The sequence below is a fragment of the Streptomyces sp. NPDC096012 genome, assembly GCF_040426375.1.
Classification (GTDB): Bacteria; Actinomycetota; Actinomycetes; order Streptomycetales; family Streptomycetaceae; genus Streptomyces.
Window position 1 is genome coordinate 171094 of record NZ_JBEOTD010000009.1, and the last position, 56113, is coordinate 227206.

Annotated in this window: 48 protein-coding genes (1 of these 48 cut by a window edge); 3 read left to right on the plus strand and 45 right to left on the minus strand. The window is 71.1% G+C overall.

Features of this window, described 5'->3' with window-relative positions; all coding sequences use genetic code 11:
* The 33 genes from ABVB68_RS12480 to ABVB68_RS12640 all read right to left on the minus strand — a co-directional run.
* Positions 1-683 carry the beginning of an FAD/NAD(P)-binding protein gene (locus tag ABVB68_RS12480; protein ID WP_353601009.1) on the minus strand. 1519 nt of this gene lie to the left of the window's left edge, so the window shows 683 of its 2202 coding nt (coding positions 1-683); the start codon lies at positions 681-683; the stop codon falls past the left edge of the window.
* Between the two features lie 90 nt (positions 684-773).
* Positions 774-1748 (minus strand): 3-oxoacyl-ACP synthase III family protein, encoded by a 975-nt coding sequence (locus ABVB68_RS12485; protein ID WP_353601010.1) that lies wholly within the window; start codon positions 1746-1748, stop codon positions 774-776.
* 329 nt (positions 1749-2077) lie between these two features.
* Positions 2078-3253 carry a hydroxymethylglutaryl-CoA synthase gene (locus ABVB68_RS12490; protein ID WP_353601011.1) on the minus strand — a complete coding sequence of 392 codons (1176 nt, stop codon included), beginning with the start codon at positions 3251-3253 and terminating at the stop codon, positions 2078-2080.
* Positions 3254-3256: 3 nt separating this feature from the next.
* On the minus strand, positions 3257-4315 hold the full coding sequence (locus tag ABVB68_RS12495) for a hydroxymethylglutaryl-coenzyme A reductase family protein (RefSeq protein WP_353601012.1): 1059 nt from the start codon (positions 4313-4315) through the stop codon (positions 3257-3259).
* Positions 4312-5403 carry a type 2 isopentenyl-diphosphate Delta-isomerase gene (gene fni, locus ABVB68_RS12500; RefSeq protein WP_353601013.1) on the minus strand — a complete coding sequence of 364 codons (1092 nt, stop codon included), beginning with the start codon at positions 5401-5403 and terminating at the stop codon, positions 4312-4314. The genes ABVB68_RS12495 and fni overlap by 4 nt, the downstream gene beginning before the upstream one ends.
* Positions 5400-6515, minus strand: coding sequence for a phosphomevalonate kinase (locus ABVB68_RS12505; protein ID WP_353601014.1), 1116 nt, complete (start codon positions 6513-6515; stop codon positions 5400-5402). The genes fni and ABVB68_RS12505 overlap by 4 nt, the downstream gene beginning before the upstream one ends.
* The gene (gene mvaD / locus ABVB68_RS12510; RefSeq protein ID WP_353601015.1) at positions 6512-7567 is read right to left on the minus strand and encodes a diphosphomevalonate decarboxylase; all 1056 of its coding nucleotides are present in this window, start codon (positions 7565-7567) and stop codon (positions 6512-6514) included. The genes ABVB68_RS12505 and mvaD overlap by 4 nt, the downstream gene beginning before the upstream one ends.
* Entirely contained in the window at positions 7557-8669 is a 1113-nt protein-coding gene (gene mvk, locus ABVB68_RS12515; protein ID WP_353601016.1) for a mevalonate kinase, read from the minus strand. The genes mvaD and mvk overlap by 11 nt, the downstream gene beginning before the upstream one ends.
* A 92-nt stretch (positions 8670-8761) precedes the next feature.
* On the minus strand, positions 8762-10315 hold the full coding sequence (locus tag ABVB68_RS12520) for an MFS transporter (protein WP_353601017.1): 1554 nt from the start codon (positions 10313-10315) through the stop codon (positions 8762-8764).
* Between the two features lie 227 nt (positions 10316-10542).
* Positions 10543-11010: a TetR/AcrR family transcriptional regulator gene (locus ABVB68_RS12525; RefSeq protein WP_353601018.1), complete on the minus strand. Its 468-nt coding sequence runs from the start codon at positions 11008-11010 to the stop codon at positions 10543-10545.
* 140 nt (positions 11011-11150) lie between these two features.
* Complete coding sequence (locus tag ABVB68_RS12530) at positions 11151-12386, minus strand: cytochrome P450 (protein ID WP_353601019.1); 1236 nt, start codon at positions 12384-12386, stop codon at positions 11151-11153.
* A 204-nt stretch (positions 12387-12590) separates the two neighbouring features.
* A complete protein-coding gene (locus ABVB68_RS12535; RefSeq protein ID WP_353601020.1) occupies positions 12591-13505 on the minus strand; it encodes an aromatic prenyltransferase in 915 nt (304 codons plus the stop codon).
* 91 nt (positions 13506-13596) lie between these two features.
* Complete coding sequence (locus ABVB68_RS12540) at positions 13597-14511, minus strand: aromatic prenyltransferase (protein WP_353601021.1); 915 nt, start codon at positions 14509-14511, stop codon at positions 13597-13599.
* A gap of 336 nt (positions 14512-14847) precedes the next feature.
* Positions 14848-15714 (minus strand): methylenetetrahydrofolate reductase [NAD(P)H], encoded by an 867-nt coding sequence (gene metF / locus ABVB68_RS12545; RefSeq protein ID WP_353601022.1) that lies wholly within the window; start codon positions 15712-15714, stop codon positions 14848-14850.
* 140 nt (positions 15715-15854) lie between these two features.
* A complete protein-coding gene (locus ABVB68_RS12550; RefSeq protein ID WP_353601023.1) occupies positions 15855-16838 on the minus strand; it encodes a carbohydrate kinase family protein in 984 nt (327 codons plus the stop codon).
* Positions 16839-16994: 156 nt separating this feature from the next.
* Positions 16995-18206, minus strand: a complete 1212-nt coding sequence (gene metK / locus ABVB68_RS12555) for a methionine adenosyltransferase (protein WP_353601062.1) — start codon at positions 18204-18206, stop codon at positions 16995-16997.
* 70 nt (positions 18207-18276) lie between these two features.
* Positions 18277-18525, minus strand: coding sequence for an acyl carrier protein (locus tag ABVB68_RS12560; protein ID WP_353601024.1), 249 nt, complete (start codon positions 18523-18525; stop codon positions 18277-18279).
* Positions 18526-18556: 31 nt separating this feature from the next.
* On the minus strand, positions 18557-19570 hold the full coding sequence (locus ABVB68_RS12565; protein ID WP_353601025.1) for a beta-ketoacyl-ACP synthase III: 1014 nt from the start codon (positions 19568-19570) through the stop codon (positions 18557-18559).
* Positions 19567-20574, minus strand: coding sequence for an AvrD family protein (locus tag ABVB68_RS12570; RefSeq protein ID WP_353601026.1), 1008 nt, complete (start codon positions 20572-20574; stop codon positions 19567-19569). Before ABVB68_RS12570 ends, ABVB68_RS12565 begins: the two co-directional genes overlap by 4 nt.
* A gap of 70 nt (positions 20575-20644) precedes the next feature.
* On the minus strand, positions 20645-21055 hold the full coding sequence (locus ABVB68_RS12575) for a nuclear transport factor 2 family protein (protein ID WP_353601027.1): 411 nt from the start codon (positions 21053-21055) through the stop codon (positions 20645-20647).
* 21 nt (positions 21056-21076) lie between these two features.
* A complete protein-coding gene (locus tag ABVB68_RS12580; RefSeq protein ID WP_353601028.1) occupies positions 21077-21673 on the minus strand; it encodes a flavodoxin family protein in 597 nt (198 codons plus the stop codon).
* 27 nt (positions 21674-21700) lie between these two features.
* A complete protein-coding gene (locus ABVB68_RS12585; RefSeq protein WP_353601029.1) occupies positions 21701-22414 on the minus strand; it encodes an AAA family ATPase in 714 nt (237 codons plus the stop codon).
* Between the two features lie 91 nt (positions 22415-22505).
* Positions 22506-23579, minus strand: a complete 1074-nt coding sequence (locus tag ABVB68_RS12590) for a methyltransferase (RefSeq protein ID WP_353601030.1) — start codon at positions 23577-23579, stop codon at positions 22506-22508.
* Positions 23580-23638: 59 nt separating this feature from the next.
* Positions 23639-25225, minus strand: coding sequence for a class I adenylate-forming enzyme family protein (locus ABVB68_RS12595; RefSeq protein ID WP_353601031.1), 1587 nt, complete (start codon positions 25223-25225; stop codon positions 23639-23641).
* A 246-nt stretch (positions 25226-25471) separates the two neighbouring features.
* Complete coding sequence (gene wrbA / locus ABVB68_RS12600) at positions 25472-26077, minus strand: NAD(P)H:quinone oxidoreductase (RefSeq protein ID WP_353601032.1); 606 nt, start codon at positions 26075-26077, stop codon at positions 25472-25474.
* A gap of 210 nt (positions 26078-26287) precedes the next feature.
* A complete protein-coding gene (locus ABVB68_RS12605; protein WP_353601033.1) occupies positions 26288-27283 on the minus strand; it encodes an SAM-dependent methyltransferase in 996 nt (331 codons plus the stop codon).
* A complete protein-coding gene (locus ABVB68_RS12610) occupies positions 27280-28437 on the minus strand; it encodes a DegT/DnrJ/EryC1/StrS family aminotransferase (RefSeq protein WP_353601034.1) in 1158 nt (385 codons plus the stop codon). The genes ABVB68_RS12605 and ABVB68_RS12610 overlap by 4 nt, the downstream gene beginning before the upstream one ends.
* Positions 28438-28442: 5 nt before the next feature.
* Positions 28443-29012, minus strand: coding sequence for a cupin domain-containing protein (locus tag ABVB68_RS12615; RefSeq protein ID WP_353601035.1), 570 nt, complete (start codon positions 29010-29012; stop codon positions 28443-28445).
* A gap of 29 nt (positions 29013-29041) precedes the next feature.
* A complete protein-coding gene (locus tag ABVB68_RS12620) occupies positions 29042-30109 on the minus strand; it encodes a type III polyketide synthase (protein WP_353601036.1) in 1068 nt (355 codons plus the stop codon).
* A 1056-nt stretch (positions 30110-31165) separates the two neighbouring features.
* Positions 31166-32590 (minus strand): condensation domain-containing protein, encoded by a 1425-nt coding sequence (locus ABVB68_RS12625; RefSeq protein ID WP_353601037.1) that lies wholly within the window; start codon positions 32588-32590, stop codon positions 31166-31168.
* A 560-nt stretch (positions 32591-33150) separates the two neighbouring features.
* Positions 33151-34104: an aromatase/cyclase gene (locus tag ABVB68_RS12630; RefSeq protein WP_353601038.1), complete on the minus strand. Its 954-nt coding sequence runs from the start codon at positions 34102-34104 to the stop codon at positions 33151-33153.
* A 355-nt stretch (positions 34105-34459) separates the two neighbouring features.
* The gene (locus tag ABVB68_RS12635) at positions 34460-35461 is read right to left on the minus strand and encodes an AfsR/SARP family transcriptional regulator (RefSeq protein ID WP_353601039.1); all 1002 of its coding nucleotides are present in this window, start codon (positions 35459-35461) and stop codon (positions 34460-34462) included.
* A gap of 115 nt (positions 35462-35576) precedes the next feature.
* On the minus strand, positions 35577-35777 hold the full coding sequence (locus tag ABVB68_RS12640) for a hypothetical protein (RefSeq protein ID WP_353601040.1): 201 nt from the start codon (positions 35775-35777) through the stop codon (positions 35577-35579).
* 280 nt (positions 35778-36057) lie between these two features.
* Between ABVB68_RS12640 and ABVB68_RS12645 the strand changes: the two genes are divergently transcribed.
* Positions 36058-36879, plus strand: coding sequence for an AfsR/SARP family transcriptional regulator (locus ABVB68_RS12645; RefSeq protein WP_353601041.1), 822 nt, complete (start codon positions 36058-36060; stop codon positions 36877-36879).
* Between the two features lie 317 nt (positions 36880-37196).
* On the opposite strand, the gene ABVB68_RS12650 is transcribed toward ABVB68_RS12645, so the two are convergent.
* From ABVB68_RS12650 to ABVB68_RS12675, 6 genes are all read right to left on the minus strand, one after another.
* Positions 37197-38024 carry an AfsR/SARP family transcriptional regulator gene (locus tag ABVB68_RS12650; protein WP_353601063.1) on the minus strand — a complete coding sequence of 276 codons (828 nt, stop codon included), beginning with the start codon at positions 38022-38024 and terminating at the stop codon, positions 37197-37199.
* 655 nt (positions 38025-38679) lie between these two features.
* Positions 38680-40272, minus strand: coding sequence for an acyl-CoA carboxylase subunit beta (locus ABVB68_RS12655; RefSeq protein ID WP_353601042.1), 1593 nt, complete (start codon positions 40270-40272; stop codon positions 38680-38682).
* A 120-nt stretch (positions 40273-40392) separates the two neighbouring features.
* Positions 40393-40626: an acyl-CoA carboxylase subunit epsilon gene (locus tag ABVB68_RS12660; protein WP_353601043.1), complete on the minus strand. Its 234-nt coding sequence runs from the start codon at positions 40624-40626 to the stop codon at positions 40393-40395.
* Between the two features lie 75 nt (positions 40627-40701).
* Positions 40702-41337 (minus strand): ScbR family autoregulator-binding transcription factor, encoded by a 636-nt coding sequence (locus tag ABVB68_RS12665; protein WP_353601044.1) that lies wholly within the window; start codon positions 41335-41337, stop codon positions 40702-40704.
* Positions 41338-41568: 231 nt separating this feature from the next.
* The gene (locus ABVB68_RS12670; RefSeq protein ID WP_353601045.1) at positions 41569-42807 is read right to left on the minus strand and encodes a cytochrome P450 family protein; all 1239 of its coding nucleotides are present in this window, start codon (positions 42805-42807) and stop codon (positions 41569-41571) included.
* 150 nt (positions 42808-42957) lie between these two features.
* Positions 42958-43677: a ScbR family autoregulator-binding transcription factor gene (locus tag ABVB68_RS12675; RefSeq protein ID WP_353601046.1), complete on the minus strand. Its 720-nt coding sequence runs from the start codon at positions 43675-43677 to the stop codon at positions 42958-42960.
* Positions 43678-44085: 408 nt separating this feature from the next.
* Between ABVB68_RS12675 and ABVB68_RS12680 the strand changes: the two genes are divergently transcribed.
* Positions 44086-46023, plus strand: coding sequence for an acyl-CoA dehydrogenase family protein (locus ABVB68_RS12680; protein ID WP_353601047.1), 1938 nt, complete (start codon positions 44086-44088; stop codon positions 46021-46023).
* A gap of 301 nt (positions 46024-46324) precedes the next feature.
* On the opposite strand, the gene ABVB68_RS12685 is transcribed toward ABVB68_RS12680, so the two are convergent.
* From ABVB68_RS12685 to ABVB68_RS12710, 6 genes are all read right to left on the minus strand, one after another.
* The gene (locus ABVB68_RS12685; RefSeq protein ID WP_353601048.1) at positions 46325-47824 is read right to left on the minus strand and encodes an MFS transporter; all 1500 of its coding nucleotides are present in this window, start codon (positions 47822-47824) and stop codon (positions 46325-46327) included.
* Positions 47825-47980: 156 nt separating this feature from the next.
* Entirely contained in the window at positions 47981-48865 is an 885-nt protein-coding gene (locus ABVB68_RS12690; protein ID WP_353601049.1) for a sigma-70 family RNA polymerase sigma factor, read from the minus strand.
* Positions 48866-49088: 223 nt separating this feature from the next.
* Positions 49089-51296: an ATP-binding protein gene (locus ABVB68_RS12695; protein WP_353601050.1), complete on the minus strand. Its 2208-nt coding sequence runs from the start codon at positions 51294-51296 to the stop codon at positions 49089-49091.
* A 305-nt stretch (positions 51297-51601) separates the two neighbouring features.
* Positions 51602-52078, minus strand: coding sequence for a carboxymuconolactone decarboxylase family protein (locus tag ABVB68_RS12700; protein WP_353601051.1), 477 nt, complete (start codon positions 52076-52078; stop codon positions 51602-51604).
* Positions 52079-52191: 113 nt separating this feature from the next.
* Complete coding sequence (locus tag ABVB68_RS12705) at positions 52192-53073, minus strand: LLM class F420-dependent oxidoreductase (RefSeq protein ID WP_353601052.1); 882 nt, start codon at positions 53071-53073, stop codon at positions 52192-52194.
* Positions 53074-53234: 161 nt separating this feature from the next.
* Positions 53235-54314 (minus strand): methyltransferase, encoded by a 1080-nt coding sequence (locus ABVB68_RS12710; RefSeq protein WP_353601053.1) that lies wholly within the window; start codon positions 54312-54314, stop codon positions 53235-53237.
* A gap of 527 nt (positions 54315-54841) precedes the next feature.
* On the opposite strand from ABVB68_RS12710, the gene ABVB68_RS12715 reads away from it, so the two are divergent.
* On the plus strand, positions 54842-55915 hold the full coding sequence (locus ABVB68_RS12715; protein ID WP_353601054.1) for a methyltransferase: 1074 nt from the start codon (positions 54842-54844) through the stop codon (positions 55913-55915).
* Positions 55916-56113: the final 198 nt, after the last annotated feature.

Below are 56113 nucleotides of genomic sequence, written 5' to 3' on the forward strand. Positions count from 1 at the left end.
TCCAGGTCGACGTCCGCCGGATTGGCCGGCGCGATGTAGGCGAGGCCGGCCTTCCGGGCCCGGGAGGCGAACTCCCGCTCGCGGACGTCCGCGCGGGCCGGCAGGTGTCCCTGGCACAGGATCACGGCGTCCAGTCCCGCGAGCACGGTTCCGTCCTGGAGCACCACTCGCTGCAGGGTCTTGTCCTCGGCGTCCGGATCGTCGTCCAGGGACACGGCGAGGGAGGCGTGCGTGGTGACCGTCAGCCCCGGTGGCGCGCCCTCGACGGTCCGCCGGAACGCCCACTGCAGGTACCAGCCGTAGAAGGCGCGGGTCGGGTAGGTGTCGGGGCCCAGGGTGCGGGCTTCGTCCAGGACGTGGGGCGGGTGGACGGCGCCGAACTCGCCCGCGACGAGCGCCTCGGCCCACCGGTGCAGGCTCGGTCCGGGTTCCAGTGGGCCCCGCAGGTCCACGGAGGCGTCGGTGAACACCGATATCTGTCCGGCCACGGTGTTCATGAGCAGGTGACGGGACTGGTCGGTGCGCCACACCTTGCCGGAGCCGGGCGGGTAGGGGTCGACCACATGGACGCGGACAGTGCTGCCCTCGGGCTGAGAGCGGGCGTTGGCGCAGAGCCGTTCGATCACCGAGAGCCCGCGCGGGCCGCTGCCTATGACACCCACAGTGCATTGTCTCGTTGTCATGGTTCCCTGTTCTCTGCCGAGGTCGAGAAGCACAGCAAGGGCCGCGCTCGCCGCGCCGGGCGGCTCACAAGGGGTCGAGCGGGCGACGCTTCACCACTCGACCAGCGCGAATCCCGCCGCCATGCCCCCGCCGAAGCCCGCCAGGAGGATCAGGTCGCCCGGTCGGAAGGCACCGGTACGGGCGGCTTCGGCCATGGTGATCGGGATGGAGGCGGCTCCCGTGTTGCCGTAGTGCGTCAGCGAGAGGTGCATGGTGGCCCGGGACAGGGACAGTTCCGCGAACACGGTGTCGAGCATGATCCCGTTGGCCTGGTGGGGCACGAAGTGGCTGATGTCGTCGGGGTCCACGCCGCTCTCGTGGAGGAACTGCTTGGTCAGCACGGGCAGCCGGTCCTCGACGAAGGCGCGCACCGCCCGGCCGTCCATCGTGAAGTACTGCAGGCCGGCGTCCAGGGCGGCCTGGTCGATGGGCAGTCTGCTGCCGCCGGCGGGCACCTGGATCAGGCCCGACAACTCGCCGAAGGTGTGTGCGGTGATGTCGCGGATGCGCGCTCCCCGGCCGAGGCCGAGGACCATCGCACCGGCGCCGTCGCCGAACAGGACGACCGTCCTGCGGTCGGCCGGGTTCAGGATGCGCGAGTACACGTCGGCCCCGATGACCAGGGCGTGGCCGCCCCGCCTGGTGAGGATCCCCTCGGCCGCGGCGATGGCGAACACCTCGCCGGAGCATACGGCGTTGACGTCGAACGCGGCCGCGTCGACGGCCCCGAGCAGGTGCTGCACATAGGCGGCGGTGGGCGGCTGGGGCCGGTCGGGTGTGGAGGTCGCGACGACGATGACGGACAGTTGGTCGGCGCCGATGCCGGCCGATCGCAGGGCGGCCCGTCCCGCGGCCGCAGCCAGGTCCGACGTGGCCTGCCCGGGATCGGCCCACCGGCGTTCCCGGATCGCGGTCTTGCGGATGACCCAGGCGTCATCGACCCCGGCAGCCGCTGCGACTTCGTCATTGGAGACAATCCGGTCCGGCACATAGGCCCCCGTGCCGAGGACCCCGACTTCGGTCATGCGCCTGTCTTCCCCTCAGATGGTCGTGAAATGGCTGTGCCGACGGCCGCGAAGGCGCGGCCGTCGCCGGCAGGAGACCGGAGCCGCGCGCAAGGGTCCCGGGCAGGTCCTGGTGGGACCGGCGGTGAGCGCCCTGGCGCGACGAACGGCACCCCGGCCCTGGGCCGGTGCGGTGCGGTGGGGCACCGGCCACGTGGGCGGGGCGGAGGGTGTGAAGGCGCCGACGGCACCGGCGATCGGCCGGTCCTCGTCGTGGCGCTCGACCGCGCGGGCCCGTGCGTGTCGTCGGGGTCCGGGCGGTGGCACGCTGGGAGCCCGCGGAGCGTGGGCTAGCGCGTCTCGTAGATGCGCTTGTGCCCGCGCAGGGCGGCCAGCCGGAAGGGGCCGGTGGTCTCGGCGGGGGTGAGGTGGTCGCCGCCGTCGGCCGGGAAGGAACGCTCGTGCAGTTCGCGGTAGCGCGCGTGGTCGACGGGCTTGCGCCGGTCGATCGCCTCGCGGTGTGCCTCGGTGCGCAGGTGGTCCCGGTAGCCGGGGACGACGGTGCCGGCGAAGAACTCGGCGACGCTGCCGGAGCCGTAGCTGAGGAGGCCGACGGGCTTGCCGGTCAGGTCGTCCGCCTGGTCGAGCAGCGCGGCCAGGGCCAGGTACACCGAGGCGGTGTAGCTGTTGCCGATGACGTTGTTGTAGGCCGTGGTCAGTCCCAGGTCACGGGTGACGCGGTCCTCGTCGATGTCGTGTCCGCACGTGTTCAGCAGGTGGCGGTGGGCCTTGTACGCCATCTTCGTGAACGGCTGGTGGTAGCAGAACGCGGCGAACTCCTCGAGCGGGCGGCCGCCCTGCTCGGTGTAGTCCTTCCAGCTGCCCTCCACCGCCAGCAGATAGGCGCTGATGGACTCCTGCCCGTCGACGAGGGCGGCGTCACGGTAGTTCGGCCGCCAGAAGTCCATGACGTCGGCGGTGAACACGCCGGAGGGCTCCTCGACGCGCAGCAGCGCGGGGTCGGCGCCGACCAGCATGGCCACGGCGGCGGCGCCCTGCGTGGCCTCCCCCGGGCTGTCCAGCTCGTACTTGGACACGTCGCTGGCGATCACGAGGACGCGCTGCGACGGGTCGCGGCGCACCAGGCCGATGGCGAACTGGAGGGCCGCCGTCGCGCCGTAGCAGGCCTGCTTGAGTTCGACGACCCGGGTGGCCGAGGGCAGTCCCAGCAGCGAATGGACGTAGATGCCGGCCGATTTCGCCTGGTCGATGGAGGACTCCGTGGCGAAGATGATCGTCCGGATCCCGTCGCTGCCGTGCCGCTGGATGACGGGCGCGGCAGCGGCCGCGCCGATCGTCACGATGTCCTCGTCCGCGGCGGGCACGCTCATCGACTGCTGGCCGATGCCCTTGTGGTACTTGCCGACGTCGGTGCCGTTGTAGGCGGCGAGTGTCGTGTGCGCCAGGACGAACTCGGTGGTGGCGAACGACAGATCGTGGATGCCTATGGCGGGATCGTGGGCCATTTCCTAAACACCGACCTTTGCTGTCTCGTTGTCGCGTTCCAGCTGGACGTGGGCACGCATCAGTTCCCCCGGGTTCGTCTGGGCGGCGAGGAGGGAGAGTTCGCCGCACAGCACGGTCGCCGCCGCGATGACGGCGAGCCGGCGCGCGTTCTCCCCGGGGGCGCGCTCGGTCCGGCATCCGAGCCGGGTCAGGTTGGTCTCCACGAAGCCGAGACCCTTGCCGTTGCCGACGGTGCCCACGATCAGGTTGGGCAGGGTGCAGGCGAAGTAGAGGTCGCCGTCGCGGTCCTCGGCCATGACGACGCCCTGGGAGCCCTCGACGATGTTGGCCGCGTCCTGGCCGGTGGCCAGGTAGAAGCCGAGGAGCATGTTGGCGAAGTGGGCGTTGGCCGAGCGGATGCCGCCGGCGAGCAGGGTGCCGAGCATGTTCTTGCGGATGTTCAGCTCGACGATCTTGGCGGCCGTGGTGTGCAGGACGCGCTCGACCACGTCACGCGGCACGAGCAGCTCGGTGACGACGTTCTTGCCGCGGCCGAGGATGCCGTTGATCGCGGTGGCCTTCTTGTCCGTGCAGTAGTTCCCGGAGATCGATCCGTAGGAGATGCCCGGGATGGTCTTCAGCAGGTGCCCGAGGAGCACGTCGGAGGCCAGGGTGGCCATGTTGTGGCCGGAGGCGTCACCGGTGCTGAACTCGAACCGGATGAACAGCAGGTTCGCGTTGATCTCGTGGCGGATGCCGATCAGTTCGGCGAACCGGCTGCAGGTGCGCACCACCTCGCGCAGCTCGGCCATGCCGGCGTCGATGGTGCGCGCCGCCGTCAGAGCGGTCTGCGCGTCCACCGCCTCCACGAGCACCGACCGGGTCATGCGCTCGTCGACGAGGGTGGCGACGATGCCCTGCTCGGACAGCATGGAGACCTTCGCGCCCCGGCCGACGGAAGGCCACAGCGGCGACTCGTAGGTGGCGAGCGGGACCTGGGTCTCGGTGGTGGCCACGTTCCCCGAGATGCGCAGGGGGCCCACCCACCTCATGGGGACCCCGGCGATCGCGTTCTCCGTCATCGTGTGCTTCCCGTCATCTCGTGGGGTACGTCAGGGCCGGCGGACCGCCGGGCGAACGGCCGGGTGTCGATGCCCCGGTCGGCGCAGAAGTCGCGCAGTTCGCCGTGGATCAGCAGATCGCAGTGGGTCAGGTCGGCCGGGGTGGGCGCGCCGAGCATGGTCTGGAGCGCGGCCAACTGGTCGAGCCAGGTCGAGATCTGGGCGATCAGCGCCGCCACACCGCCGTCGAGCAGCGTGCGCAGGAATCCGCCGGAGACCCCGACGCCGGACGCGCCGAGTGCCAGCGCCCGGGCCACGTCGAGCGGGTTGCGCACGCCACCGGAGGCGAGGACGGGGATGCGGGCGTCCTGTGCGTCGAGCAGGCAGGCGGCGGTGGACTGCCCCCAGCCGTGGAGGTAGGCGTAGTCCCCGAGGACGCGCCGTCCGTTCTCGATGCGGGCGAAGTCGGTGCCGCCCCGGCCGCCGAGATCGGCCACGCGTACGCCGAGGCCGTCCAGCAGGCGGACGGTCTCGCGGCTCAGCCCGAACCCGACCTCCTTGACGATCACGGGCACGTCGACGCCGGCCGCGATCTTCCCGATCTGCGGGACCCACGAGGAGAACGACCGGTCGCCCTCCGGCATCACCGTTTCCTGCACGGTGTTGACGTGGATCTGGAGGGCGTCGGCCTGGATCAGGTCGACGGCCCGCCGCGCCTTGTCGACGGAGGCCGTCGCGTTGACGTTGGCGATGACGAACCCGTCCGGGTTCTCCTCGCGCAGCACGCTGAACGTGCCGGCGCAGTCCGGATCCTTGAAGTAGGCGCTCATCGACCCCGACGCGATGGGCACGCCGGTCTCGCGGGCGGCGACGGCCAGGTCGCGGTTGATGATGCCGGTCTTCTCGCTGCCGCCGGTCATCGCGTTGATGTAGAGCGGCACCTGCCAGGAGATGCCGGCGAAGCTGGTGGCCAGTGAGACGTCCGGGCGGTCGAGGCCGGCCAGGGCGTGGTGGACGAACGAGACCTCGTCGAACTGGTTGCGGCCGGTGTGCTGCTGCTGTTGCTCGACCGCGAGCCGGACGTGGTCGTCCTTACGTTGAGCGATCATGGTGCGTTCCCTTCCGCGGCGGGGCGGATCGGCAGGGGTGTCACCCCGGCCGAGGCCCACCGTTCGCGCAGTTGAGCGATGTCCCGCGACGCTTCGGCGTCCAGCAGCGCGATGCCGCAGTCGCCGCCGCCGGCCCCGGAGGGCTTGGCGGCGCCTCCGACGGCCTCGGCGGCCTCGCACAGCGCCGTCAGCCGGGGTGTGAAGACTCCCAGGCCGACCTCGTCATCCAGTCGAGCCAGCTCCCTTCGGGCCCGCCTGATCTGGTCCAGCAGTTCCGGGCCGTCCTCTCGCTCCAGGGCGGCGATCGCCGCGCGCACGCAGTCGGTGGTGGCCTGGACGAACCTCCGGTGGGAGGCGGTGCCGCGCCAGGGCCGCCGGTGCAGTCCGGACACGAGGGCCGCGGTGGAGGCCGGGTTTCCGGTCCAGCCGACCTCCAGCGAGAGTCCCTCGGGCGCCGGCAGTCGGCGCACCTCGAATCCGGGCCAGGGGGCGCGCAGTGCCTCGTCGACGCCGCCGGCGCGGGCGAGGCCGAGCACGGCGGCCCGGTCGGGCGCCCGGTAGGCGATCCAGCCGCCCCAGGTGCTGGCGGCCAGGTCGCCGCCGGAGCCCTTGGGGTCGATCTCCGCGGTGGCGAGCAGGGCCAGCCGGAAGCGTTCCTCGGCGGAGAGGGTCAGCCCGCAGAACGCGGCGGTGGCGGCCACGGTCGCCACCGTCACCGCGCCGCTGGAACCCAGGCCGTACTTGGTGCCGTGGTCGTGCAGGCCGCTCTCGACCGACACCCTGAAGGACGGTTCGGCGAGCCCGCGCCGGGCGGACAGCCGGGCCACGGTCTCGACGGCGGACAGCACGTGGGCGAACCGGGCGCGCGCGCCGGGCTCGTCCTGCGCGCCGTACGGGACGAGCCGGCCGTCCCGCCACCGCAGGCGCACGCCCCGGGGGCCGAGGTCGGAGGAGATCTCCACGCCCGCTTCGGCGGGACCGGTCACGGTGACGGTGATGTAGCGGTCGACCGCGACGAGGATCGCCGGATTGCCCGGGTCGACCACCGCGTACTCCCCCGCGACGAACAGCTTGCCCGGCGCGCGCCGGACGACGGTCCGCTGACGGGTCATCGACCGTCCCCGTGCAGCAGGCGGGCGCCCGGTCCCGGCCCGGCGACGAGCACCGGGCCGTCCGGGACGGCCGCGCGCACGGTCCCGGCGACCCGGTCGGCGTCCGCGCGCCGGCACAGCACCTTGACGTTGGGTCCGGCGTCCATGGTGGCGTAGGCCGCGATGCCCTCCCGCCGCAGCTGGAGCACGCTGTCGAGGACGGTGAGCGTCCCCGGTGACAGGTAGCGCACCGCCGGGCGGGCCGCGAGCATGGTCGCGTGCATGCCGAGCGCGTTGCGCTCCGCGATCTCCCCGACCGCCTCGATGTCGCCGGCGAGCAGCGCGGCGCGCATCTCGGTCAGGTCCTCCTTGCTGGAGACGGCCCACGGCTCGTACAGCGGGGAGGTGTCGACGGTCCGCCGCATGGCCGCGCGGCTGGACACGGCTTTGGGGCCCGCGTCGACCACCGCGATGACCAGGGCGGGGTCGAGTCCGGCCGCGGGCACCGGTTCGGCGTAGGAGCTGAGGTCGGCTTCGGCGGCGGTGGCGGACTCCAGGCCCGCGTGCCACAGCGCGAACCCGCCGAAGACCGACCGGGACGCCGATCCGGAGCCGCGCCGGGCCAGCCGTGACAGGGCGGTGGCGTCGAGGCGGAGTCCGTAGGCGGCCGCGGCGGCGACGGCCAGCGCGGCGAATCCGCTCGCGGAGGAGGCGAGGCCCGCTCCGGTGGGCACCGTGTTCTCGCTGTCCACGACGGCCCGGTGAGCGGTCCCGGCCCGTTCCCGCACCAGGTCGAGGAAGTCGGTGACGCGGCGCAGTGCTTCACCCTCGGCGGGCCGGCCGCCCAGGGTCACCACATCGTGCCCGGCCTCGGGGTCGACCCGGACGCCGGTGGTCGTCGGGAAGATGTCCAGGGTCATCGACAGGCTGTCGACGCGGGGCAGGACCAGGTGTTCGTCGCGCTTGCCCCAGTACTTGATCAGCGCGATGTTCGGGTGCGCGACCGCGGTGGCGTGTCCCGCGGTGTCCCGCTCCCGCGGGTGGGCCGGGGTGGCGGCGTGTTCAGTGTGCATGCTCGGCAAGCCCTCTCAGCGGTACGACCCACGTCTGCACGGCGCCGGCTTCGTGGAGCCGCTGGGTGACTTCCCTGGCCTGCTCCGGCCGGGTCAGGGCGATGACGCAGCCGCCCAGGCCACCGCCGGTGATCTTGGCTCCGAGGCTGCCCGCCGTGAGCGCGGCCTCGACCAGGGCGTCGATGCCCTTGGTGCTGAGACCTGCCGCCCGGAGCAGGTCGTGGTAGTCCGTCATCCGGGAGCCGAGTTCCTCCGGCTTGCCGTCGGCGAGGGCGTGCCGGGCCTCTTCGGTCAGCCGCGACGCGCGGTGCACGAACCTCTCCTGCGCCCCCTGGTGCTGCCGGAATCCCTCGCGCAGCATGTGGACCGCGTCCTTGGTGCGGCCCACGACACCGCTGTCCGCGATGATGAACAGGCCGTCGCAGCCGATGCTCAGTTCCTGTACCTCGCCCGCCTGGAACAGCAGCGGTACGGAGGCGCCGACGGCCCGTGCGTCGACGCCGCTGGAGCGGCCGTGCGCCACGTTCTCGGCCGTCTGCACCAGGTGGAACGTCTCGCTCTCGGTGACCTCGCGGCCGTGGAGGTCGGCGAGGGCGAGGACGACGGCGCGTGCGCAGGCCGCGCTGGAGCCGAGCCCACGGCCGTGCGGGATCGCGCCGTCGATGATCACGTCGAGGTGCGGTCCGTCGTCGGCGCCGGTGGTCGCCGTGAACTCGGTGATGAGCCGGCGCAGGCTGTCGGAGGCCTGGGTCACCATCGGCCGCGACGGTGAACCGGTCATGGTGAAGGACGCGCCGCCCGGTCCCTCGGCGCCACGGCAGGACCGGCCGGCGCTCGCCGTGACCGTCAGCTGCGGAACGGGGAGAGCGAGCGCCGGAGCCCCGTACACGACGGCGTGCTCACCGAGAAGGATGGCTTTGGCGTGGGCGCGACCGATGCCGACGGAATGGGCCCGGCGGATTTCTGACACCCCCTCCGCTGAGGTCGGCAGAGTCAACGCACTCAACTCCCCTTGTCGTTTCTGCGGTGGGATCGCATCGTCCAGCGATCCGGATGGACAACGGAAAAACCACCGTCGTCGTTGCGGCCGGCGGCCGAGCATCACCGTCGTCGTTGCGGCCGGCGGCCGAACACATCGGGCACAGACGCGGCACCGCCCCCGGCACAGGCCGGGGGCGGTGCGGGTGAGGCGGATCAGATGCCGGACACCCGGGCGGCGCCGGTGGCACCGGTGGCGCCCTGGACCTCCGTCGTGTCGGCGGTGTCGGCCGCGTCGGCGGCCTCGACGAGGGCGTCGCGCTTCTCGGCGCTCACCTTCTCCAGCAGCAGCAGGACGAGCAGGGCCGCGGCGACGAGGACGCCGGCGCCGATGCGGAGCGCCAGGGCGTATCCGTCGGCCTGCGCGACCGCCGGGGCGGTTCCGTCCTTGACCTGGTGGTTGACGTAGCGCAGGGCGAAGGGCACCAGGGTGGCCAGGCCGAGCGCCGCGCCGACCTGCTGCATGGCGGTCTGCACGCCGGAGGCCAGGCCCGAGTCCTGGCCGGTGACCTGGTGCAGGGCGCCGTTGATCAGGGCGGGGAAGCCGAGGGCGTTGAAGAAGCCGAACAGGATGAGCCCGGGCATGACCCCGCTGACGTAGGAGGCGTCGGGGGCGAGGCCGCCGGCGACGACGAACAGGGCCACGCCGCTGCCCAGGAAGGCGAGGGTGATGACCGCCTTGACGCCGATGCGGGGCATCAGCGCGGTGGACACGCCCACGCCGACGCCCATGGCGACGGTGAGCGGGATGTAGGACAGCCCCGTCTTCAGCGGGGAGTAGCCCAGTTCCTGCTGGATGTACAGGCTCAGCAGGAAGGCGTAGGTGTGGAAGCCGGCGAGGGAGGCCACGCTGACCACGTTGGACGTGACCCGGGTGCGGTTGCTGAAGAACCGCATGGGGATCATGGGGTCCGGGGTGCGGGACTCCCAGAGGACCATGACGACGAGCAGGGCGATGCCGCCGAGCAGTGGCAGCAGCACCCGTGCGGATCCCCACGGGTGTGCGGCGGCCTGCAGCAGGCCGTACACCACCGCGACCAGGCCTCCGGTGGCGGTCAGCGCCCCCACCACGTCGATCCGGCGGCCCGCGCGGGCCATCCGGCTCTCCGTCATCACCCGGGGCACCGTGATGAGCGCGAACAGCGCGATGGGAACGTTGATGAAGAAGATCCATCGCCAGTTCACCAGATCGGTGACCGCTCCGCCGACCACCGAGCCGACGGCGCCGCCCAGCGCCGACAGGCCGCCCCAGATGCCGAGGGCCTTCGTGCGCTCGGCGCGGTCCGGGAAGAGCACGGGGATCAGGCCGAGCGCCGCCGGGCCGGCCAGCGCTTCGCCCAGGCCCTGGACGAAGCGGCTGGAGACCAGTGCCCAGGACGCGGTCGCGGAGCCGCAGGCGACGGACGCCAGGCCGAAGATCAGCACGCCGGTCATGAACAGCCGCCGCCTGCCGTACATGTCGGCGATCCGGCCGCCCAGCAGCAGGAAGCCGCCGGCCGTCAGCACGTAGGCGTTGACCACCCACGCCAGGCCTTCGTAGGAGAAGTGCAGTGAGTCCTGAACGTCCGGCAGCGCGATGTTCACCACGGTGACGTCCATGACGAGCATGAACTGCATGGCCGTCAGGACGGCCAGGGCCACCCAGCGCCGCCGGTCGGTGCCGGCCGGGCCACCGGCCCCGCCTTGTGTTTGCTTGCCCACGGTACTCATGGTCTTGGTAGTTCCTCCGAGTGATCTACGGCCGAAGCAAGCCGTCCGGCGTTCCGACCGCGACGCCTGTCCCCGAGTTGCTTCCGTGTCGGTAGTACGACGACGAAGCGCCGCGGAATGTGACATGCGCGCCGGGTCGCCTGCCGGCCGGGACCGCGACCGGCAGGACCACGGGGGCGGAACCGGGCGTCTTTCGCCTCACGGGACGAGCGCCGGCCGGGCCGGCGCTAGCCGACCAGGTACCGCTGGATGGTGGGGGCCACGAGCTCGACGACCTCGTCCACCGACGCCGACGCGATCGGCTCCATCCGCAGGACGTAGCGCAGGATGCCCACGCCCCAGACCTGCGCCTGAGCCGCGTTGATGTTCACCGGCGGAACCCCCAGGACCTTCGCCACCTGGTCGATGTCCATCGGTGCCGTGTCGAGGGAGTCCCCCAGCTGCCGGAAGAGCTGGGAGGACATGAACTCCCGCATCCGGGCCGCGCCCTCCTCGCCGGAGGCGGCCGCGCGCAGGGCACCGAGCAGCTGCGGCTGCACCGCCGGGTCCTCCCACTTGGTGAGAGCCGCGCGCAGGAGGCCCTCGGCCATCTGCTCGCGCCGCCCGTTGAGCGACGCCGCCCCGGCCTCCGCGAGGACGCTCCCGAGCTGGGTCAGGGCGGCCGAGCCGTCCTGGACTTCAGTGGCGTCAGACATGTTTCCTCCAAGATCGGCGATGCGCTGGTTCTGTGAACGGAGAGATCCGAAAGTCCGGTTGAGTCCGGGCGGCGGCACGCGGGCGGCTCGTTCCCCTTGCCGCCGGGTCGGCGTCCGCTGAAGACGCCGGCGTCCTCGGGCTAGCGCGGCTGCGGATGCATGAGCAGACGGCGGGGATGCAGTGTGGTCTCGGGAGCGGTGCGGATGTGGCTGCCCGCCTCGGTGCCCAGCTTCCATTCCTGCGTCACCACATCGAGGATGACCTCGAGTTCCTGCCAGGCGAACGGCTCTCCGATGCACCCCTTCGATCCGATGCCGAAGGGGATGTAGGAGGCGTCCACCTTGCTGGGCCGCGTGGTGAGCCACCGGTCGGGATCGAACCGGTGCGGATCCGGATAGCGCTCGGGGTCCCGGTGCAGCAGGTAGGAGCTGAAGACCACGTTCGTGCCGGCCGGCAGCCGGTGGTCGCCGAGCGCGACGTCCGAGAGGGTCTTGCGGCAGGAGATCCACACCGGCGGATACAGGCGCAGGATCTCCATCAGGAACCGGAGGGTGTAGCCGGGGCCGCCGCTGCCGTGGCCCGCGCTGCCGTTGCGCTTCTGCGTCAGGTCCTTGAGGAGCCTCTCCTCCACCAGGGGCTCCTGGGAGAGCACGTACAGCGACCAGGACATGACGGACGCCGTGGTCACCGTGGCCGCGGTCAGCATCATGACCGCCTCCTCACACACCTGATCCACCGTCAGGACCCGGTTGCCCTTGGCGTCCGAGTCCGTCAGCAGCGCCGAGAGGTATCCGGCGGTGGTTTCGGGCGAGTCCAGCAGCTGTGCGATGCACTCGGCAAGCAGTTCCCGGAAGTCCTTGCGCGCCCGGGAGAGCCGCGCGGACGCGCCGGGACGCGCCGCCCGGGCCGCCGCATGGCCGTAGAGCGGCTTGCGGATCATCTCCCAGGCCAGCACGGACAGCCGCTCGCCGAGAGCCCGCGTCGTCTCGGCGGGGAGCCCGGTGATGAGCGTGCCGACGGCGATCGCGCAGGAGATCCGGCACATCTCGGCCTGGACGTCCACCGGCTTCCCGGCGCGCCAGGAGGCCATGACGTCGCGCACGATGTCACGCATGGCCGGCACGTATTCGTCGACCTTCGTCGACCGCAGGTAGGGGTTGGCCAGGCGCCGGTAGTGCCGGTGCATGGTCTCGTCCTCGGAGAGCATGCCCACCCTGCTGAGGTTGCGGGCCTTGCGGAAGAGTTCGCCCTTGCCGTAGTTCTTGCTCTCGGTCACGAGTATCTGGCGGACCAGGACCGGGTCCCTGACGAATACGGCGTCGACGCCGTCCACGGTCAGATTGCGAACCGGGCGTCCCCGCAGGAGGCGTTCCATCCGGCCGAACTGGAACGCGGCAACGCCTTGTTCGTGGGGAGGGTCCGAGTATGAGGTTGCCGAGTTCGGCTGACTCTTCATTGCGCTCACCTCTCGTACGCGCACAGGAAGGCATGCAGGAAAACGGGCGGGCAGGCACGCTGCGGCCGGTGGGTCTCAGCAAGTGGGCGGCGTCGCCGGGCTCGACTCACCTGCCGGGGAGGGTCACACCCGTTCCCCGTAGACCTCCAGCCACAGCTTCCGCATCATCGGCGAAAGCTGGTAGTACGGCCCGATGTTGAGATAGGACCCGCCGGCGTCCCACTTGACGGCCGAGATGACGATGGGCTCACCGGCGTACGAGCGCGGGGAGTTCGCCACGAACTTCTCCACGTCCTGCCCGACGTCGGCGGGAAGTATCGACGGGGCCCAGTTGCGGACCGGCGGAGGGGCGAAGCAGATCCGCTCGATCTCCGCGGAGTCCCAGCCGAGGGTCACGTAGACCCTGAAGGACTTCCTCGCGAAGGCCAGCATGCGTTCACCGGGTTCCGGCAGCCCGAGTTCGCGGTGCAGCGAGAGGATGTTCTCCACCTGGGTGCACTCGCCGGGGAGCTGGGCGAAGTAGAGGTTGACCGTCTTGCGCCGGTAGTCGATCCCTATCATCGCCACGTCGTTCAGGTGGTGGCGTGCGAAGAGATCCGCGTTCTCGGCCACGGCGGCCGGCATGGCGGGGACGGCGGCGAGCTTGGCCACTGCCTGCAGGTCGTGCGGGAAGTGCGCGTAGATCTTGCTGAAGCCGCTGGAGACCTCGCAGTCGATCAGGTGCTCTCTGACCGGCACTCTCGCCCCGATGTCCGAGAGCAGGCTGCCCACGGGGTGGTCCGTCTCCTCGACGAAGCCGTTCGCCAGCGCCACGGCGTACGGATCGGCGACCTCCGAGGGCACGGTGATGGTGAAGTCGAGTTCCTTCGGCCGCCCCTCGCCGCTCGATACGCTGAACACGATGCCGGCCTCGGCGAGAGTGTCCCCGTACGCGGTCAGGATCGGCCACACGGTCTCACGTGAGCAGGGCGCCCCGGCCAGCTGGGACGCTTCCTCGATGGCCGTGTACACATCTTCGGCCACAGTGGCTTCGGGCATGGGACCTCCCAGTTCGTCAGCGCTTGGGGAAAGGGAAGAGGATCCCGCGGTGAGCGGGATCCTCCGGGGACTGCGTGAGCCGCCTGTGCCGTTACGCGTCTTCCTTGTCGCGCACGGAGATGTAGGCGGTGTTGAGCCGGCTGACCGAGCGCCAGCGGTAGTACGACTGGAGCTTGTAGTACTCCTCGCCGCTCGACGTCACGGCGGCGTAGACCATCTTGGGGTCGTCCACCCCGTACGGCACGCTCTTCACGAAGTGCTCGACCTTGGTGCCGAGCCGGGCGAAGAAGGCCATGGGGTTCTGGGTCTTCACACCGTAGGAGATACGCTCGATCTGGGGGGAATCCCAGTTCAGGGTGGTGTAGAGCCCGAACGACTTCTCGCAGAAGTTGAACATCTGCTCACTCGGGTTCGGCAGACCGATGTCCCGGTGCATCGCCAGGACGGTCTCCTTCTCGAAGCAGTTCGCGGGGGCCGCGAAGTAGACGTTCATCGTCCGGCTGCGGTAGTCGATCCCGATCACGTCGACCTTCTCGGCCAGTCCGTAGCGGGTGAAGAAGTCGACGTTCCCCGTCAGGCTGGGCGGCATCGACGGCAGGGCGCCGAGCCGGGCCAGGGTCTCGTGCTCGCCTCCCGGGAAGTACGCCCAGATCTTCTTGAACCCGGCGATGACCCCGAAGTCGACTCCGTAGCTGTCGATGGGGCACAGCGCCCGGAGGTCCGACAGGAGGCTGCCGACGGGGTGGTCCGTCGGCTCGATCAGGCCCTTCGACAGGGCGACGGCGTAGGGATCGGAATCCTTGGGCAAGGTGAAGCGGGCGTCGAACTCGCCCTCGTGACGGGCGTTGGTGGCCACCCGGAACGCGATCACGGCCTGCTCGAGCGCATCCTCGAACGCGCTCAGGACGGGCCAGACCTTGTCCCGTGAGGCGGTCACGTCCAGCAGGCCGGCCGACTTCTCGATGGCCGCGTAGACACTCGCCACATCGACTGCTTCCGACATCATCACTCCAAGAGGTCAAGCTCGGTGCGTGTGGTGAATTGCCGCACGCCGGGCTCGTGATACGTGCGGCGCGAAGGGAGAAGGATTTCCGGGCGGCGCACGCGTCGCGTCGTCCCCTGGCCGGGGATGCGTGTCGGGTTCACGACTCGGAAAGTCCCGGATCACCGGCCGGGACGCTGGACATCGGCCCAGAGGAACGCCGAACTCACCGGCAGCGCCTGAGATCGACTGCCGAGCCGGATCGAATTCCTCGATCGGAAACGGCTTTTGGGCAGGGGAGGCGTGCACAAATAGTGACACGGCCGGGACCCGGTGGGCAAGACCCCGGAGCCGGTGAATTCAGGAGGCGCTGAGCAGTGGCGTGCTGAGTGAACTCAGCACGTTCCGATGGATGTCCAGGGCCGCCGTGGACTTGTTGAGGGTGATGTAGTGCAGTCCGGGCGCGCCCTCGGCGAGGAGGCGCCGGGCCATGCCGGTGGCGTACTCGACGCCGATGCGGTGGCCTTCCTCGGGGCTGTCCCGAGCGGCGTGGAGCCGGCCCGCCAGGCCCTCGGGGAAGGCGGCGTCGGAGAGTTCGGCGAAGCGCGTGATCTGCCGGTGGTCGGTGGCCGGCATGATCTCCGGGATGATCGGGACGTCACAGCCGGCGGCGGCGACCCGGTCGCGCAGCCGGAGATAGTCCTCCACGTGGAAGAACATCTGCGTGATCGCGTAGTCGGCACCCGCCTCGCACTTGGCGACGAAGTGCCGGATGTCGCTGTCCCAGTCCGCCGAACGGGGGTGCATCTCGGGGAACGCCGCCACGCCGATCCTGAAGTCCCCGAGCGAGCGCACGAGTTCGACCAGTTCGTAGGCGTACCGGAAGCCCCGTGGATGTGCTGTCCAGGCGCCCTTGGGGTCGCCCGGCGGGTCGCCGCGCAGCACCAGGACGTCGCGGATGCCCGCGTCCGCGTACTGGCCGATGATGTGGCGCAGTTCGGCCACCGAGTGGCCGACCGCGGTGAGATGGGCGACGGGGCGCAGGGTCGTCTCGGCCGCGATGCGCCGGGTGACCGCCACCGTCCGGTCCCGTGAGGAGCCGCCGGCGCCGTAGGTGACGGACACGAAGTCCGGTCCGAGCGGCTCGATCCGGCGGATCGCCTGCCAGAGCGTCTGCTCTCCCCTGGCCGTCTTCGGCGGGAAGAACTCGAAGGAGAAGGTCGTCACGCGCGGCCTCCCGTGTCGCAGTGGTCCCCCTCCGGGGGGTGCACCCCGAAGGCGTCGGTGAAGTGCCCGGGCCGCGGCCGACAGCCCTCGGGCCGGGAACACGCCGGGCCGCCCGGCAGCGGACGGCTCGGCTGCGCGGCTCACGAGCCGCCCGTCAGGCGGGGCTCGACGGTGCGGGCCGCCTCGTCGCCGTAGGCCCGGCCGATGCGGGCGATCAGATCGGCGGCCAGCAGCTTGTACTCCTGGGTGCCGACCGACTCCAGCACGGTGGTGGCCAGGGCGCAGCCGAGCCGGGCGGCGTGCTCCGGCGACAGCTCCCGGGCGAGGCCGGCGAGGAATCCCGCACGGAAGGCGTCGCCCGCACCCGTCGGGTCCGCGATCGTCTCCGCGGGCACGGCCGGCACGTGCAGCCGGGGCGCGCCGGAACGGGTCAGCGCCACGCCGTCCGCGCCCAGCGTGGTGATCCAGGTGCCGACCCGGCCGAGGAGGTGCTCCTCGCGCCAGCCGGTGCGTTCGAGCAGCAGGGCCGCCTCGTACTCGTTGGTGAACAACCACTGCGCCCCGTCCACCAGTCGGCGCGCCTGCTCCCGGTCGAGGCGGGCCAGTTGCTGGGAGGGGTCGGCGGCGACGGGGATGCCGAGCCGGTGGGCGGTGGCGGTGTGCCGCAGCATGGCCGCGGGGTCGTCGGCGCCGACCAGGACGAGCGCGAGCCCTCCGGTGCGTTCGGCCGTCTCGGCGAGGTCGATGCGCGGTGCCTCGGCCATGGCGCCGGCGTAGAAGGTGGCGATCTGGTTCTGGTCCTCGTCGGTGGTGCACACGAAGCGCGCGGTGTGCAGGGTCTCGCTGACCCGGACCGCCGACGTGTCGACGCCGTGGGCCCGAAGCCAGGCGCCGTACTCGGCGAAGTCCGAGCCCGCCGCGCCGACGAGCACCGGGTCGAGGCCGAGCAGGCCCAGACCGAAGGTGATGTTGGCGGCGACACCGCCCCGGCGCACCTCCAGCCGGTCGACGAGGAAGGACAGCGAGACCCGCTCCAGCCGGTCCTTGATCAGCTGCTCGGCGAAGCGTCCCGGGAACACCATCAGATGGTCGGTCGCGATCGATCCGGTCACGGCGATACGCACAGCACGGGCTCCTTGCACCTCGGGGCGGGACGTTCCGGGCCGGCGCCGGCGGAGAGGACGACCGGAACTGCGGGAGATCGGCGGGGAGCGGTGGGACGGGGGGCCTCCGCTCCCCGCCGGCTGTGACGCCGGGAACGTCCCGGTGACCGTGTGGCGTCAGCCCGTCGCGACCGCCTTGCGCAGGGCGCTCGCGCGGTCGGTGCGCTCCCAGGTGAAGTCGGGCAGCTCGCGGCCGAAGTGGCCGTAGGCGGCGGTCTGCGAGTAGATCGGGCGCAGCAGGTCCAGGTCGCGGATGAGCGCGGCCGGACGCAGGTCGAAGACGTCGCTGATGGCTTCCTCGATCTTCTCGACGGCAACCGTGTTGGTGCCGAACGTCTCGACGAACAGGCCCACCGGCTCGGCCTTGCCGATCGCGTACGCCACCTGCACCTCGCAGCGTTCGGCGAGGCCGGCCGCGACGACGTTCTTGGCGACCCAGCGCATGGCGTAGGCGGCGGAACGGTCCACCTTGGAGGGGTCCTTGCCGGAGAAGGCGCCGCCACCGTGCCGGGCCATGCCGCCGTAGGTGTCGATGATGATCTTGCGGCCGGTCAGGCCGGCGTCGCCCATCGGGCCGCCGATCTCGAAGCGGCCGGTCGGGTTGACCAGCAGCCGGTAGTCCTCCGTCTCCAGCTTCATGCCGTCGTCCGCGAGCTGCCTGAGCACGGGCTCGACGACGTGACGGCGGATGTCCGGGGTGAGCAGCTCCTCCAGGTCGATGCCGCTCGCGTGCTGCGAGGAGACCACGACCGTGTCCAGGCGGACCGGGCGGTTGCCCAGGTACTCGATGGTGACCTGGGTCTTGCCGTCGGGGCGCAGGTAGGGCAGGGTGCCGTCCTTGCGGGCCTCGGTCAGCCGGCGCGAGAGGCGGTGGGCCAGCTCGATCGGCAGGGGCATCAAGGTGGGCGTCTCGTTGGTCGCGTAGCCGAACATCAGGCCCTGGTCGCCCGCGCCCTGCTTGTCCAGTTCGTCGTCGTCGCCCTCGACCCGGTTCTCGTAGGCGGTGTCCACGCCCTGCGCGATGTCGGGCGACTGGGCGCCGATGGACACCGACACGCCGCAGGAGGCGCCGTCGAAGCCCTTCTTGGAGGAGTCGTAGCCGATCTCGAGGATCTTCTGCCGCACCAGCGTGGCGATGTCGGCGTAGGCGGAGGTGGTGACCTCCCCCGCGATGTGCACCTGACCGGTGGTGATCAGGGTCTCCACGGCCACGCGCGAGGTCGGGTCCTGGCGCAGCAGCGCGTCGAGGATCGTGTCGCTGATCTGGTCGGCGATCTTGTCGGGGTGGCCCTCGGTCACGGATTCGGAGGTGAACAGGCGGCGGGACATGGCACTCCAAGGCATGAGTCGGTGGTCAGGTGTCAACGCATGAATACGCAGGAGCGAGCGTGGCGTTGGCTCAGCTGCCGGTGCCCTTCGCCGTCAGCAGTTCGGCGACCTTGGCCACGTTGCCGGCCGCGGCCAGCTCCTCTCCGGCCACGTCGATGCCGTACTGCTTGGTCAGGATGACCGCCAGCTCGATCAGGACCAGGGAATCCAGGTCGAGGCTCTCGAAGCCGGTGTCGGCGGTCGTCTCGGCGGGGACCTCGAACTGCGTCTTGAGGACGTCGAGTATGGGCTCGGGCTGTATGCCGGTCCGGTTGGTCATGGGACTTCCTTCTCGGGGAGCGGCGGTGCTGTCAGACGAGGGTGGTCTGCGGCCAGGTGAGGGCGGCGGAGCCCCAGGTCAGCCCGGCGCCGAAGGCGGTCAGCAGCAGCCGGTCGTGGGGCCGGAAGCGGCTGCGGGCCGCGGCGTCGGCCAGGGCCAGCGGGATGGAGGCGGCCGAGGTGTTGCCGGCCGACTCGATGTGGGACACCACGCGCCGCTTGTCCACGCCCAGTTGCTGCGCCAGCGAGTGCAGGATGCGCAGGTTGGCCTGGTGGCCGACGACATGGTCGATCTGGTCGACGCTCCAGCCCACCTTGCCGAGCACGGCCGACGAGGACGCCGCCATCCGGCGGACGGCCTGGAGGAAGATCTCCTTGCCGTTCATCTGCACATACCCCTCGTCGGGACGCGGCTGCCGGCCGGAGGCCCGCTGCCGGGCTCCGCCGCCGGGGATGGTGGCCAGCTCCAGGCCGGTGCCGTCGGAGCCCAGGTCGACGCCCAGTACGGCACCGGGCTCGTCGCGGTCGCCGGCCCGCAGGACGATGGCGCCGGCGCCGTCGCCGAAGATGACCGCGGTGGTGCGGTCGGCCGGGTTCAGCACGTTGGAGAAGACCTCCGCGCCGATGACGAGGACGCCTTCGGCGTGACCTGCGGCGAGCGCGGCGGTGGCGGTGGCCAGCGCGTACACGAATCCCGAGCATCCGGCCTGTACGTCGAGGGCGGCGACCGGGCCGAGACCCAGCCGGGCGGCGACGTTCGGCGCGGTGCCGGGCAGCGGATGGTCCGGTGTGGTGGTGGCCACGACCACCATGTCGACGGCGTTCCATCCCTGGGCCCCGGCCGACTTCAGTGCCCGGTGTCCCGCCTCGACGGCGAGGTCGCCGGTGGCCACTCCGGGGTCGACGACGTGCCGCTGCCGGATACCGGTCCGCTTGCGGATCCACTCGTCGCTGGTGTCGAGGCGGTCCGACAGTTCTTCGTTGGTGACCGTGCGGGGCGGCAGGTAGCCGCCGAGGCCGGTCAGTACGGCCGCGTGGGTACTCATCGGCCTCCCCCTTCAGGCGGGTTGACGCTGGGTGAGGTCTCCGGCAGCAGGTGTGCGACGGCGGCCCGGGCCTGGACGCCGTGCAGGCTGCCGACCACCTCCGCCGTCCGCCAGACACCGGTCGGCGACGGCAGGAGCCTGGTCTGCCGGAGCGAGGCGGTCACCACGTCCGTCGGCCGGGTGGGGGTGGGTCCGGCCGTGACGCGGGTACGCCGCATCCACAGGTTGTTGCTGGCGGCGCGGTCGATGCCGTCCAGCGCGTACAGGAGGACCTGGCCGAGCTGGAGGACGGCGACGAACGCGTCGATCATGGTGGCCGGGGTGCCCTCCGGGACGGCTTTCGCCCGGACCGGGGTCAACTCGGCCCGCGCGGAGGCGTGGACGTCGTCCGCGCTGTTCACCGTGACACCGACCGCTGTGAGCAACTGGTGCCGGGCGCCGTGCGGGAGACCGAACGGCGCGTCGTTCCAGGGGCCGGGCAGATCCCCGGCCAGGTGGTGGGCCCGGCCTCGGGTGGCCGGGGTGCGGCCGGCGCTGTGCCGGGCGCACACCCTGGCCGTCAGCGACCCGATGCGGCAGTCCAGCGTGGTCGACCACGCCTGTCCGCTGCGGTCGGCGGCCACGAGCCGCCCACTCACGGGGAACCTCGCGAGGTCGTCCTCGTCCGGACTGGAGCCGGCCCGCAGGTCGACGGACTGTACGGTGAACCACGCGTCGGGCGTGAGCCCGGTCGTGTGGGCCGCGTACAGGCCGGTGAGCCGGGCGGCGAAGAGCATCGCGTCGATGGTGCTCAGATGGGGCTTCGGCTGCTGGTCGCCCTTGCGCGACCAGAGGCCGGGAACGGCGATGTGGGCCGTCGCTTCGATCCCTCCGGCGCCTTCGTCCCCGGGCGTCACCGTGAGGTCGCTCAGGGAGTGCTCGACCCGCTTGAATCCCTCACCGAGGAACCGTGTTTCGCGTGGGCCGAGGAAGTCGTCTATGGAGGCGTATTTCAGAGTGGGCACGGGCGCTCCATGTCTCGCCGAAGAAGCGCCGTCCGGACCCGCGGGCGAGGTGTTCAGCGCCCGCTGCGGGTCACTCGGCGAATGCTTCCGCGATGGCGTAGCTGTCTTCGTACATGTGGTAGCGGGTGATGCGGCCGTTCTCGACGGTGACGTGCAGGGCGTAGGTGTTGGTGAACCTCTTTCCGGTGGACAGGACACCGAAGACGGCTTCCGCCGTCACCACCGCGTGCTCGCCGTCGACGAGGCGGGCGTTGAGGGCGAAGCTCTCCGGTCCGGTCAGCACCTTGGGGAAGATCTGGAAGAACTCGGGGATCTCCGCCTTGGTGGTGCGTACGCCCGTCCACGGCACGTCGGGGCTTCCCAGGACGCGGAAGTCCACCTTCTCGGCGAACAGGTCCAGCAGACCCGGCAGATCGCCGGCCCCGAACTTCTCGAAGAACGAGTCCAGGACCGCCTGGGTGGACTGCTGCTCTGTCGTCATGTCACTTCTCTCCGCTCGTGGTTACCGGTTTGCCAGGGCCGCGCGTCCGGCGAGGTAGATCGCCGTCTGTTCGGTGACACGCCGCCCGAGGTGCTCGGCCGTGGCGATGTCCGCCTTGTGGATCTCGTCGGCGGGCAGGTCGCCGGGCAGGGTGCCGGCCGCTCCGTTGAAATAGCCGAGCCGGTTCAGGTCGTTCTCGCTCTCATGGCTGAGGTGCCAGCCGGGGAGCAGTCCGAGGCTGACCCAGATCATCCCGTGCTGGTGACCGAGGGTCGCGAAGTAGCCGAGGGTGGAATCCTTGTCCCCGGCCTTGCAGGCGCCGATGGTGAAGCCCGAGCCGAGCTTGTCCTTCCAGGCCTGCCGGCCCCAGCGCTTGTTGGTCGACGCGGCGAACATGTGGAACTGCCCGGACGCCGATCCCATGTAGGTGGGCGCTCCGAACACGATGGCGTCGGCCGCGTCGAGTGTCTCCCACTTGGTGTCGTCCATGGCCTCGACCGTCACCATGTTCACCTCGGCGCCCGCGGCTTCGGCACCGGCTCGGACCGCCTGTGCCAGGACGTCGGTGTGGCCTCTGCCGGAGTGGTAGGCGATGGCCAGTGTGGGCGGGTTCTCCATCGGTCGTTCTCCTAGGAAGTGGACAGCTCACGTCCGGGCGGGAATCCGCTCGGTCTCCATACGGAAGTCCTGCCGGCCGTATTCCTGCCGGGCCAGCTCGATGGCCTCGGCCGTGCTCATGACCGGCTTCAGGCCGAAGATCCGGGCGATGGTCTCCAGGCGCTCGGCCATGTCTCCGCCGACCACGTGGTACGGGATCCGGAGTTCGTCCAGCGTGGCCAGCAGCATCGTGTCGATGGTCGCGCGGAACTCGTTGTTCATGGGCCGGTGGCCGTCCGCGTCGATCGGCAGTTCGTGCCGCAGGTGGACGTAGGCGTCGTACGTGTTCTTGACGTGGTGTTTGAAGGCCTGCCCGTACTGGTCGACGACCTGGGCGAAGAAGGCCATCTCGGCCGGGACCTCGGTCGCCCGGCCGCCCTCGTTGCCGGCGGTGGCGTTCGGGTTCATGGTGCCGAACCTGACCCGGCCCACCCCGTACAGCCATTCCTGCAGGGAGGAGCCGTCCGAGATGAAGTCGTCCCCGAGCAGCGCCTCCTGGACGGCCCGGCCGGTGTGCCGGCGGAGCGTGAGCTGGAGGAACTGCGCCGGCGTGACGTCCGCCAGCTTCAGGCCCGGGAAGGTCTCGGGCATGATCTCCCGGATCGTGCGGGCCAGGCTGCGCGGGACGCCGGTGTAGTGCGACAGGGCCATCACCGTCGAGGTCTTGCCCGAGGAGTATGTGCCGGACACAGCTATCTTCACGAGTGCTCCAGATGGTGAGGGTCCCCGGCGGGGCGCCCGGGTGCCGGTCCGGGCGTCCCCGCGGTGTCGGAGGGGATCCGGACTCGGCCGGTCAGGCGACCTTCGTCGCAGACAGGATGGCCTGGACCGGGATGACGTCCGGCGGAATCTCGGAGGCGTCCTTGGTGATCGCCTTCGTCACCTTGAAGCCGCACTCCTCCAGCCAGCTCTGATAGGTCGACAGCTTCTGCGGTCCGCCCTGGCCCATGGCGCAGCCGATGAAGAAGGCCGGGAAGAAGTCGACGTTGTAGTTGTCGGTGTCCGTGATGTCCTCCGGGTACACCGGCACCATGATGTCGACCTGGCCACCGACCTCGAGGGAGGCGTTCACGCCCTTGAGGATCCGGACCACGTCGTCCTTGTCGAACATGTCCAGGAAGTGCTTGATCAGGACGATGTCGAAGCCCTTGGGGATGCCGTCGAAGACGTCGCCGCCGATGAAGGAGCAGTGTTCGGCGACCCCGTGGGCCTTGAAGTTCTCCAGGGCCTCGGTCTCCTTCTCCGGCAGGTCGAAGGTGGTGACCCGCAGCCCGGGAGAGGCCTTGTGCCGGTAGGTGTGGATCGCGCCGAGGCCGGTGTTGCCGGCGAGGTCGAGCACCTGGGCGCCGGCGGGGATGTCGACGTTGGCGAAGAACCAGGGGTCGATGTGGGCGGTGACCGTGTTCATCAGGTTCGCCCAGGCGTCCCGCAGGTCCCGGTGCTCGGCCACGGCGCCGTACAGGGTGCCTTCGTCGACCCCGTACAGCTCCTTGAGCCCGACGAGTGAGCCGGTCCGGGTGCTCTCGGTGAGGTAGAACAGCTGCCGCAGCGCCACCACCTTGATCATGTTCATGTAGGCGAGGGCGCGCTTCAGGTCCTTCTCGGCGACGTCGGCGAGGGCCCCGAGGGTGTAGCCGCCGGACGCCTGGTCCTGGACGACGAAGTCCTCCTTGACCAGCAGCAGGAGGAGCTGCTCGACGGCGTCGGCCTTGGCGCCGACCGCCTCGCCCAGCTCGGCCGCCGTCACGCCCGGGGTCTGGCGGATCTTGTCGACGAGGCCGAGCTCGAAGCTGGACAGCAAGGTCATGAACCGCGAGGGGCCCACCATGTACTCACGGAATCGGGCGAGCGTGGCTTCCGATGTCATTGGACTCGTCTCTTTCGCGTAGGTAGTTTCCGCCGTCGTGCCGGCCTGCTGATCGCGGGTCACGCCCGGTTCCCGAGCCGGTCCTTGAGCCGGTCCGCCAGGGCGAGGCGCTGCACCTTGAGGGTGCCGGTGCGGGGCAGCTCCGCCTGCGGGATGTGGATCGGCTCGGCGAGCTGGGGGTAGTCGGTGACGGCCGAGCGCCAGCGGCCGGGGTCCAGCGGCTGGTCGTCGTGGGTGCAGATCACCGGTACGGCCTCGGAGCCGGCCCCGTGGACGATGACCAGCTCGCTCAGCTCCGGCAGCCGGCTCAGGACGCGGTCCTCGATCTCCAGGGAGCTGCGGACTCCGGGGATCATGTCGACCTCGCGGTCGAGCATGTGCAGGCAGCCGAACCTGGTGAAGTAGCCGACGTCGCCGGTCCCCCACCACTCACCGTCCCGGTTGTCGTCGTAGCGCTCCTGCTCGGCGAAGTAGGTCTTGGCCAGGCCGGGCCAGGCGACCTCGATGCGGCCCGGGTTCTGCTCGGTCGGCCGGTTGCCGTCCCGGCTGACGACGCGGACCCTGGCCGAGCCGAGGGGCATCCGCCAGCCCACGCAGCGGCCGTTCGCCTTGTGGGCGGAGTTGCGGAAGTAGGCGCGGCCGACGGCGGGCCCGACCTCGCTCTGGCCGTAGATCTGGAAGAACAGCGCCCCCCGCCGGTCGGACGACTTGAGCAGCTTGCTCATCGTCCCGGGGTGGATCGCGTCGAAGGTGCTGCTGAAGTACTTCACCGAGGAGAACGGCCTGCGCGGGTCCTCGGCCAGGCCTTCCCAGGCCATCAGCGAGTTGGGCAGCGCCTCGACGAGTCCGGGCCGGTTCCGCAGGAACAGCTCGGCGACCGTGTCGGGGTCCGACTCGTTCATGAGGAGCACCGGCATCTCCTTCAGGAGCGCCAGGGCCATCGCCGCGACGTTCCGGGAGTGCACGAAGGGGATGTGGATCGCGACGTTCTCCCGCTTGCGCATGAGCGAGAGCAGCCGCCACTGGGGCTTGAGCCGGATGCCCTGGGTGCGGGGGGTGTGCACGACGAGCTTGGGCAGCCCGGTGGTGCCCGAGGTGTGGGTGATCACCGCTGCTTCGTCGATGGGCCGCACCACCGGCTTGATCCGGGGCGAGCCGGCGAGCTTGCCCAGTGAGATCGTCTCCGGCCGTTCACCGGACACGATGATCACCCGGCGGGTCAGTTCCGCGAGCGGCAGCTCGGAGAGCACGTCGAGTTTGTGCTCGTCGGTCAGCAGGTTGGGCCGGTCCACCCGCTCCAGCAGGGCGCCGACGGTCGCCGCGTCCAGGCTGGGCGAGAGCATCACCGGCACCGCGCCGATCCGGGACGCGGCACAGGCCAGCACCCACACATCGGCGTTCGGCCTCTTGTGCAGCACGATGTGCTCGTCCGTCCGCACACCGGCCGCCCACAGGCGCGCCGCCAGGTCGTCGACCAGCTCGGCGAGCCGGGAGACCGTCAGGTGCCGACCCACCTCCGGGAGGACGTCCAGATCGTGGTCGAGAGTGATCGGCGTCGCCCCGTTGACGGCCGCGGCCATCGCCGGCAGCAGGCCGATGTGAAGACCGCGCTTCTGTATCGATCGGTAGGCCACAGAGCCCTTCATCGGGCTGTCTCCTTTGCGGTGGTCGGGGGACATGCGTCGGGTGTCGCCGGCTCGGTGCGGCTGCCGGGACGACACATGCGGCGAGCGCCGGGACACATGGGTGCGCCGGGGGCGCCCGTGCCGCGCAGGCTCGGCCGCGAACGACCGCAGCGGCGGCCCCGGGCACGGATGCCAGGGACCGCCGCTGCGACGGTGGCTCGGGTCAGGGGGTCACGTCGTCCGAGGCGACGTCACCCGCGGTGGGCGTCAGGCGGTGGCGCGGCCGGCCTTGAGCGCGGCCGCGGTGTCCACGACACGCCGGGCCTGGTAGCGGATCGCCTGCAGGATCTCGTCGGCGGGCGCGCCGGACCCGGCGGCGGTGCCGTAGGGGGTGCCCGTCTGGAACTGGATGGGGTCGGTGTAGCCGGGCGGCACGATGATGCCGCCCCAGTGGTAGAAGGTGTTGCTCATCGCCAGGATCGTGGACTCCCGGCCGCCGTGCGTGGTGCCGGTGGAGGTGAAGGCCGAGCAGACCTTGTTGGCGAGCTTGCCCTGCTGCCACAGCGGGCCGGCGGTGTCGATGAACGCCTTCAGCTGGGCGGACACGTTGCCGAAGCGGGTGGGGGTGCCGAGCAGCAGCGCGTCGGCCCAGGCGAGGTCGTCGAGGGTGGCCTCGGTGACGTCGGCGCTGTCCGTGACGTGCTGGGCCCAGGCCGGGTTGGAGTTGATGGCCTCCTGCGGGGCGGTCTCGCGGACCTTGCGCAGGCGCACCGTCGCGCCGGCCTTCTCCGCTCCCTCCGCAGCGGCCTTCGCCAGGGCGTGCACCGTACCGGAGGCGCTGTAGTAGATGATGGCTACGTTCACGGATTCCACGATCGGTTTCCTTTTCTCGCTTGCTACCTGGCGGCGCCGTTGTCCGTTCGCCCGACAGCGGCAGAGCTTTTTTCGACCCCGGATTTCGACAGGGGGATGCGACTGGAGCACGGGGGAAACGGCAGTCGGAATGGGTGCGTTGTGCGCGCTCTAAGGCCGGACCGCTTTTACGCGGCCGACACCCCCCACGTGCGGCGAACCGAATTCATCCTATCGAGCGATGACCAAGGTGGCGGGCGGTGCCGAATGAAACGAGACATCCTTGAATCCGGCCTTGACGAGCCAGTCGCGGTAGTCGGACTGCCGCCAGGTACCGCCCTGCTTGCTCTTGAGCAGCATTTCCGCGGCGAAGATCAGCGGGAAAGCCGGGCCACTGCGGTCGTCGTCGACGACGTAGTCGCAGATCACCACGGCGCCACCGGGCTTGAGGGCGTCCCGCAGGCGGGCGAAGACGGCGACGTTGTCCTCCGGCCCCTCCTGATGGGCGATGTGGGAGTACAGCGCGACGTCGTACTTCGCGGTGCCGAAGTCGGTGGTGTGGAAGTCCCCGTCGACGGTGGTGAAGCGGTCGGCCACGCCCCGTTCCGCCAGCAGCCGGCGCGCGATCGCGTTGATCGGCTCCCAGTCGAGCTGGGTCGAGCGGGCGGCCTGGTTGGTCTGCAGCCAGATGGCCGAGTAGATGCCCGAGCCGCCGCCCACGTCGAGGATCGAGATCTCGCCGGCGTCGGCCAGCCCGAGCACCTCGGCCGCGACCGTCGCGGCGGGGACCGACTGCGCCGCGATGGCCGGGACGATCTCCTCCCAGTGCGGGTTGCGGGCCACCTCGGTCGTCGGGTTCGTCACCGGCCCACCGGCACCGACCACCTCGGGCAGCGCGACGAGGCTGCCCATGTGCTTCAGCTTCAGCTGGGCGAAGCTGCTCAGGGAGGTGGGCTTGCCGTCGACCAGGTACGCCGACGCCTCGGGTGTGTTGCGGTACCTGCCCTCGTGCAGCTCGACCAGGCCCACGCCGAGCAGTCCGTCGAGGAGGGTCTGGGCCCCCCGCTCGGCGATGCCGGCGCGCATGGCCAGCTTCGCCGCGGTGTCCGCGCCGTTCTCGAGGTGGGTGAAGAGCGAGTGGGCGGCCGCGGCGCCGACGACGCCGGTGGCCCAGTAGCCGTTGATCAGGCGCAGTACCCCGTCCGGTGCCGGCTGATGATCCGTCATGCTGCCCCTCCAAGGGTCCGGCTGGGCACCGAGTGGGTCCGGACGGCGCTGCGCAGGGCATCGACGACCCGTTCGACCTGGTGGGTGCTGAGTTCCGCGTGCATGGGTATGGCGAGATGGCGCCGGTAGAGATCGGCCGAGACCGGGCACGTGTGCTTCGACTCGAAGACGGGCTGTATGTGGGCCGCGAACGTGCCGTGTCCGCAGCCGATGCCCTTGCCGCGCAGTTCGGTGGCGACGGCCGCCCGGTCCACGCCCGGATCCAGCGTCACCATGTACGTCTGCCAGGCGTGGGTACGGTCCTCCGGCACGTACGGCACCGTCAGCAGCTCTTCGTCGGCGAGCAGTTCGGCGTACTGCCGGGCGACGGCGTCGCGGCGGGCCAGCAGCTCGTCGATCCGGCCCAGCTGCACCTGCAGGATGGCCGCGGCGATGTCGGAGAGCTTGTAGTTGTAGCCGATCTGGGTGAACTCGGGGATGGGCAGGCCGACGACCTTGCCCATGTCGAAGATGCTGCCGATGCCGAAGGAGGAGCGCAGCCGCGCGTCGGCGCCGATCTTCGGGTCGGCGGCGAGCAGTGCGCCGCCCTCACCGCTGCTGGCGCCCTTGCGCCCGTGGAAGGACAGGACGCCCACCTCGGTGAGCGCGCCCGCCTCGCGGCCCTGGTACTTCGCGCCCACCGCGCAGGCGGCGTCCTCGATGACGAACAGGCCGTGGCGGTCGGCGATGGCCTGCAGTTCGACGTAGTCGGCGGGGATGCCGACCGTGTCCACCGCGATCACACCGACGGTGCGGGGCGTGATCAGGTCGGCCACGGCCTGCGGGTCGATGGTGCCGGTGTCGGCGCGCACGTCGGCGCAGACGGGGACCGCGTCGAGGTAGCGCACGGCGTGCGCGGGCGCCGGGAACCCGTAGTCGGCGACGATCACCTCGTCACCCGGCTTGACCCCGAGCGCGAGCAGGGAGACGTGCAGCGCCGCGCCGGCGTTGCACATCGCGACGGCGTCGCCGACGCCGTACCGCGCGACCAGCTGGGCCTCCAGGGCCTTGCCCCTCGGTCCCTGTCCGGCCGGCCAGCCGGAGGCGAACACCTCGGCGACGGCTGCCAGTTCCTGCTCGCCCAGGCTCGCGTGCACCAGGGGGATCGGGTCCATCGTGGTCACCTCTCGCTCCGCTTCGCGTTCGTTTCCTGGCCGGGGATCCCGGCGACCGTCGGCGGCTCGAAGCGCAGCGGCGTGAGCTGGCTGACGTCGTACCGCCGGCGCATGGCCTCCACCGCCGCGGGGTCCACGGCGGTGCCGCGCGACCAGATCTCCGCGATCTCTTCGAAGTAGGCTTCGTGCTCGGGCGACGGGAAGCACTGGAAGAGCATCTTCACCGGCTTGTCCGTGGCGTTGCGGAACGCGTGCGGGGTGCCGGCCGGCACGAACATGCAACTGCCCTCACCGGCACGGACGACGCGGTCGCCCTTGGGGGACTCCCAGTGGTGCCAGGTGTCCGACGTACGCTCGGTCGGCTCGAAGCACAGCAGGTCCAGCTCGCCGTCCAGGACGTAGAAGAACTCCTGGGACCGGTTGTGCACGTGCGCCCCGACATCGAACCCGGGCGGAACGACCACCTCGAAGATCGAGACGGAGGATCCCATCTCCTTCGTGGCCTTGAAGGTCACCTCCTGCGCCGGGGTGACCAGCTTGCGCCCAGCGCCTGCCGGCACGATGAGGTCAGTCATATGCTTCGCTTCCTTTGTCCGTGCGGGGCTCAGACGATGGTCTGCGGGACGTCCACGGCCCAGGTGCCGAGCGCCATCTCGGCGGTGATGCCGGGACCGAAGCCGGCGATGAGGCCGGTGGCACCGGGCGCCGGGGTGTCCTCCTCGAACAGCCTGCGGGCGGCTTCGAGCACGACGGCGCTGGCGATGTTGCCGTACTCGCTCAGGGTCGACCAGCTGTGGCGGAACACGTCACGGTCGACCTCGAGGAACTTGGCGAGGTCGTCGAGGATGCGCGGACCGCCGGCGTGGATGATGTAGAAGTCGAGCTTGCCGGCGTCCCAGCTGTGGTCCTTGGCCAGCTCGCGCAGGACCGGGGCGAGCGGCTCCATCGTGCCGGGCACGCGGCGGTCGAGCTGGAAGTGGAAGCCCGTGTCCTTGACGGCGTAGGAGATCCAGTCCTCGGTGTCCGGGATGAGGTAGGAGGCGTTGCGCTCCAGCTCGATGCCGACGCCGCCCTCGTCGCGCACCACGGCGGCCGCGACGGCGTCACCGAACAGGCCGTCGGACAGCAGCGAGCCGATGTCGTCCGCCTCCGGCTGGTAGCACAGCGAGCACAGTTCGCAGGAGACGATCAGGACGTTGCTGCCGGGATGGGCCATGCAGAAGTCGTGGGCCCGGTTGATCGCCGCACCGCCGGCCGCACAGCCCAGCTGGGCGATGGGTATCTGCCGGGTGTCGGAGCGGAAGCCCATCGTGTTGATCAGCCACGCCGTCAGGGACGGCATCAGGAAGCCGGTGCACGAGACGTAGATGATCGCGTCGATGTCTCGGGCGTTCACCTCGGCGTTGGCCAGGGCCTGCTCGATGACCTGGGGCGTGCGCTTCTTCGACTCGACCTCGTAGATGCGGTTGCGCTCTTCGAAACCCGGGTGGTGCAGCGTCTTCTCGATGGGCTGGACGATGTGCCGCTTCTTCACGCCCGTGTTGCGGATCAGACGGAGCGCCAGAGCAAGCTGCGGCTTGCCGGCATGTGCTCTTTCGGCAAATTCCAGAGTCTCTTCCACTGTGATGATGTGTTCGGGTGCGTTCATCGCCGGCTTGCATAGCCTCGGCATATCCGGAATCCACTTCTTTAGAGTCTCGACAGCAAGGGCCGTGGGGCGTTGAGCTCGATGTGGGTCGCCTTGTGCGCCATCCCTCGGTGTGGTTGTCGACGAGGTTCTTCACGGTGGCCTGACATGCCCGCCGATGAGCTGGGCGGGCAGGTGGCGACTCCCGGCCGGACGCCACGGGCCCTGGCGGGCTCTTCCTCCGGGTCCGGGGCGCCGCTTGTCCGTGGGCCGTGCGTTTGACGGGTGCGGCCACGGGCAGGCGGTGGTGGCGGTTGGCCGGAGGAGAAGCGTCGGCGGCGAGTCGCCCCTGTCCTTCAAGAGGTGCCTCGAGAGGTCCTTCAAGAAAGGGAAGGGACTTCGACTGCCCGGAGGACGAAGGCGACTGCCGTGGTTCACGGAGACGGGGATCTCGCCTGGTCCCGCCCGCGGGGAAGCGGCGGACGACAGCCGATCCACTGCCTTGCGGCTGTTTTCGGGCAGGGGAGGTGTGCGGAAATCGTGACACGGATGGGGCCCCCTCGCCAAGCGCCTCCAGGAGTGACCCAGGTCACACCGCAAGCGCCCTTTCCTCGAGCCGCCGCAAGGCGGCCTCACCCCGCGGCCACCGGGGCACGCGCGCCGGAGCGCCCGGACCGGTACGGAGCCGGGTGGGGCAACGCGCAGGTCAGAGGCCCTCTTCCCGGTGCGCGGTCCCAGCTGTGACGCTTGGTCAAGGGAGTACGGCGCCGCCTGTACCCCCCTGCTGCGGCGCAGCCACGCCGTGCCTGCCGTCGTGGCGTGGCCGTGGGCGGCTCGGGGCCCGGTGGACAACAGGCGGAACGCCGCTCCATCCTGGACGGCCCGCTGGTGGACGGCGCCTTGGGCCCCCGTCGACGGCGACTCGCACCGGCCTGGGCCGCGGTACGCCGAGCGCACGGGGCCCTCGTGCGGCGGCCTGGGACACAGGCTGCCGAGGGCGCGGATCCTCACCCTCCCCCGTCCCCGGCGTCGAGGTCGTGGCTCCCGCTCACCTGTCTGGGCGGCCGGGCATCGAGTGCCTGGGATCGCGGCCGGGATGTGTCAGTGGCCAGGGCCGGGGCGTGGCGGGGACGCGTGTGGTGGTTCCTCCGGGGCGGCCGCGTCCAGCACCTCGGCCACGGTCTCGGTGCCGTCGAGGGTGGGCAGATGCCGCAGCAGCCGTACGCACTGGTCGGCCAGCCGGCTCGCGTCGGCGTCGGCGATGCGGGACCGGTCGTGGACGACGGCGAGGCTCCGCGAGCCGTCGGCGTCGCCGCGCACGAGCAGGGCCAACGGTTCGGCGGGGTGTGCGCCACCGGCGTGCTGCCGCCCGAACCGGATGCCCTGCTCGGCGAGTTGGGCCCGCAGATCGGCGGGCCAGCACGGGGTGTGTTCCAGGGAGACGAAGCTCTGCGGCGACGAGTCGGGCCGGCCGGCCCACTCCCGGATCTGCCCGGTGGAGACCCATTCGTACGCCGCCATCTCCAGCACCCGGTCGCGCAGCGCGGCCAGCAGCCGGCCGATAGGCCAGGAGGGGTCCACCAGGACGGTCACCGGCAGGCGTGCGCGCAGCGGTCCCACCAGCCGCTCGGCGCTCTCCAGGGTGATGCCGCGCCCGGAGGCCGTGACGCCGAAACAGACCGGGACGGGTCCGGTCGCCTTCGCCGCGCGGTACAGCAGGAGCGCCCACACGACGTGGACCATGCTGGAGTCGGGCAGGCCCCGCGTGGCCGCCCAGCGGTGCAGCCGGTTCGCCTCGGCGGTGGTCAGCCGGGCCTCGGCCCGGCCACGTCCCTGCCGGCGCGTACGGGGACCGGCCGGGACCGGCAGGACGACGGGCGTGCCGGCGGGCAGGACGCGGCTGAGGAAGTCCCGTGCCGATGCCGTGTCCTGACGCTGCAGCCAGCACATCCAGTCGCGGATGTCCGGCCGGCGCTCCCCGCCGGGGAGCACGCCGTCCGCGAGGTAGGCACGGCTGAACTCGTTCACCAGGACGTACGCGCTGCGGGCGTCCAGCAGACCGTGGTGGAAGGTGAGCAGGACCCGGGTGCCGTCCGGTACGCCGGTGTCGACGAGCGTGACCCGCAGCAGGCCGGGACGGCTGACGTCGAAACCGTGCAGCCGGTCCTCCTGCAGCAGTTCGTCCCAGTCGACGCTGCCGGCGAGGTGCCGCAGCACCTGGGTGTGGGCGTGCGGATGGAAGACGATGCGCGGACTCGGCCGCCGTTCGAAGGCCGCCCGCAGGACGGCTTCGCGTTCCGCGACGGACTGCCAGGCGGACACGAACCTCTCGGTGTCCAGCGGCCCGTGCCAGCGCCACCAGATCTGCTCGACGTGCCGTGCCGTGAACCGGTCGGCGGCGGAGTCCAGCAGTGCGTCACAGCGCTGCCGGGGCACGGGCACGGACGGCCGGTCCGCCCTGTCGGGCACCGCTGTGCGGCGATCGTTGCGGATCCGTACACGGCGCCACCGGCCCGACCTGGCCATGTCTCGTCCTCCTCGCCGTCGCCGCCTCGTCCCGGACGGGACCGCAGGCCGCAGGGATGCCGGGTAGCGGCACACCGGCCGGTATGGTGCCGGGTCCCCCCGTCATGCAACTGACGGTGCGTCAACGCCGCTGGAGTTTCCGTGGAGGAGCTCTGGACTACGGCTCGGGCGACCACCGGGCGCCCGGCCGCCGGCCTGCCCTGCCGGCTCGTGCGGCGGCAGAGCGAATGACTCCGGCCGGGCAGCGGCACCACCGTCGGGAAGCCACCCAACGGCATGGCCGGGCAGCACCACCACCGTCAGGAAGCCACCCAACGGCATGACCGGGCAGCACCACCACCGTCAGGAAGCCACCCAACGGCACAAGCGGGCAGCACCACCGGTGTCGGGAAGCCACCCAACGCATGAACGGGCAGCACCACCGCCGCAAGGAAGCCACCGAACGGCATGACCGGGCAGCACCACCGGTGTCGGGAAGCCACCGAACGGCACAAGCGGGCGACGGCCGCGGTGTCAGAGAGTCGGGACCGCGGTTTCCGGCGGCCGGTGCCCGCCGGGCGTCACAGCACCCGCACCGCGCCCGCGGCATGCCGTATCGCCTGCTGGAGGACGAGGTGTTCCCGCCCGCTCAGCGCTTCGCGCACGTGCTGCCGCGCCTCGGCCAAGGTCGCGCCGGCACCGAGGACGTCGGCGATGGCGTCCTCGCGCAGCAGCACGTGGTGCCGGGCGGTGAGGTTCACGCCCGACCCGTCGGGCTCCACCGACCACTCGCCGGTGTGTGCCGACATCAGGGGGGAGGTGACGGTCTCCTTGTGGACGAGCCGGCCCGCGCCGGGGAAGCAGATGCGGACGGACTCGGTGTGGTGTGCGCTGCCGTCGCCGGCGAGGCCGTCGACCGTCATGATCTGGACACCCGGGTGGTCCTCCACCAGGCGCACACCGCGTACGTCCGGCAGGCCGGCGGTCCAGTCCTCGGCCCGGTAGAGGAAGTCGAACGCGGCGTCGGCGGAGCCCTCGAGGCGCACGGTGTCCTCGACGGACAGCTGGAGTTCGTCCAGTCTGGGCCAGCGCTCGGCGATCCAGACCAGCCGGTCCAGCTGGTCCCGGCCGTTGGCGCGGGTGACCCGCTCCGCCCAGGCCACCTGGGCCGGGGCGTCCCCGGTGACGGTGAACTGGTACTCCAGCACCACCCGGCAGCGGTCGCCCAGCGGATGTATCGTCCACATGCCGGTCATGGACTCGACGGGCGCGTCGGTCAGGTCCTGACGGAACGTCACGCACCGGCGGCCGACGTCCAGTTCGCGGCTGGACACCCAGGAGGAGACCCGGCCCTCCGTCATGGCCCACATGCGCAGCCGCTCGTGGGCGCCGTCGAAGCCCAGCCGCTCCACGTGCAGGCAGTTCGGGAAGAACAGCGGCCACTGCGTGGCGTCGGCGATCAGCCCGTACAGCACTCCGGCCGGGGCCGATGTGGTCACCTCCGCGGCCATGCGGTGCACTCGCGCGACCGGCATCTGCCATCCCCCTCGTGATCCGCGGCCGCCTGCGCCGCACCGACGTCTCGCACACCACTGCGCGCCGCACCGGTCCCTGTTCCGGTGCGGCACCCCCGCCGCTCTTCGCGCCGCGCGGCCCCGCCGATGTCCGCAGAGGGTGGCAAGAGCCGCTCCGGGCGAGACCTCACTGATGGTCCGCGGCCCGATACTGTCCGAAGCCTCTCGTGCGCGGCATGGGCCGCACTCGGGCGACGCTGGACGCGGCGCCGCCCTTCCGCGTCGGCGTCCCGGGAGGTGGGGGTGTGACGGCTCCGGCCGGGGTGCGGTTCCCGTCCGCGTCCCGGGCGGTGCTCACCGGGAACACGTGGAGGCGCTAGAGGACGGACGCCTCGCGCAGGGTGAGCCGGTCGAGCCGGCTGAGCAGGCTGAGCAGGTCCTGCTGTTGCTGGGCGAGCCGCTCGACGTGCCGGCGCAGCCAGGCGATCTCGTCGCGCAGCAGCCGTACGTCGGTCTCGTCGGTCACCGGCTCGCCCGAGGAGCCGCCGGGCATCGCGGTGCGGCCGGTCCCCGGACCCTGGGGTTCCGTGCGCACGGGGCCGCCCGGGTCCGCGTCGAAGTCCCGGTGGCGGAGGATCGACTCCATCCGGCGGCGCAGCGCGGGTCCCGGCTCGATGCCCAGGTCGTGGACGAGTCTGCGGCGGGCCCGTTCGTAGGTGACCAGGGCCTCCGCCTGCCGGCCGCACCGGTAGAGCGCGGTCATGAGCAGTTCGTAGAAGCGCTCGCGCAGCGGATGGACGACCGTCAGCTCTTCCAGCTCGCCGGTGATCTCACGCGCGGCCCCCGCGCGCAGGCTCGCGTCGTACAGGGTCTCCAGGGCGACGAGTCTGCCTTCCTCCAGCAGGGCGGCCTCCGCCGAGCAGATGGCGCCTCGGCCGCTGCCCTCCAGGGCCGCGCCCCGCCAGAGTCCGAGTGCCGCACGCAGGACGTCGGCCGAGCGGGCGGGGTCGGTGGCGAGCAGCGTCCGGCCCTCGGCGACCAGGCGTGTGAAGCGGCGTGCGTCGACGTCCGCATCGAGGTCCCCCGGGCGCAGCATGTAGCCGGTGGGGTGGGTGGCCAGCCACTCGTGCTGCCGCTCCCCCGGTCCCGCCGGAAGCAGTCTGCGCAGCCGGGCCACGTGCGCCTGCAGGGCGTTGGCCGCGTTCGCGGGGGGTTCGTCGCCCCACAACTCGTCGACGAGACGGCCGGTGGGCACCACCTGCCCGGCCTTGACCACGAGGGCGCCGAGCAGGGTGCGCTGCTTGGCGCCCACGGGCACGATCCGCAGATCGGTGCGGGCGTCGCAGATCTGCACGGAACCCAGAATCCGAAACTCCATGCCGTCCTCGCACGGGGATATCCAAAGAGTCCTCGGCACCGTAGTCGGCATGCCCGGGGAATGCGGGATCCACCACCCGGACCCAGGTTTGCGTGGAGTCTTTCTCCAGGGAATGTCAAGGACGCTCGGCGGCCGGCTCCGGGAAACCCACCCGCACCGGGCGCCGGTGGTAATGGCCGACCAGGGCGAGGAGCTTTCGGCCCGGCAGGTCCGGCAAGAAGTCGCTTCCGCCCGTCGGGGCGAGCCGGGCGAGCAGTCCCATGATGAGCGTGTCCCCGTCGCGATAGGCGGTCGAACGCTTCGTTTCCGTCGCCATGGCTGGAAAGATAACAGCACGGGCCCGGCCGGAACAGGTGTCCCGGCAGCCGTCACCAGCGCGCCGATACCGCGTCAGCGCCGTGTCAGCGGTCCGTCAGCGCCGGTCGGGCAGTGCCGCTCGAGAAGCGCTCGACACCGTCTCGCGCGGCTCTCGACGGAAGCTGCACCCCCCCTCGCGGCTGGCCCGCGAAAACCGCAGGGGAATCGCCGTTGAAGACACCATCTGAAGCCTCGCCGACGCACTGATCCGGCAACAGCGGAAACGATACGGAGGAAGAATGAACATAAAAGTTCTGGGCGCGCTGAACGCGGAAGTGAACGGAATCTCGATCGTTCCGACGGCGGGCAAGCCCCGCCAGATCCTGGCGCTGCTCGCCCTGAACCCCGGCCGGGTCGTGCCGGTGCCCACCCTGATGGAGGAGATCTGGGGCACCGAGCTGCCGCAGAGCTCGCTGACGACGCTTCAGACGTACATCCTGCAGCTGCGCCGTCTGCTGGGCACCGCCATGGGCCCGGACGTGCCCGGTTCGGCCAAGGACGTGCTCGCCACCCGCTACGGCGGCTATCTGCTCCAGATCCCCGCCGAGGCGGTCGATGTCTACCGTTACGAGAGGCTCGTCGTGGAGGGCCGGAAGGCGTTCGACGACGGCCATGACGCCGGCGCGGCCTCCCTGCTGCGTGAGGCGCTGGACCTCTGGGAGGGGCCGGCGCTCGTCGACGTCCGGCTCGGGCCGGTGCTGGAGGTCGAGGTGATGCGGCTGGAGCAGAGTCGTCTGGTCGCCCGAGAGCGCCGTATCGACGCCGAGCTTCGACTGGGCCGGCACGTCGAGCTGATCCCCGAGCTGACCGACCTGATCGCCCGTCATCCGCAGCACGAGGGGCTGCACTCGCAGGCAATGGTGGCCCTGTACCGCTCGGGCCGGCAGGCCGCCGCGCTGGATGTGTACCGCCGGCTGCGTCAGCGCCTCATCGACGAACTCGGGGTGGAGCCCTCCCCGCAGCTGCAGCGCATGCACCAGGCGATGCTCGCGGTCGATCCCGGCCTGGACGTCGCCGCGGGGCCGCGCCGCACGTCCACGTTCGACCTGTACGCGGCCTGATGCCGGGAGCGAGCGGCGAGGCCCCTCCCTCTGCCGACAGGCCGGCACTCGCCGTCAGGGTCTCACCCCATCCTCCCGCGGGCCGCTGTGCGGACGCAGGGCGACCGGGCCGCGCGCGGCGGGGGCGCGCGGCCCGCGGGCCCATGCCATGCGTCATCCCCCCATCGGGCAGTGATGTCCGATGGGGGGATGCGTTGCGCGGCGACAGCGATCGTCCTGCGCGTGTTCCGGTGTGCCGGGGACCGCTGGGTACGGCGGTTTCACGGCACCCACTCCCCCGGCCCGGCCGGGCACGGTGGGCCGGAGGACGGTGGGTGTCAGACCGTGCGGGCGACCAGGCCGTGGCCCGCGGTGTTCGGCGCCGCCGGTGAGTTCTCCGGACGGGCCACCAGGATGGAGCGCTGCAGCCGGCTGAGCGCGGCGGACGGCTCCAGGCCCAGCTCGGAGACGAGCGTGGTGCGCAGCCGCTGGTAGGCGTCGAGCGCCTCGCCGCGCCGGCCCGAGCGGTGGAGCGCCAGCATGAACTGCCCGTGCAGGCTCTCGTGCATCCGGAACTGGTTGACCAGCACCGTCAGTTCGGGCAGCAGTTCGCGGTGCCGGCCCAGCCGCAGGTCGGCCTCGATGCGCTGATCGAGCGCGCACAGCCGCGCCTCCTCCAGCCTCCTGGCCTCCATGTCGATCCGGATGCCCGCCTGGATGTCGGTGAGCGCGGGTCCGCTCCACAGCGAGAGCGCGTCCGCCAGCCGGCGGGCGGCGCCGGTGTAGTCCTCCGCGTCCATGGCGCGGTAGCCGGCTCCCGCGCCGCGTTCGAACTCCCGGAAGTCGACGATTCCGGCCCGCGTCTCCAGGCGGTAGCCGCCGGGGACGGTGGCGAGGATGTCCTTCGGGGTGCACCGCTCGTTCCCGCCGTGGGCGAGCGCCTCGGCGATCAGCTCCCGGAGTTGCAGCACGTAGGTCTGCAGCGTGGTGCGTGCGCTGCGGGGAGGCTTGCCTCCCCACAGCTCCTCCACCAGAGCGTTCACGGAGACGACCTGATCTGCGTGGAGCGCGAGCAGGGCGAGAACCTGCCGCGGTTTGGGCGCCGTCGGAACGACGGACACCCCGTTCTCGCGCACTGATAGCGGGCCCAGCACATTGATGTCCACATTCTCCCCCATGAGTTCAGGCTGAAGACCGGTACTCGGCATGTGCGCTTCCGATGCCGCGGCCCGATGCTCTGCCTCGCAATTGGACCCCCCGATAAAAAAACAGCACAGTCGGTTTGTCAATCCAAGACGGCTCAAGACTCGCTGAAGCGACGCATTTCAGCCACTACATATCAAACGGACGTTCGCCCTCCTCCCGACCCGGCCAGGAGAAACCGCAGGCTGACCCGCACATTCCGCTTTCACAGCGCACAGAGCAGCGAAAACAAGGCGCCACTGGAAGTCCGGAACGGGCGGGCTGAAAATGCGCAGTTCCCCGTCCTACGGGATGACGCGAGCGGGCAGGGCCGTGGAGGCACGCCGACCTGCGCCTCCGCCCGGCCGTGAAAGGCCGCCTGAAGCCTCGGTGGGAAAAACGTGTCGGTCTGTTTGCTTCGAGACGTCGGGCCGGCTTTTCCACCGCGCTTGTGGGCGGCTCGGCGCCCGGCCGGGGCTCGCGCATGACACCACGCCGAGCCGGCGGGCGCGCCGGCCGGCGTCCGGGGGTGACGAGGCGTCAGCGGTGGCTCCGCGCGCGGCGGAGCGCGTCGGGGGCCTGGGGGCCCGCGGGCAGCCCCGCCCCGGAGGGCGTCCGCCGGCGCGGCCGGCCGCCGTGCTACTGCGGCGGGTTGCCGTGCTTGCGCGAGGGCACCTCGGCGTGCTTGCTGCGCAGCATCGCGAGGGCGCGGCTCAGCACCTCGCGGGTCTCGGCGGGGTCGATGACGTCGTCCACCAGGCCGCGCTCGGCCGCGTAGTAGGGGTGCATCAGCTCGGCCTTGTACTCCTTGACCATGCGCTCGCGTGCCGCGTCGGGGTCGTCGGCCTCGGCGATCTGCCGGCGGAAGATGACGTTCGCGGCGCCGTCCGCGCCCATCACGGCGATCTCGTTCGTCGGCCAGGCGTAGGTGAGGTCGGCGCCGATGGACTGGGAGTCCATGACGATGTAGGCACCTCCGTACGCCTTGCGCAGGATGATCGAGACGCGGGGCACGGTGGCGTTGCAGTAGGCGTACAGCAGCTTCGCGCCGTGCCGGATGATTCCGCCGTGCTCCTGGTCCACCCCGGGGAGGAACCCGGGAACGTCCAGGAGGGTGACCAGGGGAATGTTGAAGGCGTCGCACATCTGGACGAACCGGGCGGCCTTCTCACTCGCCTCGATGTCCAGGACGCCGGCCAGGGTCTGCGGCTGGTTGGCGACGATCCCGACGACCTGGCCGTCGAGGCGGGACAGGGCGCAGATGATGTTGCGGGCCCAGCGCTCGTGGACCTCCAGGTACTCGCCGTCGTCGACGATCTCCTCGATGACCTTGGTCATGTCGTACGGGCGGTTGCCGTCCGCCGGGACGAGATCGAGCAGCGCCTGTGACCGCCGCGCCGGCGGGTCGGTGCTCGGGCCGTGCGGTGGATACTCGCGGTTGTTCTGCGGCAGCAGCGAGAGCAGGTACCGGACCTCCTCGATGCACGTCTCCTCGTCGTCGTAGGCGAAGTGGCAGACGCCGGAGGTCTCGGCGTGGACGTCGGCGCCGCCCAGGCCGTTCTGGGTGATCTCCTCGCCCGTGACCGCCTTGACCACGTCCGGGCCGGTGATGAACATCTGCGAGGTCTCGCGGACCATGAACACGAAGTCGGTCAGCGCGGGGCTGTAGGCCGCGCCGCCCGCGCACGGACCGAGCATCACCGAGATCTGCGGGATGACCCCGCTCGCCCGGGTGTTGCGCTGGAAGATGCCGCCGTAACCGGCCAGCGCCGAGACGCCCTCCTGGATACGGGCACCCGCGCCGTCGTTCAGCGACACCAGCGGCGCACCGGCCGCGATGGCCATGTCCATGATCTTGTGGATCTTGGTCGCGTGGGCCTCGCCCAGCGCACCGCCGAAGATCCGGAAGTCGTGGGCGTAGACGAAGACCGTACGGCTCTCCACCGTGCCCCAGCCGGTGATCACACCGTCGGTGTACGGCTTCTTCGCCTCCAGCCCGAAACCGGTCGCCCGGTGCCGGCGCAGCTGCTCGACCTCCTGGAAGGAACCCGGGTCCAGGAGCAGCCCGATCCGCTCCCGCGCCGTCAGCTTGCCCTTGGCGTGCTGCGCCTCGGTCGCCTTCTCGCCGGGACCGGCCAGCGCCTCCGCCCGCACCGTCCGCAGTTCGGCGACGCGTGCACGGGTGGCGGCCACCTCCTCCGAGACCCGGGGTATGTCATTGACAACGCTCACGGCGTATCCCTCCCACGTGGTGAGGCCCGGAGGAGGTCGCTCCCGCCGCCAGACCGCCTGTGCGGCTGATGCAGGCGGGGGTACGGGCCGCAGACGAATGAGCCATGGACGACGGCGGCTTCACCGCCAGCTGTAGGGGGAGCGGTAGGCGGCGGCCACCCGTTCGGGGCGCCACCGCGGCGCGCCGGGGCTCCGCCGCACGCCCGTGTCCTCGCTCTGGTCGGCCATCAGCGAGAGCAACACGACGGTCACGGCGGCCAGTTCCGCGTCCGTGGCCCGGCCCCGCTCCACCCGGAGCAGAGCGTGCGCGCCACCCGTCGGCCCCGAGCCCCCTGGGGCGAACCCGTCGTCCATGCCGCCTCCTCTTTTCCGCAACCGTCCGGCATCGCGCTCAAGAGGAGCTTTGGGCCCGCTGGAACAGCACTCCGCTCAGTGGACGCGGGCGTGCCGCTGGGCGCCGTGGGTCACCAGGTCGGGCACGCGCTCGGGGGCCGCCGCCAGCCAGGGCAGCACCAGGGACCAGAAACGGGCGAGGCGTTCCGCGGTGGGCCACTCGGCCTCCGCCATGGCGATCACCGCGAACCCGACCGTGGCCGCGACGATCGTCGTCGTCGCGTCGTCGGCCGAGACGTCCTGCGCGAGCTCTCCCGTGTCCCGCGCCTGCAGGACCAAGTCCCGCACCAGGCCGCGCCACCAGTCGAGCAGCTCCGCGTCACCCTTGCGCGACGGGTCGCCGCTCAGTTTCAGCCCGGCCCGGAGAACGGGGTCGTCGGCGGCCGCGAGCACCAGACCGAACGCCGTACGCACCAGCACCTGCAGCGCGGACCCGGTCGTGCTGCGGCAGCCCTCGGCCAGTCGCTCTCCGGAGTCCGCCGCCTCGGACTCGATCTCCCTGGCCAGGTCGTCCTTGCTGGCGAAGTGGAAGTGCAGGGCGCCGGAACTCACCCCGGCGCGTTTGCTGATCACGGAGAGGGAGGCCAGGGCGTACCCGTCGGCGGCGAACACCTCGGCCGCTGCGCGGATCAGGATCTGGCGCGTGCGCACCGCTCGGTCCTGCTTGGCCACCACGCTTCCTCTCGCCCGGGAACGGGGATCCTAACAAACCGCTCGCTTGGTATGTTTGTCGGGGTGCGTCCGCACGTCCCTCCACGCCGGGTCCGCACACGGGCCGCCGGCACGGACTTGCCCGCCCCGCCACGCACGTGTCCTTCAGCCTCATGCGCCGCCCGGAACGCAGCGGGACTCCGCCATCCCGGGCCGGGATGGCGGAGTCCCGCCGGCCACGCCGTGTCCGTGTCAGTCCGCCGGAGTCAGGATGACCGGCAGCTCCCGGTAGGAGTTCATCAGGAAGCTCTGCATGGGCCGCAGTTCCTCCGGTGAGCAGGCCAGCCGCATCCTGGGGAAGCGCTCGAACAGCTCGGCGAAGGCCCCGGTGGCCTCCACCTCGGCGAGCGGGGCGCCCATGCAGCGGTGCGTGCCGTAGCCGAACCCGATGCTGTTCTTCTCGCGGTCCGAGCGCAGTACGTCGAAGCGGTCGGCGTGCTCGCCGTAGCGCTCGGGATCCCGGCCGGCGGCGGCGAAGTTGACCAGGATCGCGTCGCCCTTGCGGATGGCCACGCCGTCCAGATCGATGTCCTCGACGGCGAACCGCATCGGCGAGTAGGCGCCGGGGGTGTGCACGCGCATGGTCTCGGCCGACACGTCCTGCCAGGTGGCCCGGCCCGCGCGAACGTGCTCCAGCTGCTCGGGGTGGCTCAGCAACGCGCCCAGGGCATTGGTGATCAGCGCCGCGGTGGTGTCCTGACCGCCGGCGATCATGAGGAAGAGGGTGCCGAACAACTCCTCCTCACTGAGCCGGTCCCCCTGGTCCCGCGCTTCGATGAGCGACGAGGTCAGGTCGTCGCCCGGCTCGGCCCGGCGAGCCGCCACGTGGTTGGCCAGCAGCATGAAGGCCTCCATGCGGGCGGCCTCTATCTCCTGTCCGGTGAGGGTCGTACCGAAGACCTTGTGCAGCGCCACGCACAGCGCGTCCGTCGCCTCTCCCTGCGGAACCCCGAACAGTTCGCAGATCACCCGCATGGGCAGCAGTTCGGCGAAGCCGGCGCGCAGGTCGACCGGCGTGCCGGGCGGGACGGCGGCGAGCTTGTCCACGAGTTCCGCGGTGATCGCGGCGACCCTGGGCCGCAGCTCCTCGGTCCGCCGGGCGGTGAACGCCCCGGCGACCAGCCGGCGCAACCGGGCGTGGCTGTCGCCGTAGGCGAACAGCATGTTCTCGTTGGCCACCCACGGATACAGCGGCCAGTCCTCGGTGATCTTCCCCTCGATGAACGCGGGCCAGTGCAGGCGCGGGTCCTTCGAGACGCGCTCATCGGTCAGCAGCCGCTCGATGTGCCGCTGCCGCGTCACCGCCCAGGCGATGACACCGCCCGGCAGCTCCACCCGCACGGCCGGGCCCTGGGCCCGCAACATCGCCGCCTCACCTGCCAGGTCGCGCCCCGTCACATCGAGGGCGTAAGGGCAGGACGTCGTCTTCATGGTCGTTTCTCCCCGGGTCTCGGTCGTGCACGTGTCTGCGTCGTGCCGTGCCCAGGGGAGGGGTCCCCCGCCCTCCCCTCCGAGGGCGCACCGATCCCACGCCCCCAACGACTGTTCAGTTGTGCTGTCCGGGCCTGGCCCGGTCGTGCGTCAGCCGGCGGCGCCGGCCTGTTCCGCGGCCGGAACGGTCTGGTCCGGCGCGCCCTCCTCTCCTGCCTCACGCAGCTTCATCGCGGCCTCGAACACCCGGGCCCCCCGGTCGGCGGCCGTGTCGAGCTGCATGAGCACCGCCGGGACCGCGATGCTCGCCATGAGGTGCCGTTGCAGATCCGCCACGCGCTCCGGCAGATCGGCATGGTCGGACATGATCTTCGACAGCACCTGAACGCCGGTGAACGCGCCGACGAACATCCGGGCCGCCGCCTCCACGTCGACGTGGGGCAGCAGCTCCCCGTTCTCCTTCGCCTTGCCCAGGAGGTCGATGTTGTGCCCGATCCAGGCGCTCATCGGCAGCCGCCGGTCCAGGGCGTCGTTCGGGGCGCCCTGGTCGACCGTCAGCCTGATGCTGCCCTGCACGACCGGGTCACCCTCGGCGAGGAGATGAGCGAGCAGAAACGCTTCGTCCAGGCCCTGCTGCAGTTTCAGCTGCTGCTGCGGCGCGGCCGGCATCGCGGCGAGCTGGCCGGCCAGGACCGCCTGGGCCAGCTCCTCCTTCGAGGCGAAGTGGAAGTAGAGGGCGCCCTTGGTGACCTCGGCCCGGTGCAGGATCTCGGAGATCGTCGCAGCCTCGTAGCCGACCTCCGCGAAGACCGCGGCGGCCGCGACGAGGATGGCCCTCCTCGTCCTGATGGCCCGTTCCTGCAGTGCCACGGTCCGATACCTCCGCGCAGTTCATCCGATCCTGCCGTAGAAAATAAACCGGCGGGTTTGTATTCCGCCACCCCCCAAGTCCAACGGTCAACCATAGAGGGGCTCTCGCCCCGGCCATGCGTCCACGCGCCCGTTACGGGCGTTCGGTTACGCATGCACTTCATCGGAAGGAAACCTTCCGCTTGGTATTTTATCCTCCCGATCCGCAATACTACGCGCGGGGGCACCCTTGAACCGCCGGTCGGAATAGGGTATTCCGCTCCGGACCCACTCGAATCACCGTCAAGAACCGTACTACCGACCGGTTGTGATTTACCTCTAATCGGCTTGAAGAGAAAACCGGTGGGTCCGTATCTTTTGTGGTCTGCACATCCAGCTCCGGATCTGCGACAACGGGGAGAGAGGGTCATGGCCCTTCTGACAGTCCAGCCCGGCACGCGTCCCACCGGCGAGCCCGCGCAGCACCCGCCAGACCTGGTCTCGCGCGCGAACGACCCTTCGGCGGTGAGCGATCCCGCGGGAACGGCGGCCGCGCCGGCCGCCGAACTGGCCCGGCTGCTCTTCGGCCGGGACGACGAGCGGGAGCGGGTCCACCACAGGTGGCGGCGGCTGATAGCCGACGACACCTTCCGTCATCGGCCGGGCCGCTCCCCCGCCGAGCAGGCGGCCCAGTCCTACCGATGGCTGCGGCTGGTCAACGACACGGCCGGAGACCCGGAGCGCCTCGCCACCGACCCCGGTCTGCTCGCCGGACTGCACGAGTGGGCGGCCATCGTGGACGGCGGCGGAGGCCTGTGCACGGTCGCCAGCATTCACTACAACCTGTTCCTCGGCAGTCTGCTCGACCACGACACCTCCGGCCGGGACCTGTCCGAGTTCACGTCGCTGCGCCGCACCGGTACGTTCCTGTGCACCGAACTGGACCACGGCAACGACAGTGCCGCGCTGGAGACGACCGCCGAACTCGACCGCGAGACGGGCGGGTTCGTCCTGCACACGCCACACGCGGGCGCCGAGAAGTTCATGCCCAACACCAGCACCACCGGCGGCCCCAAGACGGCCGTGGTCGCCGCCCGGCTCATCGTGGACGGCCAGGACCAGGGCGTGTTCCTCTTCCTGACCCCGCTGAGCGACGAGCGCGGCCTGCTGCCGGGCATCCGGGTGCGCCGGCTGCCGCTGCGCCCCGGCGCGCCCGTCGACCACTGCCTCACCGCTTTCGACCGGGTGCGGCTGCCCCGCGAGGCCCTGCTGGAAGCCGAACACGGCCGCTACGGCGAGGACGGCACCCTGGTCAGCAACGTGGGCAACCGGCGCAAGCGGTTCCTGCGTTCCATCGGTCGGGTCACCATGGGCAAGCTGTGCATGAGCGGTGCCGCCGTCGGGGCGGCGCGGGCCGCCCTGGCCATCGCCGTGCGCTACGGCGAGCACCGGGAGGTGGCCGGCCCGAAGGCGGGTGAGCGCATACCGGTCAACAGTCACCGCAGCCATCACGGCCGGCTGCTCACCTCGCTGGCCTCCGTCTACGCGATGACGTTCCTGCACCGCGCGGCCCTCGCCGACTGGGCCGCGCACACCGAGGACGACCGCGCCGACATCGAACGCACGGTGGCCGTCGCCAAGGGGTGGATCACCTGGCAGGCCCGCTCCATCACCATCGAGGCCCGCGAACGGTGCGGTGCCCAGGGCCTGTTCGCGGTCAACGGGTTGATCGGGCTGCCCCAGTACACCGAGGGGACCATCACCGCCGAGGGCGACAACCTGGTGATCTGGGCCAAGGCGGCGGCGGAGATGCTGTTCGGCCACGACACCGCGTCCGGTGAGATGCGGCAGGCGGGACCCGACGCGCTGACCGACCCGCGGTATCTGCACGGGCTGCTCGCCCGGTCCGAGGCCATCTGGCAGGCACGGGCCCGCGTCGCTCTGCGCCGCGGTCCCGCCAAGAACCCGGTGGCCCGCTGGAACAAGGCGTCCTCGGCGGCTCTGGAGATGGTCGCCGCGCACGCCGTGCTCCGGGCGGCCGACGCCTTCATCGCGGCGGCCGAGCAGGCGGCTGATCCCGAGGCACACAGGCTGATGGCGCGGCTGTGCACGCTGTTCCTGCTGGACCAGCTCGCCGGGCGCACCGGCGATCTGCTGGCCGAGGGGCACCTGAACGCCGAGCAGGTGCGCGAACTGCCCTTCGTCATCGACGAGATGATGGACGAACTGGCCCCGCACCTGACGACGCTGGTCGACGCCTTCGACCTGCCGGAGGAGTACCTGGCGGGCGTGCCCATCGCCAACAGCGCCGCCGTCTGCCTCGCCGACCACGCGAGCGCCGGCGAGTACCCGGACTCCGCCTCCTGAGAGACGCCCCGGCACGGCGTGACGGCCGGCGGGCGATCGCCGGCCGTCACGCCGTATTCACGCCCCGGGCGCCCGCCCCGACGAGCGCGTCACGACGGGTACGACGGAACCCCGCCCCTGGCTTCAGGGGCGGGGTTCCGTCGCGCGCCGGCCGGGGCGCCGCGGACCGCGTCGTGTGCCGTACGCGGCGGGATCGGTCGGGCCGCGTGGTGCCGCGCGCCGTGACCGGGCCGGACGCCGAGCGTCCTCCGGCCGGGGGTTACCGGACTCGGCCCGGCCACGGCGGCGGTGTCTCAGGTGGTCACGCGTCGGCGGCCAGCGACGGTTTGGGCGCCGCCTTCGGCTCCGGAACGGGCCGCGGCGGTCGCACGAACACGAACACCGCGATCGCCGCGACCAGGCTCAGGCCCGCGGCCACCAGCAGGATCCCGTCCAGGGCGTCGGCGTACGCCTGGCGCACCAGGTCCGCCACGTCGTTGCCCCGGGCGATCAAGGTACCCGCTTCGCCGTTGCTGAGCGGGCCGACGAGGTCGTGCCCCGCGGTGTGCTCCAGCTTGCTGTGGAAGACCGCGCCGAGCACGGCGACCCCGAACGCGTAACCGGTCTGGCGGAAGGTGTTGACGGCGCCCGACGCCATGCCCGCGCGCGGCCCGGGCACCGCCGCCATCGCGGCGGCGGACAGCGGGCCCAGCACCAGGCCCGCGCCCAGGCCGACGAGGAACAGCCCCGGCAGCACGACGGCCCGGCCGGATCCCGGGCCGAGCGCGGTCTGGGCGAGCACGCCCGCGGCGATGAGCAGCAGGCCCGTCCCGATCAGCCGGCCTGGTGCGAACTTGTGCATCACCCGGCCGAGCACCATGGACACCGTGAAGGTGGTGAGGCTGGCCGGGAGGAACACCAGACCGGCCTGGATCGCGCTGAGGCCCAGCACCGACTGCAGCCAGAGGGTCAGGTAGGCCCAGTAGGCCCAGGCCGCCGCGGGCAGGGCCGCCGCCGCGAGCAGCACCGTCGGGAAGGACGGGTTGCGGAACAGCGAGAGGTCCAGCATCGGGCTCTCCCGCCGGCTCTCGACGACGACGAACACGATCAGGGCGACAGCGGCGAGGGCGAACATCCCGAGGGTGAGGCCGGAGCTCCAGGACCCTCTGATCAGCGCGTAGACGAGCGCGGCGATGGCGACGGTGAAGCTGACCATGCCGGGCAGGTCGATGCGCTGCGGGTGGGGATTGCGGGACTCGTTCACCGCCATCAGGGTGAGGACGATGGCGACGACGCAGACCGGCAGGTTCACGAAGAAGATCCACCGCCAGCTGAGGTTGGAGGTGAGCACGCCACCGAGCACCGGTCCCGCGGCGGAGGCGGCGCCGTTGACCGCGGCCCAGGCGCCGAAGGCGATGCCCCGGTCCCGGCCTTCGTAGGAGCTGGTGATCAGGGCCAGTGTGGTGGCGAACATCGCCGCCGCGGCCAGGCCCTGCAGCCCGCGCGAGGCGATGAGCAGGCCGACGTTCCCGGACACGCCGCACAACAGCGAGCCGATCGCAAAGAGTACGAGGCCACCCAGGTACACGCTGCGTCGCCCGATCCGGTCCGCGAGCGAGCCCGCGGTCATCACCAGAGCGGCCAGCACGAGCGCGTACAGGCTGAGCACCCACTGCAGGTCCGAGAGCGAGGCGTCCAGGCTTACGGACATGTCGGGTAGCGCTACGGTCACGATGGTCACGTCGACCAGCAGCATGAAGGTGCCGGCACAGATCGCGACAAGCGGCAGCCACTTGCGCATGTTCAGGATCCTTTCAGTCACGTTATATGGGTGACACCTCAAAGCCGCCCGGTGTGACAAGGAGCCGGAAAAATAATGGGCGGGAGCGCCGGGGTGAGCGCTCCCGGAGGCGGGAACGGGTGCGGCGACCGCTCGTCTCCGGGCGGTCGCCGCGTGTGATGCGCCGACCGGATGCGGTCAGCCGGGGATGGCCAGCTCCAGCCGGTCGAGGCGTTCGGGGTCTCCCATCACGTCGATCTGCACGATCCTGCCGCGCGAGACGATGAATCCCATGACCGAGACCGGCTTCCCGGCCACGGTCACGACCACTCCCGCGGCGCCGTTCACCAGCGCCGGCAGCACCCGCGCGCTCGGGCGCTCGAACATGATCGCCCGGGCGGCGACCGCGGTCGCACCGTGGACCACGACGGACGCGTCCGGACGTGCGGGCCCCTCGTCGGCTCGCAGCACGACGTCGGGGTCGAGGACGGCGACGAGCGCGCCGAGTTCGCCGCGCCGCGCCGCGGCGAAGAAGGCGTCGACGACCGCCCGCTGCTGGGTGAGGTCGGGATCCGGGGCCGGGACCTCGTTTCCCCGCACCCGGCGCCGCGCGCGGCTGGCCAGTTGCCTGGCGGTGGCCGGTGAACGTCCGACCATGGGGGCGATCTCGTCGAAGGGCAGGTCGAACATGTCGTGCAGGACGAATGCCAGCCGCTCGGCCGGGGCCAGCGTGTCGAGCACGACCTGGAGCGCCAGTCCGACCGAGTCGGCGAGCAGCGCCGCGTCCTCGGGGTTCGTGCCGTTCGTCAGGCTGACGACGGGATCGGGTACGCGCACGCCCATGAAGTCCTCACGGCGCGCGCTGCGTGAGCGCAGCATGTTCAGGCACACGCGGACGACGACCGTGGTCAGCCAGGCGTCGAGGCTCTTGATCTCGTCGGTGTCCGACCGGCTGAGGCGCAGCCAGGCCTCCTGGACGGCGTCGTCCGCCTCGGCGAGCGAGCCGAGCATGCGGTAGGCCACCGCGCGCAGCCGGACGCGGTTCCGCTCGAAGCCCTCCGTCAACCCGGTGGGGTCAGTCATCAGGTCGTACTCCTCTGTCGCGACCTGCCATAACGGTGGCACCTCATATCTGTTCGACGTGACGAGCGAGCGGTCTTGCGCGGCGCGGGCGGCCGGCCGGACGCGGTGACCAGGGGTGTACATCGGCAGCGTACCGATGCCGACTCGAGGCACAAGTCGACTTCACCCAGGTGATGGTGACGGAGTGCCAGATGCGGGACCGGGGAGGGAAGGGCGGTCGCGCTCATGTGTCGCGGTGGCTTCGCGGGGGGCCGGGACGGGGGTGCTCGGGGGCGGGCCGGGCATCGGCGCCGCCTGCCACGACGGCGGCGGGAGGAAGGTGGGCGGCGGTGGGGGGCGGTTCGGCGGCCGGCTGCCGGTGCCGGGTGGTCTCGGTGTCCTTCTCCGTGCTCCCCGTCCACGCCCGGTCGGTCGCCGCGCCGATCAGCCGGTGCAGCCGGGCCCGGCGCAGCCGTCCGGTCGTCTCGTACAGCGTCTCGGCGAAGAGGGCGTGGGTGAAGCGGAACCAGCCCAGTCGTTGCTGGTCCTCTCCGATCAGGCCCGCGGCGATGGCGGTCTCGAGCGCTTCCAGGGCCGCCTCGATCTCCACCGAGGCGGCCTCGGCGACGACTTCGATGTCGAAGGTCCGCCCGGCGATCGCGGCGACGGACAGCAGCTTGGCCGCGGTTCGGGGCAGGCGGGCGATGCGGCGCAGCACCACCTCGCGCACCGGCACCGGCACCGGCGCCGTGTCCGCCTGCTCCAGAAGCTGTTCTCCGGTCAGCAGCCGGATGAGTTCGCGCAGGAAGAACGGATTGCCGTCGGTGCGGCTCCACAGGGCGTCCGCGGTGCGACGGCCGACCTCGCGGCCCAGGACGGCGCTCGCCAGGACCTGCGTCTCCCGCGCGCTGAGCCCCCTCAGTTCCACCCGGGTCATCCCGGCGCGGGCCAACGCGGCCAGGGTCTCCGCCAGGGGCGCCGCTTCGTCCGAGCGGTAGGAGACCACCAGCAGAAGCCTGCTCGTCGGCACCGACTCGGCCAGGTGGGCGAGCAGCCGCAGGGAGCTGAGGTCCGCGCGATGCAGGTTCTCCAGCAGGATGACCAGGGGCGTGGTGTCGGCGGCGTCGCTGAGGTAGCGGACGATCGCCTCGAACCGGCGCAGGGTGGCGCCGATCATGTCCGCGCCGTGCACCAGGTCCTCGGTCGCCCCTCGCAGCAGCTCGGCCACCGGCCCGGGAACCGGGCACTGCGGGAGACAGGTGCTCGCGGCCCGCAGCACCTGCTCCCAGAGCCACAGCGGGGGCGCGTCGACGTGCTCGGGGCAGGTGCCCGACAGGACCGGTACGCCGGACTGCTCGGCGAAGCGCCGCAGCAGGCAGGTCTTTCCGCTGCCCGGCTCCCCGGAGACGGTGACCACCCGGCCCTGGTCGGCCGCCGCGGCCAACGCGTCGGCCAGCTGCGCCAGTTCCCTGTCGCGGCCGACGAAGATCTCCTTGTCCGTGACCGGAGCGGCCGGCGTATCGGTGGTGTGGACCCGGGGTGTGGCCGTGGGGGCGTCGGTCGGCCGGACGGCCGGGCCGGCGGGGGGCGGCTGCCAGTCGAGGGTCGGGGCCTGGTTCAGGATCTCCCACTCGAGTTGCTTCAGCGTCGGTCTGGGGTCGATGCCCAGCTCCTCCGCGAGGCGCAGCTGGGTGGTGCGCAGCACCTCCAGCGCGTCCGCCTGCCGGCCGGCCCGGTACAGCGCCAGCACCAGCAGTTCACAGGCGTACTCGCGCAGCGGGTGCGTCTGTACGAAGGCCTCCAGTTCGGCCACCGCCATCTCATGGGCTCCCACGCCCAGCAGTGCCGCGCAGCGCATCTCGAGGACGGACAGGCGCAGTCCGTCCAGTCGCGCCAGCTCCGGCGCCAGCCAGGTGGCGCCGGCGACCTCGGCGTAGGCCTGTCCCCGCCACAGCGCCAGCCCGGTCTCGAACAGGGTCAGCGCCTGCCGCGGGTCGCCCCGGTCCCACGCCTGCCATCCCGCCCTGGCGTGTTCACCGAAGCGGTGGACGTCGACGTCGACCACGCGGCTGTCCACCAGATAGCCCTGGGGGCACGTGCGCAGCACCGTCGCCGGTGTCCGCGGTGCACGCCCCGGTTCCAGCGCCCTGCGCAGGTTGGCCACGTAGGCCTGCAGCGAGGTCACCGCCGACGGCGGCGGGTGGCCCGCCCACAGAGCCTCCAGCATCAGATCCACGGTCACCGGCTGTCCCACCCGGCTCACCAGCAGTGCGAGCAGGGCGCGTTGCTTGGGCGCCCCGAGATCCACCAGCCGGCCGTCGACGACCGCCTCCAGCGGGCCCAGCGCATGGAACTCGACCATGACCCGCGTCTTCGGCGGCTCGGCCTCGGTCCGTCGGACCTGGGTCCTCGGCGCGTGCTGCGAGGTCCCCACAACTAGGGCGTCGGTCATGTGCCGGGAGTTCCCTCCCTCGGATGGGAAGGTCCGCATCAGGGGCCCGGTGAGCCGGGCGGCAGGCGGCCCGCTCCGTTCTGTTCGTCGCGGTGGCGCAGTGATGCGGACGGGCGTTGCGGCCACCGTAGTGGGCCGATGTCCAACACTGCTCGAAGGCCGCTCGACGCCGGTCCGGCGGGCGGCACCGGGGCAGGGCCCGGCGACTCATCCGAAGCGGGACAGCCGCCCCCGGGCCCGCCGAGCGGACCCAGGAGCGGCTGCCACGGGACGGCCCCGGTGCCGGGGCCGGTCGCTCCCGGCTGTCACCACTGGGTGAGCCAGCCGACCTGGTAGTCACCTCCGTGCTGCTTGGTGAGGACGTTCATCCGGTTGACGGTGTTCATGAAGGAGATCAGGGACACCAGCGCGCCGAGCCCGTCCTCGTCGTAGTGCTTGGCGGCGTTCTGCCAGGCCTCGTCGGTGATGCCCTCGGCGCCGTCGGCGAGGCGGGTGCCCTGTTCCGCCAGCTCCAGGGCGGCCCGCTCGGCCTCGGTGAACACGTTGGTCTCCCGCCACACCGCGACCAGGCCGAGCCGCAGCGTGGTCTCCCCGTGGTGCGTGGCCTCCTTGATGTGCATGTCCGTGCAGAAGCCGCAGCCGTTGATCTGGCTCACTCGCAGCGACACCAGTTCCACCGTCCGGGTGGGCAGCTTCGACGCGTACGCCCTCGCTGCGGCGCTGACGTGCTTCAGGAACTTGACCGTGACGGGGTTCTCGTAGACGTTCAAACGGCCACCCATGACCGACTCCTTCGCTGTGCCGTTGATGGTGCTTATACCTGTAAGACCCACCGGCCCGACACGATGTGACAGGAGCGGAGGTGACGTGGGTCACCGCGCCTCCGGCGGGCCGGTCAGAAGCTGTTCGCGGCGTCGGCGACCTCCTTGAGGACCTTGCGCTCCTGCCCGGTCGGCAGCATGACCAGGACGCGGTCGGCGCCGGCCGCCGCGTACTCGTCGAGCGAGTCGAGGTGGGCGAGGGTGACGGTGATCTCCATACGCCCGCGGCCGGCCGTGGCCGCGCGCTCCTGCAGCTCGGCGACCCGCGCCCGGAACAGCCCCGAGTCGTCGTGGTGGCCGGGCATCCACCCGTCGCCGTAGGCGAGCACCCGGTCGAGGGCGTTCGGGTGGTCCCCGCCGACGAACACCGGCGGCCTGGGCTTCTGGAACGGCTTCGGCCAGGAGTAGATGGGGTCGAAGTCGACGAAGTCGCCGTGGTACTGGGCCTGGTCGTTCGTCCAGATCTCCTGCATCGCGGCCATGCGCTCGGCCATCAGCTTCATCCGGGTGCGGGGGTCGGTGCCGTGGTTGCGGATCTCCTCGCGGTTCCAGGGCGAGGCGACACCGACGCCGAACAGCAGCCGTCCCCGCGACATCTGGTCGAGGGTGGCGATCTCCTTGGCCAGATAGATGGGGTCGCGCTGCACCACGAGGCAGATGCCGGTGCCGACCCGCAGGGTCGTGGTGACCGTGGCCATCGCCGTCAGCGTCAGGAGCTGGTCGCGGTTGCGGTGGAAGTCGCGGGGCATGTCGCTCGTCGCCGCTTCGCCCAGGTCGTCGCGGTCCGTGAGCTTGACGGTGTCGGAGGTGCCGGCCCAGGAGGTCCCGCGGTTGACCGGCACGTGGCTGTGGTCGGGCACGAAGACCGACTCGAGGCCGAGTCCCTCGGTCTCGCGGGCGAGTTCGAGCGGGTCGATGCCCTCGTCCGTGTTCATCCAGAACACACCGAATTTCATCTTTTCTCCACCTCGTTGTCGCGGACGTTGCGTCCGAACCGGTGTTCAGGTCATGCGTCGGGCAGGTGTGAGGCACGCGTCGGCGGCCCACCGGCGGTCCGGCGGGCACTGGCTCCGGGGCCCGGTGAGCGGACCCCGGAGCGGCCGGAGCCGGCCAGGTGCTAGATGTCCGCGGTCTTCGTCGCCGACACGATGGCGTGGACGGGGAAGGAGTCCGCCGGCATGTCGGCGGGGCTCTCGTACGTCACCTCGCCCCACTCGAAGCCGCGGTCCTCCAGCATGCGCCGGTACGCCGACAGCTTCACCCCGCCGCCCTGCCCCATGGCGCAGCCGAGGAAGAAGGCGGGGTAGAAGTCGACGCAGCGGGGGTCGACGGAGTCCTTGTTGTTCTCGGCGTACAGCGGCACCAGCAGGTTCAACGTGCCGCCGACCTTCAGGGCCTTGTTGGCGGCGCCGAAGATCTCGAACACCTTGTCCTTGTCCCACAGCGCGAGGAAGTGCTTGATCAGTACGACGTCGAAGCCCTGGGGAACGCTCTCGAAGACGTCACCGCCGACGAACGAGCAGTGCTCGGCCACACCGTGGGCCCGGAAGTTCTCCAGGCACTCCTCCTCCTTCTCGGGCAGGTCGAACGTGGTCACCCGCAGACCGGGCGAGGCGTTCAGCTTGTAGGTGTGGATCGCGCCGAGCCCGGTGTTCCCGGCGAGGTCCAGCACCCGCGCGCCGGCCGGGATCTCGACGTTCTTGAAGAACCAGGGATCGACCCGGGCGGTCTCCGAGTCCATCGCCGTCGCCCAGGACTCCCGCAGGTCCTTGTGTTCGGCCACGGCGCCGAACAGGGTGCCCTCGTAGCCGTAGAACTCCTTGAGGCCGACGACCGTCCCGGCCTGCACGCTCTCGGTCAGGTAGAAGCCCTGCCGCAGGACGGTGACCTTCACCAGGTCCATGAAGGCGAGCACCCGCTTCAGGTCCTCCCCCACGACGTCGGCGAGCGTGCCGAGGGTGTAACCGCCGGTGGCGTCGTCGTAGGTGACGAAGTCCTCGTGGACCGGCAGGTTCAGCAACTGCTCGACGGCGTCTTCCTTGGCGCCGACCGCGCCGGCGAGTTCCGCCGCGGTCAGGCCGGGGCTCTCCCGGATCTTGTCGATGAGGCCGAGTTCGAAGCAGGACAGCAGGTTGATGAACCGCGTGGGTCCCACCATGTATCCGCGAAGTTGGGCGAGCGTAGCGTCTTTGGACACTTCACCGATCCTTTTCGAGTGGTCATCCACATGCGCCGGACGAACTGGTCCGATGTCCGGTCAGTGGTCGTGGGTCAGCAGTCGAGCGGGTGCGCCGGGGACCCTCGGCCGCACGGCGGTGCCCGCTCGCGGCGGCCGGCGCGCGGACGTGGCGGCGGCGCGGACGGCGCCCCCGCGCGGGAGCCGCCACCGTGGGTCCGCCGGCCGTGGGGTCCTCACGTACTGTGCGGAGGGAGGGATGCCGGTGTGCGCCGGCCGGACGCGGCCGTTGTCATCGGCCTGATGGGCCTCGTCCCCCTCCCGCCGCGGCGTGCAGCGAGTATGGACAGCAGGGCTTGGCGGGGACTGTTCGGCCGATTGGCGCCCGCTTGGCGGCGTCTTGGCGGGGCGGGCCGGGTCCGGACGGCCGGTTCGTGGGACACGGCGGACATACCGCTCCACCGCCTCTCGAGGACCGCTACGGATGCTTGGTGACCGGGGAGCACGGGGGCACCCCCGCCTTGACAAGTCGATCCGAAGGGATTCCTGTGACGAGCCCGGATGCCGTACTCGCCCGGATGCGCGAGTACATGGTGGGACCCACACGGTTCATGAACCTCTATGCCTGCTTCGAGCTGGGCATCGTCGACGCGCTGCGCAAGGAGGCCGGCCTGACCGCGGCCGGACTCGGCGAGACCGTCGGCGCGAAGCCGGACGCCGTGGAGCAGTTGCTGCATCTGCTGGTGAAGGAGGGCTTCGTCACCCGGGACGAGGCCACCGGCGGCTACACCCTCGCCGCGCTCGCGGACGTCGCCGAGGCGGATCTGCAGCGTGCCCTGACCTTCATGGGCATGATCAAGACGGGCATGCTGCGGCAGTTGTACTACCTCGCCGACAGCGTGCGCAGCGGCAACGTTGTCGGGCTGAAGGAGTTCTACGGCTTCGACGGCACGCTGTTCGAGGCCGCGGGCCAGGTCGCCGAGGTGCGCGCCGTGTGGGGGCCGCTGGCGCAGCAGGAGACCGCCAGTGTGTACCCCTGGTTCTTCCGGAGCTTCGACGTCCCGGACGGGGCGCGGGTGCTCGACGTGCTGGGCGGCAACGGGCTGGGCGCGATCATGACCCATCAGCTGAAGGGGTCGCCCGGTCTGCGGGTGACCACCTTCGACCGGCCCGCTCTGGAGGCCGAGTGCCTGCGCAACTTCGAGGCGCAGGGCGTGGCGGAGCACTCCTCGTTCGTCGGCGGTGACGTCCTGGAGGGCCTGCCCGGGGGCTTCGACGTGCTGCTGCTGAAGCACTTCGTGGACATGTACGACAAGGACGAGGTCCTCACCATCTTCAGGAACGCCCATCAGGCCCTGGTGCCCGGTGGGCAGATCGTCGTCCTGGCTCCGGTGTACCCGGAGGACATCACCGACACCGGCGACTACCAGGCCGACTTCTTCCCGGCCTACATCCTCGGCTGCGTGATGGGGCACGGCGGTCTGCAGAAGCTCTCCACCTACCGGAGCTGGCTGGAGGAGTGCGGCTTCGAGGTCACCGAGGTGACCGCCAAGGACCCCGCCGACATACCGGCGGACGCCATCATCACCCGCGTCGTCATCCGCGCGACGAAGCGGGGCTGAACCAGTCCGGAGCAGGTGACGCCTCCACATCAGGGGCGGTCCCGTACAGGGGCCGCCCCTCTGCGCGTGCGCACCCCGTTCGGGCGTGCGGGTGTGCCGTCGTCTCCCACCGCGACGGCAGCGGCGTGGGCGCGGCGGGGGGGGGGCGGGGGCCCCCCGGCGGCCCGGGGCGGGGCGCCGCGCCGGGGCGCGGGGCGG

What these genes read in the sequence shown, in the direction of transcription:
- ABVB68_RS12485 (WP_353601010.1), bottom strand. Translation starts at nt 1,748, where the DNA reads ATGACCGAAGTCGGGGTCCTCGGCACGGGGGCCTATGTGCCGGACCGG.
- ABVB68_RS12490 (WP_353601011.1), bottom strand. Translation starts at nt 3,253, where the DNA reads ATGGCCCACGATCCCGCCATAGGCATCCACGATCTGTCGTTCGCCACC.
- ABVB68_RS12495 (WP_353601012.1), bottom strand. Translation starts at nt 4,315, where the DNA reads ATGACGGAGAACGCGATCGCCGGGGTCCCCATGAGGTGGGTGGGCCCC.
- fni (WP_353601013.1), bottom strand. Translation starts at nt 5,403, where the DNA reads ATGATCGCTCAACGTAAGGACGACCACGTCCGGCTCGCGGTCGAGCAA.
- ABVB68_RS12505 (WP_353601014.1), bottom strand. Translation starts at nt 6,515, where the DNA reads ATGACCCGTCAGCGGACCGTCGTCCGGCGCGCGCCGGGCAAGCTGTTC.
- mvaD (WP_353601015.1), bottom strand. Translation starts at nt 7,567, where the DNA reads ATGCACACTGAACACGCCGCCACCCCGGCCCACCCGCGGGAGCGGGAC.
- mvk (WP_353601016.1), bottom strand. Translation starts at nt 8,669, where the DNA reads ATGCTCGGCCGCCGGCCGCAACGACGACGGTGGTTTTTCCGTTGTCCA.
- ABVB68_RS12520 (WP_353601017.1), bottom strand. Translation starts at nt 10,315, where the DNA reads ATGAGTACCGTGGGCAAGCAAACACAAGGCGGGGCCGGTGGCCCGGCC.
- ABVB68_RS12525 (WP_353601018.1), bottom strand. Translation starts at nt 11,010, where the DNA reads ATGTCTGACGCCACTGAAGTCCAGGACGGCTCGGCCGCCCTGACCCAG.
- ABVB68_RS12530 (WP_353601019.1), bottom strand. Translation starts at nt 12,386, where the DNA reads ATGGAACGCCTCCTGCGGGGACGCCCGGTTCGCAATCTGACCGTGGAC.
- ABVB68_RS12535 (WP_353601020.1), bottom strand. Translation starts at nt 13,505, where the DNA reads ATGCCCGAAGCCACTGTGGCCGAAGATGTGTACACGGCCATCGAGGAA.
- ABVB68_RS12540 (WP_353601021.1), bottom strand. Translation starts at nt 14,511, where the DNA reads ATGATGTCGGAAGCAGTCGATGTGGCGAGTGTCTACGCGGCCATCGAG.
- metK (WP_353601062.1), bottom strand. Translation starts at nt 18,206, where the DNA reads ATGTCCCGCCGCCTGTTCACCTCCGAATCCGTGACCGAGGGCCACCCC.
- ABVB68_RS12560 (WP_353601024.1), bottom strand. Translation starts at nt 18,525, where the DNA reads ATGACCAACCGGACCGGCATACAGCCCGAGCCCATACTCGACGTCCTC.
- ABVB68_RS12565 (WP_353601025.1), bottom strand. Translation starts at nt 19,570, where the DNA reads ATGAGTACCCACGCGGCCGTACTGACCGGCCTCGGCGGCTACCTGCCG.
- ABVB68_RS12575 (WP_353601027.1), bottom strand. Translation starts at nt 21,055, where the DNA reads ATGACGACAGAGCAGCAGTCCACCCAGGCGGTCCTGGACTCGTTCTTC.
- ABVB68_RS12580 (WP_353601028.1), bottom strand. Translation starts at nt 21,673, where the DNA reads ATGGAGAACCCGCCCACACTGGCCATCGCCTACCACTCCGGCAGAGGC.
- ABVB68_RS12590 (WP_353601030.1), bottom strand. Translation starts at nt 23,579, where the DNA reads ATGACATCGGAAGCCACGCTCGCCCGATTCCGTGAGTACATGGTGGGC.
- ABVB68_RS12595 (WP_353601031.1), bottom strand. Translation starts at nt 25,225, where the DNA reads ATGAAGGGCTCTGTGGCCTACCGATCGATACAGAAGCGCGGTCTTCAC.
- ABVB68_RS12605 (WP_353601033.1), bottom strand. Translation starts at nt 27,283, where the DNA reads ATGACGGATCATCAGCCGGCACCGGACGGGGTACTGCGCCTGATCAAC.
- ABVB68_RS12610 (WP_353601034.1), bottom strand. Translation starts at nt 28,437, where the DNA reads ATGGACCCGATCCCCCTGGTGCACGCGAGCCTGGGCGAGCAGGAACTG.
- ABVB68_RS12615 (WP_353601035.1), bottom strand. Translation starts at nt 29,012, where the DNA reads ATGACTGACCTCATCGTGCCGGCAGGCGCTGGGCGCAAGCTGGTCACC.
- ABVB68_RS12620 (WP_353601036.1), bottom strand. Translation starts at nt 30,109, where the DNA reads ATGCCGAGGCTATGCAAGCCGGCGATGAACGCACCCGAACACATCATC.
- ABVB68_RS12625 (WP_353601037.1), bottom strand. Translation starts at nt 32,590, where the DNA reads ATGGCCAGGTCGGGCCGGTGGCGCCGTGTACGGATCCGCAACGATCGC.
- ABVB68_RS12630 (WP_353601038.1), bottom strand. Translation starts at nt 34,104, where the DNA reads ATGCCGGTCGCGCGAGTGCACCGCATGGCCGCGGAGGTGACCACATCG.
- ABVB68_RS12635 (WP_353601039.1), bottom strand. Translation starts at nt 35,461, where the DNA reads ATGGAGTTTCGGATTCTGGGTTCCGTGCAGATCTGCGACGCCCGCACC.
- ABVB68_RS12640 (WP_353601040.1), bottom strand. Translation starts at nt 35,777, where the DNA reads ATGGCGACGGAAACGAAGCGTTCGACCGCCTATCGCGACGGGGACACG.
- ABVB68_RS12645 (WP_353601041.1), top strand. Translation starts at nt 36,058, where the DNA reads ATGAACATAAAAGTTCTGGGCGCGCTGAACGCGGAAGTGAACGGAATC.
- ABVB68_RS12660 (WP_353601043.1), bottom strand. Translation starts at nt 40,626, where the DNA reads ATGGACGACGGGTTCGCCCCAGGGGGCTCGGGGCCGACGGGTGGCGCG.
- ABVB68_RS12670 (WP_353601045.1), bottom strand. Translation starts at nt 42,807, where the DNA reads ATGAAGACGACGTCCTGCCCTTACGCCCTCGATGTGACGGGGCGCGAC.
- ABVB68_RS12680 (WP_353601047.1), top strand. Translation starts at nt 44,086, where the DNA reads ATGGCCCTTCTGACAGTCCAGCCCGGCACGCGTCCCACCGGCGAGCCC.
- ABVB68_RS12690 (WP_353601049.1), bottom strand. Translation starts at nt 48,865, where the DNA reads ATGACTGACCCCACCGGGTTGACGGAGGGCTTCGAGCGGAACCGCGTC.
- ABVB68_RS12695 (WP_353601050.1), bottom strand. Translation starts at nt 51,296, where the DNA reads ATGACCGACGCCCTAGTTGTGGGGACCTCGCAGCACGCGCCGAGGACC.
- ABVB68_RS12700 (WP_353601051.1), bottom strand. Translation starts at nt 52,078, where the DNA reads ATGGGTGGCCGTTTGAACGTCTACGAGAACCCCGTCACGGTCAAGTTC.
- ABVB68_RS12705 (WP_353601052.1), bottom strand. Translation starts at nt 53,073, where the DNA reads ATGAAATTCGGTGTGTTCTGGATGAACACGGACGAGGGCATCGACCCG.